This is a genomic window from Parazoarcus sp. PS-13 R2A, from assembly GCF_057621855.1.
In genome coordinates this window covers 1-56586 of the sequence record NZ_JBYEXN010000004.1, presented here as the reverse complement: position 1 = coordinate 56586, position 56586 = coordinate 1, and the positions used below count along the sequence as shown (strand labels likewise).

Here is a 56586-nt window from a genome sequence, read left to right as displayed (position 1 = left end):
TTGAACTTGGCCGCCTCATCGCTGCCCGGTCCGAAGCGCTGCCCCGGGCGCACCATGAGCAGATTGCTGCCCATGCTGGCAATCTGATCGGCTACCGAGCGCGTCGCGCCATTGCCCAGCGTCACCATGGTGATGACCGCCGCCACCCCGATCACCACCCCGAGAATGGTCAGGAAGGAGCGCATCAGGTTGCGGCGGATCGCCCGCATCGCCAGCAGTAAGGTATTCCACAGCATCAGGCGAAGGCCTCCTGCAGATGATCGCTGTCGACCCGGCCATCGACGAAGCGCACCACGCGTTTCGCATAGGCGGCCATGTCGGGTTCGTGGGTGACCATCAGCACGGTGATGCCGTGCTCGCGATTGAGGCCTGCGATCAGTTCCATGATCTCCTGGCTGTTGTGTGTGTCAAGGTTGCCGGTTGGCTCATCGGCGAGCAGGACCTTGGGCGCGGTGACGATGGCGCGGGCGATGGCAACGCGCTGCTGCTGACCACCGGACAGCTCGTTTGGCGCATGGTCCTCCCAGCCATCGAGCCCCACCTGCTTCAATGCCGCACGCGCGGCGGCATGGCGTTTGGCAGCCGGCTCGCCGCGGTAAATCAGCGGCAACTCGACGTTCTCAAGCGCGGTGGTGCGCGACAGCAGGTTGAAGCCCTGGAACACGAAACCCAGAAAATGCCGCCGCAGCAGCGCACGCTGGTCGCGCGTCATGCGCTCCACGTGCACACCCTGAAACTCGTAACTGCCTTCCGTCGGCGAATCGAGACAGCCAAGAATGTTCATCGCGGTCGACTTGCCCGAACCGCTCGGCCCCATCACCGCGACAAAGTCACCCTCATCGATGTCGAGATCGATCCCTTTCAGCGCCTGGAAGGCTGCAGCGCCGCGCCCGTAGGTTCGGGTGATGCCGGCAAGACGGATCAGCGGGTTCGTGCTGCGGGTGTCTGTGCACATGGTCTCGGCGCTCATTTCGCCGCGCTCACGGTTTCGGTGATCACCTGCATACCGGCCTGGAGCTCGCCACCGGTGATTTCGGTGAAGCGCCCGTTGGTCACGCCTGTGCTCACCTCGACCGGCGCCGGATGGCCGTCGCGCAACACCCACACCTGCTGACTGCCCTCCTTCAGCACCACCTGCTGCTTCGGCGGACCGCCCGGTGGGCGCGGCATCAGCGAAGACAGGATGCCGCCCCGCGACTTCCCGCCAGCCTGCGCCACCGGCGGCGTGAACCGCAGCGCGGCGTTCGGCACCAGCAGCACGTCATCGCGGGTGATGGTGGTGATCTCGGCGGTCGCGGTCATGCCCGGTCGCAGGCTGAGATCGTCGTTGCTCACCTGCAGCACTGCAGGATAGGAGATCACGCCATCGGAATCGGTCGCATTGAAGCCAACCCGCGTAATCGCGGCGGCAAAACGCCGTCCCGGCCAGGCATCCACCGAGAACGTCGCCTTCAGCCCGGCCTTCACCTGGCCGACATCCGCTTCATCGACGTCCACGCTCAACTCCATCCGCGCCAGATCCTCGGCCAGCGTAAACAGCGTGACCGCCTGCAGCGATGCCGCCACCGTCTGACCGGGATCGACGTCGCGCGCCAGCACCACGCCATTGATCGGGGAGCGGATCGTGCCCTTGCCGAGGTTGGTGAGGTCGGTCTGCAGACTGGCCTTGGCTTCGGCAATGCTGGCATGCGCACTGGCGACATTGGATTCGGCCCGCTTCAGATCGGCCTCGGCGACCTCCATTTCGATCCTGGAGGGCACCTTTCCGCCCGAGAGCCGCGACACTTCGCGGTAGCGGTCGAGTTTGGCCGCCGCCTCCGTCCGCGTCGCCTGTGCCTGCGCCAGGCTGGCCTCGGTCACGGCCAGGGCCGCACGCGACTTGGCGACGCTGTCTTCAAGCTTGGACAGATCGAGCCGGGCCAGCACCTGGCCCTTCTTCACCCGGTCGTCGTCGTCCACCAGCACCTCTGCAATCGTGCCCGACAGTTCGCTGCCCACGCTCACCTGATTGGTCGGCTCAAGATTGCCTGTGGCCGAGACCGTCACTACCAGTCCGCCGTTTGCCGCCGCCTGGGTGCGGAACTGCGGCAGGCCGGCGTCGTTGCTGGCGCCGAACATGAACCACGCAAACACCAGCGCCACTGCCACAAGGAGCGCAATCAGCCAGCGCTTCCCGCGCCCCAGGCCACCGCCACCGGCGCTGCCGGCCAGAATTGCGTTGAGATCGGGCGTCTGCCCATTGCCGGCCTTGCCGGATACGTCGTTCATGATGCGGTCCTGGTGTCTTGTGCGGAGTCCGTCGGCGACCAGCCGCCACCGACGGCCTTGTAGAGCTGAATCTGGGCGCTGGCGAGCTCCCCGGTGCTGCTGGCGAGCTGGTCTTCGAGGCTGAGCAGGGTGCGCTGGCTGTCGAGCACATTGAGGAAGTCGGTCAGGCCCGAGGCATAGCGGTGTTCGGCGATCTGCAGCGCCTCGCGTGCCGAGGCCGTGGCCTGTATCAGCTGGGTATGGCGTTCGCCGGCGTTCGCCACTGAAACGAGTGCGTTCTCGACATCTTCGAGCGCCGTCAGGACTGCCGCCTGGTAGGCCAGCCGGGCCTGCTCGAGCAGCGCATCCTGAATCTCAATATTGGCTTCGATGCTCCCGGAATCGAAGATCGGTGCCGAAATACCCGCCAGCAGCGAGCGCGTCACCGAACCCGTACTGCCGAGTGCATCCAGACTGAGCGCACTCAGGCCGAGCGAGCCCGACAGGCTGAAGCTCGGGTAGCGTGCCGCTTCGGCTTCGCCCAGGCGCGCGGTCTGTGCAGCCAGCCTGCGTTCGGCCGCACGTACATCCGGACGCTGACGCAGGGTGTCAGCCGGGATGCCCACCGCCATCGATACCACGGTCTGCGGAATGTCGGCCTCGGACAGCCGCGAGACCAGCTCACCCGGCGAGCGCCCGAGCAGCACCGCCAGCCGGTTCTGCGCCTCCGTCACTGCAGTGCGCAGCGCCGGCAGATTGGCGCGAGCGCTTTCCAGTTCGGTGCGCGCCTGCGCCGCGTCAAGATCGGACACCAGCCCGGCCTGTCGCCGCCAGCGGGTCAGATCGAAAGTCTCGCCGCGCGCCGCCACACTGGCCTCGGCAACCGCGAGCCGGCGCTCGCCGGTGCGCAGTTCGACGTAATTGAGCACCACTTCGGCCACCAGCGACACCCGCGTGTCACGCAGGCTCTCGGCACTGGCACCGAGATCGCCCTCTGCCGCCTCTGCCCCGCGCTTCAGGCCACCGAAGATGTCCGGCTCCCAGCTGGCGTCGAAATCCGCGCTGAAGAGATCGCTCGTGGTGCCGCTGCTGCTCTCGGAGCTCGTCCGCGACCGGCTCGCCGAACCCGACGCAGTCAGCGACGGCCCCAGCGCAGCGCCAGCCAGCGTGCGTCGCGCGCGCGCCTCGCGCAGTTGCGCACGTGCAGTCGCCAGATCGAGATTGGCCGCCAGCGCATCGGCGACCAGCCCGTCGAGGACCGGATCCTGGTACTGCCGCCACCATTCGGCCAGCACGGTTGCGTCCGGCGCCTCGACCTCACCGGTGGCAGACCAGTTCGCCGGAACGGCAGTCTGCGGCTGCTGATAGTCCGGCCCCACGGTCATGCACCCGGACAAGGTGAGCACGGCCGCCAGCGTCAGCGCAAAGCGAGTGGTGCGCGATGAAGAGGAAACAGTTTCAGGGATGGGCCGCAGCCCGGCAGAGGCAATCATGGACGTTCTCGCAATGTTCACCCTACGCTGCCCGCATCGCCAGAACGACGAAATGCAGCAGAAACGCGGGGTTTGACGCGAAAATATTACAGGTCGTATCCCCCGCGCATTGTGTTGGAATGTAGCGAATTTGTAGCGGCAGACCACCACCGCAACATGCCGTGCCGTTTTCTGCCCTGTATTGAACATTTCACTTGCCACACACCGGCAATTCTCGTCTATAATCCGCGCCCTTCAGCACCCTTGGCGCGTCATTGGCGCGCACTGCCTGATGAAAGTCGGCAGCGGAGCAGAAGCCCTGGTGGTGAAATTGGTAGACACGCTATCTTGAGGGGGTAGTGACGCAAGTCGTGCGAGTTCGAGTCTCGCCCAGGGCACCAACGGCAGCAAAAAGCAGTACGACTGAAGCCAGATCACCCGCACACGGGCATCTGGCTTTTTTCATTGCAACCATCCGGAGCAGCAGATGCGAGTACAAACGAATTCGTCCGACGTTGGCCGCTGCGGCTGTGGCCGTCGCGAATACTGCGACGGCAGCCACGGCCTGACCGAAGCACAGTGGCAGGCGCTGAAGGCCAAGGGGCGTGAAGCTGCCGGACAGCAGCCTGCCAGCGCCGAACCGAAGAAAGCCGGCTAAGCGAACTTTTCCTGCTTGTAATCAATCTCGTCGCGATCGTCCGCCGCTTTGGACATGAGTTCAAAGTTGATTCGCAGCAGCGGTATGTCCGTGTCGTCGGCCCGACAGGTATCCAGCACTTTCTCGAGCACCTTGCGCGTCTTGCTGATGCGCGGCGAGTAGTTCGACAGCTGGATGTTCTCGGCGAGGATTGAAAACAGCGTCTTGTTGTCGGTGCTCAGCCTGGCGTAGGCCTCGAGCGCCTTGTTGTAAAGGTCGGACTCGTTCTGCTCTGCGTGGTCGCCCGACAGCACATTTTCGGTCTTCTGCAGCCGATGGGAGAACGCGAGCTTGATGTGCTCCGGCCTCGGCAGGTTGTCGATGAGGTCGACCAGGAACAGCACCCCGCTGTTGAAGAACGAACGCTCACCCGACTTGCTGCGGGTTGCATTGGTCATCAGGAAATAGCCGGCCAGTAACACCTCGAAACTCAGCCCCTTGACGGGCTTCTGCGCCTCGTTGCGAAAATCGTCCAGCTCTGAAACATAGAGGCAGAAAGGCAACAGCGGGTGAATCCTGTCGCTCGACTCCGAGATGGAAAGCCCGATCTCCTGCAGGTCCAGTCGCTCGGTGATCTCCATCTTCGCGTCGCCGAGCCAGTTGAGATCGTCTCCATCGCCAAAGTGCCCCTGAAAGAAGCCCTTGCGGCACGACTCCAGCAGCAGGCTGCGCCGCCCCGGCTCATGCAACGAGACGTTCCAGGTCTCGTTCACCACCGAGTACTTGAAGGCCTGATCAATGGACGAGACGAGCTGGCTGATATGTGACTTGATGTCCGCGTGGATGTCGGTCAGCACATCGGTGATCCTGTTTCTGTTCTGGGCCAGCATGTCCTGAATGCAGGCGCGCCGATGGTCGTGATCGATAAAGTTGAGCACGCCGTACTTTCCCGCCGTTTCCTTGTGCAACAGCGCATAAAAGGCTTCTTCGAAGCGATTTGCCGCGGAAACGAGCTGATTTGCCGACTGCGTGATCTCATAGTAGTTGTCGATCAGCTGCTCGTGCAGGCCTTCGTAGTAGCTGTGCGTTTCCTGCGCCTGCTGCTTGGCTGCGATGTCCGTCGCTTTTGAAGCGATCGCGATCGCCACATACGCACCGGAGAAGGCAATGGGCAGGCCGAGGATCAGGTTCAGGGAATCGGAAATGCTCGACCAGCGCTCGACACTGAGAATGCCCGGCAGATCTGCACTGCTGCCGAGAAGCAGCGTGACCGCAACAAACAGTACGAACGCAATGATCAGGAAATAGAGAATCCCGAGCCTGAAATTGCGGAAATCCGTGTTCTTCGTGTTGGAAATGAAGTTCATGATGACTTGCTGCTGTTTCTACGCTTGATGTCGATCAGCAACTCAAGCTGCTGATCCGAATCCATTCTCGATATTTCGTGCTGGATATCCGATTTGTAGTCGATCAAGGGCAGACGACCTTCTTCAACCGCCGCGCGGACGACCGCATCATTGGAGTCGATCAGCCGGACCATCGAATGCACGACTCTCTTGATCTGCTTGATCGTGATGCTCGCGTCTTCCAGCGGCATGTCCAGAATCATCCGGATCTCGCCATCGCGATGGTCGTAATCGAAGAAGCAGAGCTTCTGCTCGAATGTCTTCCGGATCGCGACTTCAAAGAATGCGCGTCGATGTGCGGTGTTGATGCAGTTGTAGAGTTTGGGAACGATGACCTTGATCAGCTCCCCGTTCTCCTGCACCGTGAACAGAATGCCGATGTAATTGTCGCCATCCTTGTCCTTGTATTCCTTGGTCGGAAAGCCCGCGTACAGATAGCCCTCATTGGCATTGCCGCTTTCAACGGACAGCTTGTACTTCCAGCCAATTTCCTTGAAGAGTGCTTCAAGCTCCACGATTGTTGTAGCCACAGCTCAGAATTTCCCAGGTTCGTACAGTGCAAACAAATACAGCCCTGGCCTACGGCGCAGGGCTGACGCTTAATTCAGGCGATCAGAAAGGATCAGATGCCGGAATCGTTATCAAGCGCATGCAGTTGAGCCAACAGCTCCCGACGCTTGCGTTCCTTCTCATCCTCGCCACCGTCAGCCACGCCAAGAACGGCCTTCATTTCGGGGATCAGCGTTGCACTCTTGGCGATAACGCCCAGCATGCGCACAAACTGCTTCAGGGTCAGGTCTCCGTCTTCAATGGGGAGGGAGATTGACAGGTGGTGGTCGTGATCGTCCGGATCGTATTCCCACGCCCCGATCTTGCTGCTGTAGTTCGCATTCAGCATCCAGGCCAGCAGCTTTGCACGCTTCTCTTCGCTGGCTTCGGCCACGAGGTCGTCGAGATGCTTCACCGTGCGAATTTCCAGAAGTTCGCCCTCCTCGGTCAGAAGGATGATGACCATCACCGCATTCGGCTGCTCACCAAAGGAAGTGATGATGGATCTCTCATCCCTGACCTTGTAGTTGACTTCCATCTGGTCCAGATAGGATTCGATCTTGCTCAGGCTGATTGCCATCAGTGACGCTCCATTAGTTGATTCAAGCTACGTTCATCAAGAATTTCGTCGATCAGAACCTGTTCAGCCACCGCCACAATGCGTGACCAGTGCTGATTGACGAGACTGTCGGTCTGCTCGGTCGCGGCGCTGATCCATGCTGCGACCCTGCTCTCCAGCACACTCTGAAATGCGGGGGATCGCGTTTTCTCCTGCAGGGCCACGCTGTTCACGTTGTACAGCGCCTCATCCATGCCGAGCTCCCCGATCGCCAACCATGCGTACTGCATCACCTGTCTGAGATCGCCGGATGCGCCGCTGTCGAGCCCCTTCGCCCCGAACTGCTTCACCTGGGCCGCACGTCCTGCGAGCGCGACGCAGCTCATCCGGAACAGGAAATCGCGGGTGTAGTCGTGCTCCTGCTCGCTGTCGTAGGACACCATGCTGAGAAAGCTGGAACGTGCCACAACCGTGATCTGCTCGATGCGGCGCTCCGGGAGCAGGGTCCGCGAGACCACCGCGTGCGCGGCTTCGTGATAGGCCGTTTCTCGCAGGCGGTCGTGGCAGAAGGCCAGATCCAGGGTTTCGCCATATTTCTGCAGGTTGATCTGCTCGATCAGATGCGCTTCGGTCAGCATGGACAGGCCTTCACGCAGCGCGAGCAGAATCGATTCGCGCGTGATCTTCTCCAGATCCGCACCACTGAAACCGGGCGTCAGCATGATGATGCGGTCGATGTCGATGTCCGGACCGAACACCGGATTCTTCAGCATGCGTTCGATGAACCAGCGGCGTGCATCCTTGTCGAGGTTCGGCACTTCATGATGCAGGTCGATGCGGCCGGAACGCAGGATGGCCGGATCGATCAGCTCCTTGCGGTTGGTCGCCGCGATGATGAAGATGTCGCTGTCGCCGCTGCTGAAGCCGTCAATCTCGACCAGCATGCGGTTGACCAGCGCATCGGCAAGCGGCCCGCCCACGCCCCGGCGTGGCAGTGCATCCACCTCGTCGATGAAGATGATGGCGGGCGCATACTCCCGGGCGCGTGCGAAGAGCTTCTGAATGAACGCTTCATTGAGCAGGTCGTTACCCGAACAGGCCAGGAAGGGCAGACCGGCCTCATGCGCGAATGCCTTGGCCAGCATGGTCTTGCCGGTTCCAGGCACGCCGTACAGCAGCATCCCCTTCGGCGGCTTGATGCCTTGCGCGGCAAGCAGGGGGCGGTTCCTGACCAGATTGACGACTTCCTTCAGCCTGCGCTTGATCTGGTTGTGGCCGGCGATGTCGGCAAACGAGACGTCCGGCAGATCGAGCTGGATGCCCGACGCATCGGAGAAATCATCCTGTTTCGACAGCTTCTCGATTCTTGCCCGCGAATAGCTCAGGATCAGCCTGCTGCCGTCGATCTCGATGTCGTGATCAAAGTAGATTCTCTGGTGCTTGGTGGCGAGCTGATTCGGTACATGCTCGTAATCGAGCCCGGCAAGAAAGCTTGTGGCGGCCTCACCGAGTCTGAGTTCGACCGTTTCAACATCGACGTGCTGATGCAGGAGCAGGTAGTCGGTGACGGGATCGAACACATAGTCGCTCAAGCGCGACTTCAGTACGCGCGCATCGAACTCGGGGGCGAAGCCGAGTACGAGCAGCTTCACCAGCGTATTCAGGTCATCGCACTCGACGGCAAGACCCAGCTTCTGCTCGAAATCCTTGCGCTCCTTGTGCAACTGCTGCAGCGCGATTCTTGACAGGCCATCGAGCGAAAGCCTGTTGAACAGGATGATGCTGCCCTGGGCCAGACGCGACATCATTTCGGGCGGAATCGCTGCGACCTGGTTGCCGCCCTCGATCTTGGTCTCCTGGCGGATGACCTGGAGCAATGTCTCACGCGCCTGGTGCGGGTTCTTGCGGGTCTGGCCAAGGAAGCTGCGGTTACTGTAGTAGCGGCTTCCGAGGTTGGACGTGAACACGACGATGGTGTCGCGAAAATCGATGTCCTCGTCGCTGTATTCGTCTTTCAGAAAGCCTGCGGAGAGCATCCGCAGCAGCGTTGTCTGAACCCGCGTGTGTGATTTCTCGATCTCGTCGAAGACGATGATCGCCTTCGGGTGCTGCTTGACGAAGCGGGTCAGCTGCCCTTCACCGGCGCTTTCAAAGCCCTTGCGCAAACCGACCAGGGCAAAGCCTTCCTTGTCGGACGGAAACTGGGCCATGTCGAAGGCGCGCACCGCATAGCCCTGCAGCCCCTGTCCAAGCAGTTGGGCCATATAGGTCTTTCCGGTGGCGGGCGGGCCGAGAAACGAGAAGATCGCACGCGGACGATTCTCCCTTTCACGCCAGGCCATGCGCATCACCGCATCACTGACCGCCTCGACGGCATCGTCCTGATCGAAGATCTGCGTCCGCAACAAGGCCTGCAACTCGCTGACGCCAGCGATCACTGACTGGTACAGACCCTTGCGCTGTTCGAGGCTGAAATGGATTTCCGTGATCTGTGAGCTGGCATCCAGCCCGCGCGCCTTGAGCCCGGCGAGAAGGCGCATCACCTCATCGGAGTAGGACAGGCGCGGACGGCTTGCCACCTGCTGCAGAAGTTCAGGCGTGAAGCGCTCGGTCTTTTCATGCGTATCCGATACGTTCAAGGCATCAAGCAGCGCCCGGTATGCAGTGTCGTCGACCGCTTTGAGCGAACGGATCGCTTCGGCAAGGTGTGCAACGGAAATATGTGCCGCGTTCGACTCTCGTGCGATGTACTTCGCACCCAGCAATAGACGCCGCATGATGTACTTCCAGGCTCACGACCACGCTGGATGCAAGCGGCGCATCAAGGCAGTTTCATGGCATCCGTTATGAAGAAAATGGTGCTGTGGCCACTCCGGCCGACATGCACATCTGCCTCCCGAAGACGGGCAGAACATGCAAATCAGATCATCGGACTACTCTGCGATGGTGCTTGAATTCGGCCACAAGGCGGGCGAAGAATAGCAAGACGCGGCGGAGCACTCCATCACGAATTTATAGTTAATTGATTTAACTCAACAAATTCGATCAGAAACATTCTCACCAAGAGTCATTGAGCCCATAAAGTGTGCATTAATGCAGATTCGGAGCGAATTTCTCTGGAAAGCCGGCATACGGACAGGTCCCCGTTACGCGCCGATCCACCGGGGGCAGCAGAGCGCACGCGCGTCCGAACAGGTGCGTCAGCGCAAGCGGCGCCTCACTCGCCCGCCTCAAGCCGCAGGTAGGCACGGCTGACATTGCCCCGGTGCAACTCTGCAAAGTTCGCGAGATGCGCGAACTGAGGCGCATCGCCCAGGGCGGCAACCGCCTGGTCCACGCCGGCCATGTCGTCCGCAAATCGCCGCACGCCCGATGCCACAAACGCAAGGTAGTCACCGGTGTCGCGCTGGGCACCCGCGAGATCGGTGACGCTGCCGTGACCCGGCACGACATGCACTGGAGAAAGAGCCTTGATGGCCTTGAACGCGTCGAGCCAGGTGCTCACATTGCTTTGCGGCAGGACGCCGAGCAGGCGATCGACGTACACATGATCACCGGCAAAGACGACACGCTCGGCCGGCAGCCAGACCACCACATCGCCCGGAAAGTGCGCGTTGGCAAGATAGCGGATCTCCAGTCTGCGCCCGCCAAGTTCGAGCACGGCGCGGTCTTCCGCCAGTTCGCGACTGGCGTATGCCGGCTGCGTGCCCGTGAACCGCTCCTTGAGCAGCGTGGCAAGCGCGTCTGACTCGGCAATGGCATTGGCCTTCTGGGTTGCGACCGTTCGCGACAGCGCAATCACCTCGGCGCCGCGCGACGCAAAATAGCCGTTGCCCAGCCAGCGGTGGTCCTGACTGCCGGTGTTGATGACCCACTTCACCGCTTTGCCGGTCAGTCTGCGCGCCTCCGCATCGAGCAGCTTTGCGCCTTCGAACGAGGCGCCACTGTCGATGAGGACTGCGCCATCGGGCGTGTCGATGACCCCAAAATTCGCGTTCAGCGCATGATTTTCGTAGGTACGTCCGCCAATTTCACCAATCAGCGCAAATACCCCGCTGCCGAGCGCCTGCGACTTCAGGAGATCGGCGGCCGAGGCCGGCCCGGAAAGGACGAACAGCACCAGCAAACGCATTGCGAAGCGAAGAAACATGAACAGCCTCCAATCCTGGTCATCTGCAGCAACACGAACCGGGCACACGTGGTGCGCCCACGATGAGCACCCGATCAGCCCTTGTGGCCAACCATCATGATAAAGGGGTATTCCCGCTCCGCGTCGCCCGTGACGCACAATCTTGGCCCGGTCGGCATCCCGGATCGTGGCCCTGGGATCCAGCTGACTCGCGACCGGCAAGATCCTCGCGGGCAGTGGAAGGTGAGGTCGGATCCCCTGTGCCACATTTGGCGGATCACAGGACATGCCCCCAACTGTCAGGCTTGTCCGATCTCCCGCTTCAACGCAGCAATACCGGATCAGCGCCGTGAGATGCGGCGAAAGAGGGCATACGCGCCGCCACCCAGCGCGCACAGGGCCGGATAGATCAGGAGGTTCTCGGCAATCAGCGGGGCGTCGCTCCCCATCAATGACACTGCGCTCATGCACAGGCCAATCAGGGCCCCCACATACACGGCTGTGGCACCGCGCAGGAACCTGCGTACAAAGGTGCTGAGCGCCAGTCCCGCCAGGGCAGCGGCCAGGAGCAGCAGCAACATCGGCCTCACGCCCAGAAACAGCGCGATACCCGCACCAATGGCGAGTGGCACGAAGCGGATCGGGAGCCGGACCGTGTCATAGCCGGAAGAGGCCTCCCGCCCGAGCTGCTGGTCGGCATACCGGCGCGCCTCGCCCGCAGCACGCCCCATCGCTTCGTCCACACTCGACGGCGGTGCCGCGTGCATGCCCGAGTAGCCTTCGCGCTCGGCGCGTTGATGGTCTTCGATGCCCACGGTCTGATCCACGCATTACCTGACGGCAGATGAACCAAGCCTAGTTCGCAGCTACGGCCAATGCAAGCTCACCGGCGTACTGTGGCAGCGGGTTACGCGCACTGACGCGCGCCGGATGCAGCAGGCAGTTGCATGGCCGGCATTGCACCGGCCTGGCAGGCGCACACGAGCGCATTTTCCAGTTCTGGTGCAACCCGAGTTGCGTCTGGCGCCGTATCGGCGATACTTGGGGGCTCACTTCAATGACCCGCCCCCGGAGGGCACATAGCCATGAGCGACATCACCATCTTTCACAACCCCAGATGTGGTACCTCACGCAACACCTTGGCGATGATCCGCAACACCGGCGCCGAACCCGTCGTGATCGAGTACCTGAAGACCCCCCCGACACGGGCGCAACTGCTGGAAATGATTGCGGCCAGCGGCCTGTCGGTGCGCGAGGTGATGCGCAGCAAGGAAACAGTGTTCAGCGAGCTCAGCCTGGGCGATGCCGGTTTGAGCGACGATGCGCTGATCGACGCCATGATGGCGCACCCGATCCTGATCAACCGGCCCATCGTGGTGACACCGCTGGGGACGCGGCTGTGCCGGCCGTCCGAGGTGGTGCTGGAGATTCTCCCGCAGGCACAGCAGGGCGCATTCACCAAGGAAGACGGACAGGCGGTGGTGGATGCGGAGGGCAATCGTGTCTGATGCACTGAACGACATGCCCAATCTGCGTGCGGATCTGTTCCGGGCGCCCGATCTGGAACAACTGTGCCCCGCACAACGCTCAACCCATGCACCGCGCATCCTGCTGCTCTACGGTTCGCTGCGTAAGCGCTCGTTCAGCCGTCTGGTGGTCGAAGAAGCCGCCCGCATGTTGCAGGCCATGGGCGCCGAAGTGCGCATCTACAATCCGAGCGGCCTGCCACTGCCGGACGACGCGCCCGACACCCACCCCAAGGTGGTGGAGCTGCGCGAGCTGGCGCAGTGGGCAGAGGGCATGGTGTGGTGCTCGCCGGAACGCCACGGGGCGATGACCGGCATCATGAAGGCACAGATCGACTGGATTCCGCTCGCGGTAGGCGCAGTACGCCCCACCCAGGGCAAAACGCTGGCGGTCATGCAGGTGAGTGGCGGTTCGCAGTCGTTCAACGCCGTGAATCAGATGCGTGTGCTCGGGCGCTGGATGCGCATGCTGACCATCCCCAACCAGTCGTCGGTGGCGAAGGCCTTCCTGGAATTCGACGATAACGACCGTATGAAGCCGTCGGCATATTACGATCGGGTGGTGGACGTGATGGAAGAACTGGTCAAGTTCACCCTGCTGACGCGGGATGCGGCGGGGTATCTGGTGGACCGCTACAGCGAACGCAAGGAAAGCGCCGAGGAGCTGTCGCGGCGAGTGAATCAGAAGTCGATCTGACCGCGGAACGGCGCGGTTTGTGCTGCGATATCCAATGACGTTAAGCTGGGCCGCTGCCAACACACACGGCATGCGCTCAGCAGACGTGCTTCGAACAAATGCGCAGGGAGACATCAATGAAGCGGCACCTACTCGTACTTCTCACCGTCCCGGCCGTACTCATGGCCGGCTGCGCCTCGAACACGCTGATGCAGCAGCCCGCGCTCGACGCTGCACTGACGCAGAACGCCAGCGCCGGTCCGCTGGCGCTCGCCGAGGGCAGCGTGATGATGAACAACGACGCCGCATTTTCGGCGAAGCTGCGGCTGATCTCGGCTGCGCGCGAAAGCCTCGACCTGGCGTATTACATCTTCTCCGACGACTACACCTCCTCACTGCTCAGCCAGGCGCTGATCGATGCGGCCGAGCGTGGCGTGCGCGTGCGCCTGCTGGTGGATTACTTCAGCGGCTACAAGGATCTCGACCGTTTCAGCTGGCTCGAACAGCAGGGCGGCGGCAACATCGAGGTGCGCTTCTATAACCGTCCGACACTGGAAATCATCAAGGATGCGGCCTTTCTCACCCTGAGCTGCGCCGATGTGGGCGCCAGCAGAAGCGCCTGCGATGACGAGAAAGTGCGGGTGGTCAACAGCCACTTCGAACCCGATGCACTTAACGGACAGGGCTTCTCCAACCGCAGCTTTGCGGGCTCCGGCCTCTTCCTGTCAGGCCTTTATGGCAAGCACGTGCCCTTGCTTGCCTATGCGGTCACGCGCGGCCAGAGCATCGACACCGAAACCCTGGCCGCTGGCGCACCGGCGGCCGACGACAAGCGCAACGAGCAACTCAAGGTGCTCGGCAAACTCTATTTCAAGGCACGCTACTTGGGCGGCGTCGAGAGCACCATCGCCAAGCTGAAGCTCGCCTACGTGCGCACCGTATTTGCCGATCAGGTGAATCCGGTGTTCGACACCGTCAACAGCTACCTGCCACTCGCGCGCCAGAACAACGCGCAGGCCCAGAAGGACTGGGATTACCTCACCGAATTCCTGCACCACAAGTTTCTGCTGGCCGACCGCAGCAGCCTGCTGCTCGGCGGTCGCAACGTGGAAGATTCCTACCACATGGAACCGGGTCCGCTGGCGGACAAGTACACCTTCATGGATACCGACGTCAGGCTGACGCTGAAGGGGCAGGATGCAACGCTGGCCACCACCTTCGACCGCCTGTGGCAGTTGCGCAGCATGGTGGCCTCGATCGGCGAGGTGCGCCAGCACGCGCCCAACGACCTGCTCGCCAACTTCGACGCCGTCCAGGCCGCGCAGGATGCGTGCAATGGCGGCAAGGACAGCGCCTGCGTGGATCGGGAACTCGACCGACGCTTCGTCCCGCTTGCCAGCCGCATGCAGGCCGTCGACGCCCGTCACCGCCAGCACATCCTGCGCTATGCCAACGAATACCGCGTGGCCGACGCCCCGCCGCCGCTGCGCATTGACGACGGCGCCAGCATCCACTACCTGGAGAACCTGCCGGTCACCCAGGGCCAGCGCAGCTACGGCGTGCGCCACAACCGCGAAGCGGCCACGAACAAGCACATTCAGGCGCTGTGGCGTGCCGCGCTGCAAAGCGTTTGCGCCGCCGGAACGACCCCGCGCGAGGTGGTGTTCCACAACGCCTACCTGTTCATGCCCGCCAACCTGCTGCAGGACGTCGGCGTCATGCTCGACGGCACGCGTCCGTGCCCGGGTGTGAGCCTGTCGTTGATCACCAACTCGCTCGCGACCACTGATCTTAACGTGGTGAACCTGCTCGCGGTGTGGCAGCTCAAGGCGCTGGCCGATCACCTGCAGGAGACGGGCCCTGCCGCCAATACGGCCACCCTGCGCTACCTGGAATACCAGCCGGTGGACAACAGCCGCCGCTCGCTGCATTCCAAGGTGATGCTGTTCGACCGGGACGTCTTCATTGGCTCGGCCAACGCCGATGTGCGCAGCCTGATGATGGACAGCAACAATGGCGTGATGATCCGCAACGCGCCGGACTTCGTGCAGGCCTACCGCGACCGTCTGCAGGCCCTGCTCGCGCGTCCCGGCTTCATTGCCGACCAGACCGCACTCATCGGCCGCGACAAGGCGGAACTGAGCGTCGAGATGAATGCACTCGTCGATCAGCTGCTGGCCCGCTACGCCGGCGACGACCGCCTGTCTGCCGAGCAGCAGGCAGACCTGAAGCAGCAGGTTCAGGACACCACGCAGAAGGTGTACGCCCTGTCGCGCGAAATCCTGCGCGGCAACGCCAAGGCCGCGGACGAGTTCAACGCATTGTTCAAGGCAATCTGAAACGGGAAACTGAACAGCGAAACGAACATGACCGGGTGGGCGCCCAGTTGCGGCGCCTGACCCCGTCGCGCCGGCTGCGTCAGTTCAGCCTGTACATGTTGCGGCCGATATCGAAGACGAGACCGGTTTCGGCGTAGTTGCCGTTGAACGCTTCGTCGAAGAACGCTTTCACCTTCGCATTCTTCAGCGCGCCGCCTTCAAAGTAGGCGTGCTCGCTGCCGACATGGGGCTGATTGGTGAAATCCACGTACACGGCCTGAGGACAGTCGAGCTTGTACGGATAATGCCCCAGGCGCGCCAGCTGCTGCTCGCCGACCTTCATCCGCGAGGCCAGCAGGGCGCTGTCGCGCTCGTTGATGGTGACATAGATGCGCCCACGACACTGGATGCGCCCCACCCACTCCGCATGGTTCTCGTTGTTGGCATCGGCGGCCACCATCAGCACGTTGTCGAACAGCAGCCGGTTGCCCCGGTACACCGAAGACTTGAGCAGGTGTTTGAACAGGTAATTGCCCATGCTGTGCAGCATGATGCTGACGTTGAACGGGCACCATTTCTGCGACTCTCTGGTAAAGAAGAGATCCCACTGTTCCGCATCGATCTGCCCGGGCTTGTCCTTGTTGGCGTAACGCGCGTTGGCCAGCGCTTCGACCCGCTTCACATGGTCTTCGTGAATCCGGTTAAGGATGTCCTCGAGCTTGCCCAGGCAGCGGTCGAGTGCGCCGGTGGACGCCAGTGCGTCGCGCTTGTCGCTGAGGTAGCTGACCACGCCTTTCACACCGCCGCCATTGGCCGGCCAGGTGAAGGGCAGGACTTCGACGCCGTAGGTCTCTTCGATTTCTTCGGCGCGATCGAGTACGGCCTGCACGTTGTTGTTGAAGCCGTGCACAAAGAACACCAGGTTGCGGCCCTTCTGCTTGCCCTTGCCTTTGCCCTTCGGCTTTCCGCCGAGCATCTTCGGATTGACCCTTTCCACGATGCGACGGGCCACATAGGCACTTGCATACAGGGGCTTCTTCTTGCCGGTATCCGGATCGACCTCGTGCGTCAGCCCTACCTCGGCCGCCATCTCGTCGGAGATCTCGTCGGGCAGGATCCTGATCCGCCACTCCTTGCCATCCCGCACCGCCTCGGCAAGGCGCAGTTCGTTCGGCCCGCAGGCATTCGGATAAGACTTGAATGCGTCCTTGACGGTGGTCTTGGTCTCGTCGACTTCACGATTGGTGACGATGAACATGCTCGGTCTCCCCCGGACTTGAGTCCTGTTTTTTGTCATGCACTGATGCAGGAGCGCAGCGCAAGGAACGGTGCGGCGCGCTTCTGCACTATAGCAATGTTCAATCCGGCATGACGCCCGCGGTCACCGGCAGCGGGCGGGAAGGGCTCAGAAGCACTGCTCCTCGAGCTGTTCCAGCAGGTCGAGCGCTTCCTGATCGTGATGACGTTCGAAGAGCTCGCGCACCGGGTTGACGAAACTCGCGAGCAGCAACAGATCGTCGCAGCGCACACCGGTCGTCGCGGCCCGACGTTCCTTGAACAGCTTGAGCAAGGTCTGCTCATCGGGATCTTCACTCCGCAGACGGAGCAGGATGTCCATCAGGCGACGCGCGTTGCCGTCGCAATCAATGCCCTTGAAGCTGACATAACGATCGGGTTGTGCGGCACAGCAGGGGGAGGGAGGGGTACTCATGGCGACCTGGCGGATGCGTTATCGGAGGCCGCATCATCGCGCCCGCAAGCCTGCGCCGTCTGTCGCGTGGACGACGAATAATCCAATCAGGACGGCATTCTTCCGCTTTCGTGCCAATGCTCCAGCCGCTCCAGCTGATTCACCCGCAGCAGATGTCTGCCGCGACGCTCGAGAATACCGAGTCTGACCATCGCACTCAGCTGGGCGGAAACCGTCTGGCGAGTGCTACCCAGCAACAGCGCAACTTCGCCCAGCGACATGCCGAGCGGTGTCAGCCAGCCCTCACCGTCGGGTGTGCCGTGCTGCCGCGTCGTCTCGGCAAGGTAGGCCGCAAGGCGTGCGCCCGCATCCTTCAGGGAAAGACGCTCGATGCGGCGGATGACGTCGTTGAGCAGCTTGCCCAGCGCACGCATCAGAAAAGGCGTCAGCCCCGGGTGATGCGCCATGCGCTCGGCGAAACGGCGCGTATCCATGGCCACAATGGTGCTTGCACCGGCACTGGCAAGATAGGCCGGTGTATGGGTACTGAAGATATCGCCAGACTCGAGGAAGGACAGCGTGATCTCGCGCTCGTCGCTGGCGAGATAGGCACGCACGCGCCCGCTGATGACGATGAAGACCCGGTCATGGGCGCTGCCGGGTGTAGCGATCAGTTCGCCCTTGGCGTACCTGATGTGTTCAAAGCCTGCGAGAAAACCCGCGCCGGCCTCGGAATGCAGAAATGCAAGAAACCCGGGCCGGGCCATCATGCTGGCAGGACGGTGATCAGGCGGGGGGATTTCGTGCATGGGCTCGCGTGGTACTGGCCTGGGGCCGGACGCGCCGAGAGCGCCCCGGCACGGTCCAGACCCTGAACGGCGGCGTGCGAACACCCCGCCAGGTGCATCCTCAGGCGGTTTTCTTTGCCTTCGGTGCAGGCGCTTCAGCGACCTCTGTCGGCTCCTGAATGCTGTCGGTGATGGTCTTCAGGTTGGCCGAGGTCAGCTCGGTCGCCTGCTCAGCGAGCTTGGTGAACATTTCGAGCATCGGATTCGTGCTGGGAGTGGTTTCGCCGAGCAGGGCCATCTGCTGGGTGACGATCTTGGAGATTTCCTGCTGCATGTCGGCCGTAATCTGGGTTACACCGCGAAAGTATTCCATGACCTGTTCCGTCGCCTTTGCCCCAAAGGGGCCTGCCAGATTCTGCATCTCGTTCATGTCCTTGATTTCGGTGAATGACTTGGAGGCTGCAATACCGTCCTGAAATGCCGTCTTTGCCGTCGCGAGATTCAGCGCGGAAAGGCGTTCGAGACTCGAAAGCGTGACCTCGGACAAGGTCGCGAACGCTTCGGTGCTCGTCTTCAGGGCTTTTGATTGCTCAGACGTGATCTTAATCATAATGATCTTCCTTGTGAGAGTACGTGTTTCGATGCTTCGGGGCAGGTCTGGCGCGCGCGTGGGTGCGATCCCGTCTTATTGCGAGTTTGTGGTGCGCCGCAACATGCTTGGGTCATTATGGCCGTTATCCGGTCATAGTCAATGTCTGATGCAAACGCGGAGGCACTTGTCATTCACATTTATGTCATATAAATGACATCAGACCAGACACCGCGACCGCAGGGCTCCCACACGGCCCACCTTACATCCCGTTTATTGCAGAATTGCCTCGTATTTGCGACATGGCGTCCTGTTAAGCGGGGCCTTCGAAGCAACGGGCACACAGCCCGAAACCGGGGCTGGCGACGCCGCCTTGCGCATGTCCGAGCGATCGGTATGCTGCATGAACAACACATCAGGAGACTCCGAATGAGCCAGCTTCGTCCCGACATCACCCTCGAACTCCTCAGGCAGCGCGGCAGCGAATATCTGCCCGGTTACCTCGGCATCGAAATCCTGAGCATTGCCGAGGGCGTGCTGACCAGCCGGATGCCAGTCAAACAGCTGCACTTTGCGCCAAACAGGTTTCTCCACGCAGCGAGCATCGTCGCCCTGGCCGACACCACCTGCGGTTACGGCACCATTGCCCATCTGCCGGCAGGGGCCGAATCCTTTACCACCATCGAGCTTAAGAGCAACCACCTTGGCACCGTGCGCGAGGGCAGTATCGCCTGCGTGGCAACCGCCCAGCATCTCGGGCGCAGCACCCAGGTCTGGGACGCCGTGGTCACCGACGAGGCCAGCGGGCGCAAGCTGGCCCTGTTCCGCTGTTCGCAGATGATCCTGTGGCCGAAGGGCTGAACGCCGTCCATACTGAACAGGAGGACTTTGCGGAGCCTGAAATGCGACGCCACCTGACCCGAAGCAAGACCGCGCTCATCGTGATCACGCTGACACTGGCACTGTGCCAGCCGGTGTCTGCCCAGCAGCGGGAGCCGATAACAGGCGACAGGGGCAGCGACATGGCAGTGGATCTGGTTCTGGTGCGCCCGCTCGGCATCGTTGCCACGGTGATCGGCACGGCTGGCTTCATCATCGCCCTGCCCTTCACGGTGCCCAGCGGCAGTGTGGAGGAGACCGCGAGGGAATGGATCGGAGCGCCGCTGGAATACACCTTCAACCGTCCACTGGGTAACTTCGATACCTGCGGCGCCGACCGCCACCCCTGCGGCAGCCGCTAGCGCGACAACCGCTTCGGCGTGTGCACCGCACCCGCCCACCCGGTCACGTGGCGCGTTACCATCGGTGCGGAATATCCACTGAAGTCCCGCCATGCATCTGCCTCCGCTCCAGTCGATTGTCGCTTTCGAGGCCGCCGCGCGTTGCGGCAGTTTTCTGGCAGCGGCGGACCAGCTGAACCTGACACCTTCCGCTGTGAGCCACCGCATCAAGGCGCTGGAAGCCTGGCTGGGCATCAGACTGTTCGAGCGCTGGCATCGGCAGATCAGCCTGACCGCCGAAGGGCTGGACTATCTGGCAGAAGTGCAGAGCGCGCTCGGCCGCATCGAATCCGCCAGCGCCCGCATGCGTGGCGCCAGAAAGCATGAGCTGCGGCTGTCGGTTGCGCCTGCGCTGGGTGCGAAATGGTTCGTCGGCCAGCTCGCCGACTACCGTAGCGAACATCCGGAAGTCAGCTTCGTACTGTCCACCGCGTCCACCCTGGCACCGGTGGCGGCCGGCAAGAGCGACCTCGGCGTGTGTTACGGCGAACCACCCTGGCCGGGGCTGGAGGCCTACGAACTGCGCCGCGAAACGGTGTTTCCGGTGTGCAGCCCGGCGCTCGCAGCACGACTCGGCACACCGGCCGATCCCGCACAGCTCGCCACGCTGCCCTTGCTGCGCCACCCGCTGCTCGAGTGGAAACCATGGTTCGCCGCAGCCGGCATCGACCGCGAAGAACCGGTCGAGGGCATGGTGTTCGAGGATGCAATGATGATGCTCGAAGCCGCTGCAGCAGGCGTCGGCGTGGCGCTCACCGTCGGCTTGCTTGCGCGCAGCTATCTGACCGAGGGCAGCCTGGTCAGGCCTTTCGCACACCATGCCGAAGGCAAGGGCTTCTATGCGGTGCTGCGCCCGGAAGCCTACGAGCAGCGCTGGGTGCGGCATTTCGTGCGCTGGCTGCAGGGCCGCGCACGCAGCGAAGTACAGGGCTGAGCCCCCTGCCGTTCACATGAATCCTGTTCACCCGAACTGGCCGCGTTTTCGTTTGAGGCCGCTTACTGCGAGCGGCACTCTGCTCACACCCGCCTCACTCGATCACCACACGACCGCGCACACATCCGTGCCAGGCCGCTGAAACCCATCGTCGTTTCTCCACGTGGATCGAACGCACCGTCATCACCGGTGCGCGACAACGCCCCCGCACATGCGGCGTGCGTTTCCCCTTTTCGATCGCACAAGGAACACATCATGAGCATGGAAGACCGCGACGGCTGGATCTGGATGGACGGGCACTGGCTGCCCTGGCGCGATGCGAAGGTGCACGCGATGACTCACACCCTGCACTACGGGCTGGGCTGTTTCGAAGGCATCCGCGCCTATGCCACTGCCGACGGCCCGGCCGTGTTTCGGCTCGACGATCATGTCGAACGCCTCTACGACTCCGCCCACATTCTCGGGCTGGAGATGCCTTTCGACCGCGACGCCTTGCGCAACGCCTGCTGCGAAGCGATCAGCCGCAACGGCCTGGCCAGCGGCTATATCCGCCCGCTGGTTTTCCTCGGCGCCGAGAAGGCGGGGATCGACCCCGCCGGCGCGGCGGTTCATGTCATGGTCGCCGCCTGGTTGATGAAGGCCTACCTCGGCGACAAGGGCATGGAGCAGGGCATCCGGGTGAAGGTGGCGAGCTTTGCGCGCCATCATGTGAACGTGCAGATGTGCCGCGCGAAATCGGTGTCGACCTATACCAACTCCATCCTCGCCTGCCGCGAGGCGCGGACCGAGGGCTACGATGAAGCCCTGCTGCTCGATACCGACGGCTTCGTCGCCGAAGGGCCGGGCGAGAACGTGTTCGTGGTGAAGCGCGGCGTGATCTGGGAACCCGAGATCACCTCGGCGCTGGACGGCATCACCCGGCGCACGATCCATGCGCTGGCACAGGAAGCCGGCTACGAGATCCGCGCCCGCCGCATCACCCGCGACGAACTCTATGTGGCGGATGAAGTGTTCTTCACCGGCACCGCGGCCGAGATCACACCCGTGGTCGAGGTTGACCGCCGCCGCGTGGGCAGCGGTCAGCCGGGCATGGTGACCCGCGAACTGCAGCAGCGCTTCTTTGCTGCCGTGCGCGGAGAAGACAGGCGTCACGCCGAATGGCTGACGCGGGTCGGTTAAAAATGGCGTGCCGCCGGACACTCTTTCCCCGTTCCGGCGGCACGTCCTGAGAAACCGGCCCTGAACCCCCGGTCAGGGGTAGAGACCCCGCTCGGCGCGGGCTTCGAGCACCCGGTGGCAGGCAATGATGAAGGCGGCGGTACGCAGCGACACCTGCTTCTCGTCGGCGATCTGCCAGATCGCGTTGAAGGCGCCGACCATGATGCGCTCGAGGCGATCGTTGATCTCGTCCTCGGTCCAGAAGAAGCTGGAGAAGTCCTGCACCCACTCGAAGTAGGACACGGTCACACCGCCGGCGTTGGCCAGCACGTCCGGCACCACCAGAATGCCGCGATTGCGCAGGATGTCGTCCGCTGCCGGCGTGGTCGGGCCGTTTGCGCCTTCGACCACGATGCGGGTGCGGATGCCTTCGGCGCGCTGCGGCGTGATCTGGCCTTCGAGCGCTGCAGGCACGAGGAACTCGCATTCGAGACGCCAGAAGTCCTCGATATCGATCGCCGACGCACCGGCAAAGCCTGCAAGACTGCCCTTGGCGGCAACGTGGGCGAGCGCGGCCGGAATGTCGATGCCTGCCTCATTCACCAGCGTGGCGGCGTGGTCGGCAATTGCGATCACGCGCGCACCGGACTCATGGAACAGACGGGCGCCAATGCCGCCGACGTTGCCGAAACCCTGCACCACGACGCGCGCGCCTTCGAGCGGCACGTTGAGGTGACGTGCGGCTTCGCGGGCGGTGATGAACACGCCGCGACCGGTGGCCTCACGGCGCCCGAGGCTGCCGCCGAGCGCGATCGGCTTGCCGGTGACGACGCCGGTCGCAGTGCCGCCGCGATTCATCGAGAAGGTGTCCATCATGATCGCCATGGTCATCTCGTTGGTGCCGACATCCGGCGCCGGGATGTCGCGGTCGGGGCCGATGATGATGCCGATCTCCGAGGTGAAGCGGCGCGTGATGCGCTGCAGCTCGCCCTTGCTCACGCTCTTCGGATCGAGGCGGATACCGCCTTTTGCGCCACCGAAGGGCAGGCCGACCGCCGCGTTCTTGACCGTCATCCAGCCCGACAGCGCCATCACTTCGTTGAGCGTCACATCGGGGTGGAAACGGATGCCACCCTTGCCCGGACCACGCGACAGGTTGTGCTGCACCCGGTAACCCTCGTAGTGCGCAATCGTGCCGTCGTCGCGCTCGATCGGCACATCGACGATCAGCGTGCGCTTGGGGTGCTTGAGGGTCTCGATCCAGCGCTCCAGCTCACCCAGATAGGGTCGCACGCGCTCGATCTGTTCGACGAAACTCGCCCACGGTTCGGGCGCAGCCGGATTGAGGTAGGACAGCCCGGCGATGCGGGCCTTGGCGTAATCGGAACCGGGCAATGCAGACATGTGCTTCTTCCGTGTGGGGAGTGGAGCACGCATTCTGCGCAAGCCCAGATGGCGAGAGGATGCTGTTGCTTCATGTCATCATGCGTTCTGCGCATAACCATGCCATACGGGCATGCACCGCAATCCGGGACCAAGCTCAGGCAGCAGGAGATGCCGCAGCCGTGCTCAACAGGTGCTCCCACAACTGCTCGAGTTCGGGACGGACGTTGGCGCGATCACGGTACAGGCGCACCTCCATGTCGAGACTCCACTCCGGCCCGCCCGCACCCACCAGATCGCCGCGCTTGAGCTCGCCACTGACCGCACTCTCGGGCAAGAAAGCCAGACCGTGGCCAGCCAGCAGCATGGCCTTGAGACTCTCGGCCATGTCGGATTCGTAGTGCAGCGCCAGATGGACCGGGGTCGTGGCACGGTCGAGGATGGTGTCGACCATGCGCCGCAGGTAGGTGTTGGGCCCGTAGCGCAGGAACGGAACCGGCGCATCCGGGGTGCCGGGCAGCTGCCAGTGGCGGTCCTGCGCCGCCGTGCGGGGGATGAAGGGACGTACGCGCTCGACTCCCAGGGTCAGGCCTTCGAAGCGTGCCGGATCGAGCCACACCGGGTGCGATGCGTGGTGATAGCACAGCAGCAGGTCGCAGCCGCCCTCGACCAGCGTCATCACTACGTCATGGACATTGCCCGCCATCAGGCGTGTCGGCAGTTCGCCGAAACCGGCCTTGAGCTGGCCGAGCCAGCCGGGAAAGAAGGCAAACGCCAGCGTATGCGGAACGGCAAACACCAGCGCATCGCTCGCAACTGCCTGGTAACCGCGCACCTGGGCGCGCGCCGCATGCAGACGCTTGACCAGGTCGGCGGCCGGCCCCTTGAAGGCCTCGCCCGCAGGTGTGAGCCGGGTGGGATATGTGCTGCGGTCGATCAGGGCGACGCCGAGCCAGGCTTCAAGCGCCCGGATGCGGCGCGAGAACGCCGGCTGGGTGACGTGGCGCTGCTCGGCCGAGCGCGAAAAGCTGCCGCTGGCGACGAGACTCAGGAAGTCCTCGAGCCATTTGAGTTCCATATCCGATTTCCCGAGATCCCTTGGCGAATGTCCATGCGCAACCGCTGCGAGGCCCCATTCTAGAGACAAGCGCGCACGTGTGCACCGGCAGCGTCGGCCGGCCCATCCAAGCCTTACTTCAGCACACCGATATGGTATTTCGGCAACAGGGAGTCGGCGTAGGGCGAGTGCGGGCGCCCCTTGGTCTTGGTGAGGTAGGCCTCGGACGCATCCTTGCCGCACCACGGCGTAATCACATCCGGATCGGACGGGTGCTGGGGCAGATAGGTACTGAAATCGAAGACATCGGTGCCGAGAATCATCCAGCAGTCCGCCGCACTGTTGTGCCGCGCCACCTCGGCCGCGGTCACCACGCGCACGGCTGCCGCCGGCTTCACTTCAGCCCCGGCGTCGGGCGCCGTCGTCATCAGGCTTGCGATCCAGAACCCGCCCACCGCAAGCCAGAACACCAGCGTGGAAGAAACAAAGAGCTTGCGCATTATCGGAAGTCAAACCTTTCAAAGTGAATGGATGCGCCCGGCACACCGTGACGGTCGAGCGACGCACGCGCGGCATCGATCAGCGGCGCCGGACCGCACAGGTGGACGACACGCCCGGACACGTCCTCGATGTTGCCGAGCAAGGCGTCGAAATCGGGCGCACCATCGGCACGCATGGTGATCAGTGTAAGCGCGGAGTCGGCCGCCGCAAGGACCTTCAGCTCCTCAAGGTAGGCCGCATCGGCGTCGCTGCGGTAAAGGTAGATCAGTGTGGTCGGATGCGCGAGGCGTTCGCGCCGCAGCACAGCCAGAAACGGGGTGATGCCGATGCCGCCGGCAATCCACAACTGGGCACTGGAATGGCGCCCGGCCAGAAAGTTGCCGAAGGGGCCTTCCAGCCGCACCAGCACGCCGGATTCGAGCGCCTGCACATGGGTCGAGCACGGCCCCAGCGCCTTGATACCCACCGCGAGGCTGCCATCGGCGCCGATGCCGCTCACCGTAAACGGGTGAAACTCGCCGCAGCCATGAAAGTGCGGACCATTGCCGAAGGCGGCAAACACGAACTGGCCCGGCACCACTCGCAGGCGGGCGCCGCATGGGTCGAGCACCGCTTCGATCATCCGCGCCGCAGGTTTCACCACGCTGCGCACCCGGTAGGCATGCGCAGCGATGCCGAGATCCACCCCGAACAGGCGCCAGCACAGGGCGAGCACTGCCAGTGCCATGAACACCCACAGCGCACCCGGCTCGCCCAGCAGGGCCCACACATGGAGCAGCCCGCACAGCACGCCGATACCGGGCAGATAATGCAGCGCGCGCCAGCGCCGGTAGGGCAGGTTGAGGCTGAAGGTCGTGGCGAGACCGAGCATCAGACACAGCAGTCCGGCCCAGCCCAGCCACAGCGGCCAGCTCTGGAACCAGGGCGCCAGCGCCTGCCATGCGCGCTGCGGCGACTGAGTCCAGGCATCGAGCGCGATGGCCAGCGGGTGCAGCAGCAACAGCACATAGGCAAGCGTCCCGCTGCGATGATGCCAGCGATACTGGACATCGAGCCCGCCGAGGAGTGCAGCCAGCCGCGGCCCCCTGACCATCAGCAGAAGACTGCCCACCAGCAGGCCGGTGCCAAGCCAGGCCGATACGATGGCGACGCTGCGCCAGGGCGGCAAACCCTGTGGCAGCGCCCATCCGGCGCCACTCAGTGCAAGCATCAGCAGCAAGACGGGCGCGATCATTTCATTGAGCGGGAAGCGGGACCGCGTGTTCATTTCAGCCTGCCCTCGGAACGCAACTGATCACACACGGACTGCCGACGCGGGCTCAGAACGAGGCCGGCGCGATCTGCCCTGGCCTGCATTTCGGCATGGTGCGCGGCAACGTACGCGGTGCAGGCCTCGTAGGTATCGAAGCCGCGCAGACGGCGCTGATGCTCGATGCGCTCGTCGGGCGTCATCAACGCCCAGCCCTGCACATTGTTCTCAAGGGCTCGCCACGGCCCCGGATACGCGGGCAGGGCATACCCAGCAAGCACGACCAGGATCAGGAAAAAGCGACGCGGCATGACGAACTCTTTGCGATCGACGCGATGTACACCGAAAAGCATAGCCCCCATGCAGCACGAAGGATATGTGCAGGATCAAGACCTTGTCGCTTAACACGGCGCCAGGGCGAAACCCCGGACCCCGTGCCGGATTCCCCGGGCTTCATCCTATCCACACGGAACTGCGCTACGCTCGGCCTGAATCGAACTGATAAACCAACAGGAGGCTGTCATGGCTCCCGAAGTCCATGGTGACGCGCCCTACTTTGCCCCTTCGCGCTTCGACGACCCGGTCGCCGCGATGGCCCGTGTAAGCGAGATCTACGACAGCGGTGTTTCCCACCTGCGCAATGCGCTGCAACGCTTCGTGGCCGGCGACGGCGTCGGTCGCCACGTGCGCGCCTGCTATCCCTTCGTGCGCGTGCGCACCGATACCGTCGCACGTGCCGATTCGCGCCTGTCCTACGGTTTCGTGGCCGGGCCCGGAATCTATGAGACGACACTCACGCGGCCCGGACTGTTTGCCGACTACTACCCCGAGCAGTTCCGGCTCTTGCTGGAAAATCACGGTGTTTCGCTGGAGATCGGCAGCAGTACGCAACCGATCCCACTGCACTTTGCGATGACCGGTCAGGACCACATCGAAGGTCAGCTCGATCCCGCACAGCGCCAGCGCCTGCGCGACATCTTCGATCTGCCCGATCTCAACGCGATGGACGACGGCATCGCCAACGGCACCTACGAGCCGCCGGCAGGCGAACCCCATCCGCTCGCGCTGTTCACCGCCCCGCGGGTGGACTACTCCCTGCAACGGCTGAGCCACTACACCGGCACCGCGCCCGAGCATTTCCAGAACTTCGTGCTGTTTACCAACTACCAGTTCTACATCGACGAGTTCATCAAGCTGGGCCATACCCTGATGCAGGAAAACACTGCGGATCACGGCTACAAGGCCTTCGTCGAGCCTGGCAACGTCATCACCCGCCGCGCGGGCGAGACCGCGCATCCCGGCGATGAGGCGGGCAAGGCACCGCCGCGGCTGCCGCAGATGCCGGCCTACCATCTCAAGCGCAAGGGGCGCGGCGGCATCACCATGGTGAACATCGGGGTCGGCCCGGCCAACGCCAAGACCATTACCGATCACATCGCGGTATTGCGCCCCCACGCCTGGATCATGCTCGGCCACTGCGCCGGGCTGCGCAACACACAGGAACTCGGCGACTACGTGCTGGCTCACGGCTATGTACGCGAAGACCATGTGCTGGACGAGGAACTGCCGCTGTGGGTGCCGATCCCGCCGCTGGCCGAGGTGCAGCTCGCGCTGCAGGCCGCAGTGGCCGACGTGACCCGGCTCAGCGGCTATGAGCTCAAGCGCCTGATGCGCACCGGCACCGTGGCCAGCACCGACAACCGCAACTGGGAGCTGCTGCCCTCGCACGGCGGCAACAGCAGCCCGGAGCGCCGCTTCAGCCAGAGCCGCGCAGTCGCGCTCGACATGGAGTCCGCCACCATCGCCGCCAACGGCTTCCGCTTCCGCGTGCCCTACGGCACCCTGCTATGCGTCAGCGACAAGCCCCTGCATGGCGAGATCAAGCTCCCCGGCATGGCCAATCAGTTCTACCGCGAGCGCGTCGATCAGCACCTGAGAATCGGCATCCGCGCCATCGAGCGCCTGCGCGAACAGGGCGTGGACAAATTGCACAGTCGCAAGCTGAGAAGCTTCACCGAGGTGGCGTTCCAGTAGGTCGCAAGCGTATTGCGACCCGCGATGACGCCCGACAGGCACGGAAGGCAACGCGTCAGGGGGCCGCGCGCACCAGGAACGGCAAGTTGGCGGTCGCGGCCTTGCCGCCTGCGCCCCTGACCGTGATGAACAGGCGATAGGCGCCGGGCTGTTTCGGCGCAAGAAAGCTCACCTGACCGTTGTCCGAGCCCAGCAGCGGAACATCGATGCGGGCGGGGGCGGCTTCCTTGTCGCCCCCCAGACGCAGGTCGGTGGCTTCGGCTCGCACGACCCACTCCGTGCTCAGACGCACATCGTCGGCACTGCGAGCGTCGACCCCGGCCGACACCCTCGCGCCCGGCGCGAACACGTCGGCCGAGATGCCCACGCCGAGAATCGTCGGCGCGCGGTGCAGGGGCGGGCGGCCCCACGCCTCGGCCAGCGCATCGGTCATTTCGGTGAGGCTGCCGTCAGCCAGCAGCAGGCCGTGCCAGGTAGCGGTCTGCTCCTGCTTGGCGCCCCACAGGAAAGGAAACACCCCGCGCACCTGTGGTTCGGCATGCAGGGCGGCCAGCGCCTTGCGATAGAAGTCCGCCTTCTGGCGGCTGGTGAGCTCCACCGGCGCGCCCCAGGGTTTGCGCCCCGCCTGCCACTGACCCAGCGCACCGAGTTCGGCGACGACAACCGGCTTGGTGATGCCTGCGCTGCGCAGGCGTTGTGGCAGATCGAACACCGCGCCGGCATAGAGATTGATGCCTAGCAGATCGACATTGGCACAACAGTCGGCCAGCAGCTTGAGGCGATCGAGGCTGGTGTCGGCCACCACCATCATCGTCGGCCGGGCGGGATCGAGTTTCTTCACCACCCCGGCGAGACGATCGACCTCGCGCCAGGCGGGCATGGGGTCGGCCTCACCGGTTTCGACCTCGTTCCCCACGCCCCAGGCAATGATCGCCGGGTGGCTGCGGTAACGCATGACAAAGCGCCGGATGTCCTCCTCCTGCGCCCGCAGTGCAGCGCCATCGTCGAGACGGAAACCGTGGCGCGGATGCCCGACCCACAGGCCCATTACCACCTTGAGACCGCGTGCCTGCGCCTCATCGAGCACCCAGGCGTCGGACTCACGATAGACACGAATCACCCTGGCGCCGGCCTCGGCGAGCCGGGTCAGCGCCGCGCGGTCGCCTTCGAAGGCCGCACCCTGCCACTGCGGGCCCGCGACCTGGGCAGGCACTGCGCCGGCAGACAGGGACAGCACGAGTGCAGCAGCAAGGTGACGCCAGGCCGGACTGCGCCAGCAAAACAGGGGGTGTACGCGGGTCGTCGACATGATGGCCATGAACGATGGAATGTGGCAGTCGGACCGCGCCTCCGGCACAAAGGTTCTGCGGCCTGACTCAACTGGCCATTGCCATTGCCACCGCCCGGTATTCCGAGGGCCGAAGCAGACGAATCGAATGATTCGATCGCGCCGGCCGGCATTTTTTCACCACCTGCGCGAGCGCGATGATGCCCGCCTCGATCTTCTCCGGTGCGATCGACGCATAGCCCAGCCGGATGAAGTGCTCGTGGGCTGAACCCGAGAAGAAGGGCTCGCCGGACTCGATCAGCACGCCGGCGTCCATCGCCTCGCGACGCAGGCGAAGGGGATCGATGCCGTCCGGGACCTTTGCCCAGATCGAGGCACCGCCGCTGGGACGACGGAACTCGAAATCGGGCAGGTGGCGGGTGAGTGCATCGGACAGCAGCTCTGCCCGCTCCGACAGGATCGACGTGGTCCGGCGCAGCAGCGAGTCGTAGTGTCCCTGAGCAATGAAGAGCGCGAGTGCGCGCTGATTGTTGGATGGCGGATGGCGGATCATCAGGCGGCGCAGTTTGCGGGCGGCGGAGATGAGCTCCGGATTGCCCACCATGTAGCCGACACGCAGCCCGGGTGAGATCACCTTGGACACGCTGCCGATATACACCACCTGATCGTGGCGATCGATGGCCTTGAGAGCGGGTGAGGGCTGTCCGTTGTACTGGATCTCAGCATCGTAGTCGTCCTCGATGATCACCACGTCGTTTCTGGCCGCTTCCTGCAGCAATGCGATGCGCCGCTCGGTGGACAGCGTGGCGCCCGAGGGACAGTGATGGCTGGGCGTGCAGTACAGGTAGCTCACATCCTTCAGATGACCGGACGCCAGCGCACCGTCGGCGTCCATCGGCACCGGAACGATGCGTGCCTGACGCCGCGCGCAGATGTTGCGGGCATCCATGTAGCCCGGCTCCTCGATGGCGACCCCGGTACCGGGCTTGATCAGCAGTTCGGCCAGCATGTACAGGGCGTGCTGGGTGCCAAGGGTGATCAGGATCTCGGACGGGTGCGCAGCGATGCCACGGCGCGGCAGCACCCGCCGGATGAGCTGATCCACCAGAGCGTCGTCGTCGTGCTCGATGGCATCGGACGCCCAGTTGTGAATCTCGCCCACGCTCAGCGCCAGCCGGCTGCACTCGCGCCATTCGGCCACCGGAAACATCTTCGGGTCAAACTGCCCATAGACGAAGGGATAGGGGTAACGCTGCCAGTCGGCCGGCTTCTCCAGCCATTTGTCCCGCTGCGGCGTGGCCGCCAGGCGTTTGCCCCAGGCCACCCGGGTAGAACGGGCTGCGTGTTCGGACTGGACCGGCTCGGGTTGGGCAGGCGAACCCTGCCTGACGTAATAGCCGCTGCGCGGGCGCGCCTCGAGATAGCCGTCACATACCAGTTGCTCAAGCGTGAGGACCACCGTGTTGCGGGCAACCTTCAGCATCACTGCAAGATTGCGGCTGGAGGGCAGGCGCGAGCCGCTGGCGATGCGGGCGTCGAGAATCGCGGCCACGATGGCACTGCGCAGCTGGCTTTGCAGCGTTGCGCCATCACGCTCGAAGTCGGGCAGCAGCTGACGCCACATCAGGCAGCAATCCTTTTCCTGGTTTGGTTTCATGGCACCCGCTCCGGTAGTGGTCCAAGGACCGTGGTTATCTGGCCCCATCGATGGAGCCAGACAAGTCCTAAGCAGATCCCGTACCACCCCGGTGAATCCCCAAAATGCTGCCACTTCCATGTCAATCAAGGACTTGCAGGCACTGTGGCGGTGCGTGCCAGCCAGCTGATGCACGATTATATTGCACTGCAACAGCATGAAATCCGGTGCCTTTCGCCACTGATCCGCCCACTTCATCGCCCGGGCGGAAGAATCTGGCCCCATGACTTCGCACAACTGGTTCCATGGAAGCCCCCAAAAAAACGCCGAAATCCGAGAAGGACGGGCTGAATGCATCAAAAAGGGGGCAGCGGAATGCGAAAAGGGGTGCCTCCCTGCGGATGGCACCCCTTTTCGGCTTCGCCGCCGCGCGGGCGGACGACACGAATGACGCAGACTTACTTCAGCACGGCCAGTGCAGCAGCGTAATCGGGCTCGTTCTTGATCTCGGACACGAGTTCGGAATGGATCACCTTGTTGTCGGCGTCGAGCACCACGACTGCGCGCGCGGTCACGCCGGCGAGCGGGCCGGAGGTGATGGCGACGCCGTAGTCGGTCGCGAAACCTGCGCTGCGGAAGGTCGACAGCGTCTGCACGTTGTCCAGGCCTTCGGCCACGCAGAAGCGCTTGGCGGCAAAGGGCAGGTCGGCCGACACCACCAGCACCACGGTGTTGTCGAGGCTGCCGGCTTCGGCGTTGAACTTGCGCGTGGAGGTGGCGCAGGTCGGGGTATCCAGGCTGGGGACGATGTTCAGCACCTTGCGCTTGCCGGCAAAGGCATCGAGGCCGACATCCTGCAAATCGGCAGCGGTCAGGCTGAATGCGGGCGCCGTAGCGCCGACCTGCGGGAAGCTGCCGGCGATTTCGATGGCGTTACCGCCGAGGGTTACTGTGCTCATGTTGATGTCCTCTTCAGGGGTGGGGCTGCCGGGCTCTGTGGGTGGCACCGGTCAGCGGGTGTAATAGCCTACACCAACGAGCTTGCCGTCGACTGCGCGAAAATAGGTGTGCTTGCTCTCGACCTTGGCGGTGGTGGGGTTGCGCCAGACATAATCGAGTTCGCCAGCGCCTTTCCTGCGCGCAATATTGATCATGTCGGTAATGACCGCCTTGCCCTTGGGATCGCGCAGGTCGTGGCCGTTGCGCCCGATCAGCGCCGGACTGGCGCCATGGGCGAGGAAGCGTCCGTCTTCCATATTCACCACCAGCACATACAGATCGTCCTGCGTGAACTTGCCGCCGATGCGCTGAAAATCGGCCAGCGCAACCGGAGCATCCGCCGCCAGGGCTTCCACCGCACGGTCGAGCAAATCGCGCGCCTGTGCAGCGCTGGCCCGTGGCGAATAGAAGCCGACGGCCACGATGACATCGCCGACCTTGCGGAACAGCGTCACCTTGGGCTCTTCGCGGTTCTGTACCGGATTCAGCCAGCGGTACTCCACCCGGCCGTTGCCCTTGGCCGCCGCCAGATCGAGAATCTCGCGAAAGAAGGCCTTGCCGCCCGCATCGGTCTGCTCCGTGACCTTGCTGCCGATCAGGGCAGCGGACGATCCGCCGCTGGCGAGAAAGCGTCCGTCGTCGGCGAGCGCGTAAACATACAGATCGCCATCGACAAAACTGCCCTGGCGGCTGAAATCCGTCACACCGTCCTTGCCCTTGGCCTCGATGTGGGCGACCGCACGATCGAGCAGGGTCGTTGCACGCTTTTCGTCCCATTGCTCGGACAGGCGCTGGGTTTCAGCAGTCGGGGCCTGGGCAAAGGCCGACAGCGGCGCAGCGCCACCCAGCGCCAGCAACAGTGCAAGACCAAGCGCATTACGGGTGTTTGAAAGCATGACGCGACTCCTGACTACTTGAACAATCGTAAGAGAACATAGAAAAAAACGCCGCCGATGTCGAGGAACATCGGCGGCGTCCTGCTTTGCGGGATGATCCGGTCAGGCCGCGATAAGTTCGCGCGAAGTCAGGGTGTAGCGGAAAGCGGCAGGATCGAGGCTGTCGAAGCGACCCGCCGCGTTCTCGCCCTGTGGATACATCAGGAACGGCACAACCGGTCCGGTGCTGCCGGGGAGCTTGAGGTCATGGCCGTAGTTATAGGCCAGCCAGTTGGTCTCCCAGGCACCAAACAACTGTTTGCGCGCCGCCACCACCTTGGCGTCGTCGAGCGCGAGCTTGCCCGGCGGCTCTTCGAGCACGACCTTGCGCACGTCGGCGGGATCGACCGGCACCCAGCCAAAGCGCGACAGAAACACTTCGGCGCGGCAGTGCTGCGCCTTCGACACATCGCCACTCTTGCCCAGGCTCTTGTAGCCGAAACGCGAGTCGGCCACGCGCACGCCGTAGACATCTCGCGACGGCAGTCCGACGGCACGGGCCAGACCGACATACAGGGTGTTGAGATCGGCGCACTTTCCCGACAGGTCACGGGTTTCGAGCATGGTGCGAATGTCGCCGACACCGCAGCCACGGGTCTTGGGATTGCGGAAAGTGTTGTCCACCACCCACTCGTAGATCGCGCGCGCCTTCTCCTCGTCGGTGTTCGCGCCGCGGGTGATCTCGAGCGCGGTGTCGCGCACGATGCCGTCGGTGGGCAGCAGCTCGGTGGCACGGGTGTAGAGGTCGAACTCGGCGGCCGAGAGTTCAACCGGACTGGCCGCCGGGCGGCTGAAGTCGATGGCGCGATCGCGGGTGGCGAAGCGGCTGACGACTTCCAGCTGGGGCTTGGCCGTATCCGGCGCCCACTCGGCGTAGAGCATGGAAGCGCCGTAGACGGGGTCGGTCTCGACCCGCATCACACTGGCGTTGCCCTGCCACAGGTTGCCCATCGGCCGGAACCACTCTGCAGCATCAACCGAAGGCAGCGGCACCCATGCGCGCAGCACGCCATCCGTCAGCTGCGGTTCGATGTGGCTGGTCAGCTCGAAGGTGCGCCAGCCGGTCTCGGGACTGGGCGCAAACGGTGCAGCCGGGGTCGCGCCAACAGCGGCCTTCGCGGTCAGGGCGGGCATGGCCAGGGTAGCGGCAAGCGTGGTGGTCTTGAGAAAATTGCGACGGTTCATCAGTGTGCTTCCTTTCAATTGGGGTTCATTCTTTTGTCGATGCCGGCAGCCTTGAGGACGCGGCTGCGCATGGCGGCATCGCGCCAGTCGGCTTCGCCGCGCACGCGCAGCCGGGGCTGGTGCGACGTGTCGAGCACATAGGTGGTGGGGATGGTGCGCACACCCCACTGGCGGGAGATCGCCTGATCGTGATCGGCGATCACGACGAGCGTGTCGAGCAGGTGATCATCGAGAAAGCGACGGGTATCGGCTGCACGGTCGGCCACGGCAACGGTGATCAGCACCATGCCGGGCTCGGCCTCGTCGAGCTCGACCAGGGCCGGCATCTCGTCACGACACGGCCCGCACCAGCTCGCCCAGAAATTGACCATCACCGCCTTGCCGCGCACACCATCGAGCGCCTTGAGCAGGGCGGGCGGAAAGGGTGGCAGCTGATCGATGGTCTCAAGCCCGTTCGCCTGTGCGCCGAACGGCAGCGACAGGGCAACGGCAAGGCTGGCGAGCAGGGCGCGGCCGACTGTGCGGCCAGTCTTCACCGGTCGCGATCCGGTTCGGAGTGGGCCGGCACACTGCCGCCGATGTGTGCAGGATTCGGAGGGCTCGCGCCAGGCGCAGCGCGAGCGCAAACACGCCTGCTGGAGGCGTATTCAATGGATGACATGTTGTTGCTCCCGATTTGTCGGTTACAGCACCGGTGCGGGAAGCCGCCGGCACGCGTTTATGCCGGCCCTCGCGGGCAGGCGCTTGGATGGCAGTACTCAGACCGCCGCTTCGGAAAGGCCAAAAACCTGCCCGAAGCCGTGATTCTAGGAGATTGCAAAGCAGTCGGGGCAGGGATCCGAAAATGGATCACCTGCCCCGACCGGTATCACGCCGCCACACGGGCAGCCAGGAAGATGCTCAGCGCATCGCGCGCAACTTGGCGACGCGTTCCTCGGTCGCCGGATGGGTTGAGAAGAGGCCGCGCAGACCGCCGCCGGACAGCGGATTCATGATCATCATCTGTGCAGTCTCCGGATGCGCTTCGGCAGCGTGCATCGGAATGCCGCGGGCGAAGGCGTCGATCTTGGTCAGCGCGCTGGCGAGGGCTTCGGGATCGCCCGAAATTTCGGCACCACCGCGGTCGGCACCGAACTCGCGGGTGCGGCTGATCGCCATCTGGATGAGCATGCCCGCAATCGGCGCCAGCAACATGACGATGATGGAGACGATCGGGTTCGGACGGTTCTCACCATCACGCGATCCGCCGAAGAACATGCCGAACTGGGCGAGCGAGGAGATGGCACCGGCGACGGTGGCAGAGATGGTCGAGATCAGGATGTCGCGGTTCTTCACGTGCGCCAGTTCGTGCGCCATCACGCCGCGCAGCTCGCGCTCGGAGAGCATGCGCATGATGCCCGACGTGGCCGCCACCGCAGCGTGCTCTGGATTGCGGCCGGTGGCAAAGGCATTGGGCTGGTCTTCGTCGATGATGTAGACCTTGGGCATCGGCAGGCCGGCACGCTGCGACAGATCGCGCACCATGTTGTAAAGATAGGGCGAGCTGCTCTCATCGACCTGACGGGCGTTATACATCTTGAGCACCGCCTTGTCCGAGAACCAGTAGGCCCACAGATTCATGCCGCCGCCCAGCAGCAGCGCGATCAGCATGCCCTGCTGGCCCCCGATGGCACCACCGACGACGCCGAACAGGGCGACGATACCGGCCATCAGGATGGAGGTTTTCATCCAGTTTCCAAACATTGATCATGTTCCTCAAGAACGTTGGGTTTGCGCGATAGATGGAGGCAATTACCGGAAAATCAAGCAGCTGCCGGATTCCCGACGGTAAACCTGTCACCCACATTGACTGCGAAACCGCGCAGAAATTCCCCTGCACCCATGCGTCTGCTGCCGGGCCGCTGCATGACGGTGAAACACAGCGCAGCCTCGCCGCAGGCAATGACCACACCGGCTTCATCCGCCCGCACCACCTGCCCCGGCTCGCCACCCGCGTCGACGAGGTGCGCAGACCAGAACTTGATCGGGGTGTCGTGCAGATGTCCCACCGCCCCCGGGAACGGATTGAAGGCCCGCACCGCACGTTCGAGCTCGCGTGCAGGGCGCTGCCAGTCGATTTCCGCGTCGGTGCGTCCGATCTTGCTGGCATAGGTCACGCCTTCGAGCGGCTGCGGCTGTGCCCTGAGCTCGCCCTCGGGCAGCAGACGCAGCGTCTCGACGATATCGCCGGCGCCGAGCAGTGCGAGCTTGTCGTGCAGGCTGCCGGTGGTGTCGTCGGCGGCGATCGGCAGCACGTGCCGCATCAGCATCGGCCCGGTATCGAGCCCTTCGTCCATCTGCATGATGGTGATGCCGGTCTCGGCATCACCCGCCTCGATCGCACGGTGGATCGGCGCCGCGCCGCGCCAGCGCGGCAACAGGGAGGCGTGGATGTTGAGACAGCCCAGACGCGGCAACTGCAGAACCTCGGGCGGCAGGATCAGGCCGTAGGCGGCGACCACCAGCACGTCCGGCGTGCACTCGGCAAGGCGGGCACGCTGCTCTGCCGTGCGCAGGCGCTCGGGCTGGTCGACGTCGATGCCGTGCTTCAGCGCAACCTGCTTGACCGCGCTGGGCGTGAGTTTCATGCCGCGTCCGGCGGGACGGTCGGGCTGGGTGAGGACGAGCGGCACTTCGAAGCCGGCGTCGATAATCGCTTCAAGCGCGCGCGCCGCGAAATCCGGCGTGCCTGCGAAGGCCACGCGCAAGGGGGGGGTCGTCGTCATCGGTTTCTCTGGCAGTCCGCGCTCAGGCGGTGATTCGGGCTTTCTTTGCCAGGCGGCTCTTGATCCGGCCCAGCTTGAGCTGCGACAGGTATTCGACGAATACCTTGCCTTCGAGGTGATCCAGTTCGTGCTGGATGCACACCGCCAGCAGCCCTTCTGCCTCGAGTTCGAAGGGCTCGCCCTTTTCGTTGAGCGCCTTCACCCTGACACGCTCCGCGCGGGTCACCTTTTCGTAGATGCCCGGCACAGAAAGGCAGCCCTCTTCACAGACCTGCTCGCCGCTGCGCTCGATGATTTCCGCATTGATCAATGCCATCAGCCCGGTCTGGTCCTCGCTGATGTCGATCACCACGACGCGCTTGTGAACATCGACCTGGGTTGCTGCCAGTCCGATGCCGGGTGCCTCGTACATGGTTTCAGCCATGTCCTTGACCAGCTGGCGAATGGAATCGTCCACAACGGCAACGTCGGTCGCGCGCGTATGCAGACGGGGATCGGGGAAACGGAGTATTGGTAGTAGAGCCATAAATGCTTGCCGCGATAAGCCTTTAAGTGCAGAATTTCAAGCGCTTTGACATGAATGACCATGTGCTGCGCCTGACGTCGTATAGGGGTATGTCTTCTTCGACGCTCGCCGGCCATTTGCGTTCCGGGCCGGCTCGTGCCGACCCGCATCAACCGGAAGCGAGCAATGATACGAATTATATTCCCTCTCATCGTCTGCATTGCGACCCTTGTCAGCAACACTGCGGCCGCCCAGGGCGCAGAGATTGCAGACGATGCGCCGGACTCCTACACCGTGGTCAAGGGCGACACCCTGTGGGGCATCTCCGGACGCTTCCTCAAGCAGCCGTGGCGCTGGCCTGAAGTCTGGCGCATGAACCGCGACCAGATCCGCAATCCGCACCTGATCTATCCCGGCCAGATCGTGCATCTCGATCGCAGCGGCCCGTGGCTCAGCATCGGCAAGCGCCTGGGTATCGACAAGCGCCTGCCGCAGATCTACGAGGAAACGCTCGGCAACGAACTCCCCAGCATTCCGCTGAATGTGATCGAACCCTTCCTGAACAAGCCCCTCGTCGTGGACGAGGCACGTCTGCAGGGCGCAGCCACGATCATCGCAACCGAAACCAATCGCGTATTCACTGGCACCGGTGACACCGTCTTTGCCAAGAACGTCAGCGACGATGCGGATGTATGGCAGATCTTTCGCCCGGCCACGCCGCTGAATGATCCCATCACCGGTGAGATCATCGCCTACGAGGCAGCCTATCTGGGTGCCGCGCGCGTCTCCGAGCGCAGCGATCCGGTCACTCTCGAGATCGTCGATTCCGTCGAGGAGATCGGCGTCGGCGACCTGATGCTGCCGAGCGAACGCCCGAACGTGTTTTCCTTTGTGCCGCATGCGCCGGAGAATCCTGTCGACGGTCGCGTCATGTCGATTTATCGCGGCGTGGCCGAAACCGGCAGGCTCAACGTGGTCTCGCTCAACGTCGGTGAGCGTGACGGTATTGAACGCGGTCACGTGCTGGCCCTGTATCGCAACCGGGGCATTGCCGAGTACAAGGAAGACGGCGTCAAGGAGACCTATCAGCTTCCCGAGAAACGCTATGGCCTGGTGTTCGTGTTCCGCACCTTCGAACGTGTTTCCTACGCCCTGGTGATGGATTCCGACGGGCAGGTTTCAATCGCTGACGGCGCTCGCAAACCCTGACCGGAAACGCTCTAACGGCGGACAGCGCAGAGCTGGCCGCCTGGCTGAGACTGGCGCTGGTGCCCGGCCTGGGCCCTGAGCGCCAGCGCAAGCTGCTGGCCGCATTCGGTCTCCCATCGGGGATCTTCGCGCACAGTCGCAGTTCGATTGCGGCGGTAATCGGAGGCGAGGGCGCCGATCTGCTCCTGGCCCCGTGCGAGCGCACCGCAGTCGATGCCGCGCTGGCGTGGTCCGCCGAAGACGGCAATCACATTCTCACGCTGGCCGACAGCGCCTATCCGCAGTCACTCCTCGACACCGCCGATCCCCCCATCCTGCTCTACGTGAAGGGCGATCCGGCACTGCTCAACCGTCCTGGGCTGGCCATTGTCGGCGCGCGCTCGTCCACTGCCCAGGGCGTGGCAAACGCGGAAGCCTTTGCCCGCAGCCTGAGCGAGGCACAACTCACCATCATCAGCGGCCTGGCCCTCGGTATCGACGCCGCAGCCCACCGGGGCGCGCTCTCTAGCGGCGAAGGCAGCACGGTGGCGGTGATCGGTACCGGCGCCGATCGCATCTATCCCGCCGGCAACGCCGCGCTTGCGCGCGAAATCGCTGCCAGCGGAGCCATCGTCAGCGAGTTTGCGCTCGGCACCCCACCCTTGCGGCACAACTTTCCGCGTCGAAACCGCCTGATTGCCGGACTGAGTCATGGCGTGCTGGTGGTCGAAGCCGCAATCGGCAGCGGCTCGCTGATTACCGCAAGACTCGCCACCGAGATCGGACGTGAAGTGTTTGCCATTCCCGGCTCGATCCACTCGCCGCTGGCGCGCGGCTGCCATCGCCTGATAAGGGAAGGGGCAAAACTGGTCGAGACCGCCGAGGACGTGCTCGAGGAGCTGCGGGGACGGGTGGATAGTTTGCCGCCCGCGCACGCACGACCACGCCGAAAAGCCGCGTCGGCGGCCCCGATCGCCCCCTCTCAGCCGCAATTGCCACTCACGCCCGAGGCCTCGAAACTGCTCGCGGCCCTGGGTGACGAGGCCATGGATATCGATACCCTTGCGCTCCGTTGCGGCTTGACGGTCGATGCGCTGTACGCCATCCTGCTGCCCATGGAACTGGAGGCCGTGCTCGTTCGCCTGCCAGGCAACCGGTTCCAGCGCCTCCATAAAGAGGGAGCGCCCGTTCGGGACTAGTGCCCAACGTTCGCGAGTGCCGCGTTGTGCGGCCTGTTGAACCGTCAAGCTCATTCCGGGAGGTCATCATGTTCGACGTTCTTGTATACCTCTTCGAAAGCTATATTCACGCCGACGCCTGCCCCGCGTCCGATCAGCTTGCCCGCAAGCTCTCGGCCGCCGGGTTCGAAGACGAAGAAATCAATGAGGCGCTCGACTGGCTCGCCGGTCTGCGCCGCGTCGCCGATACCAGCCAGCCATGCACGCCGCCGAGCGCGGGTTCGATCCGGATTTATGCCGAAGAAGAACACGCCCAGCTCAGCCCCGAATGTCGTGGCTTCATCGCCTTTCTCGAAGCCGCTGGCGTACTCGACGCCGGCAAGCGCGAGCTGATTGTCGAGCGTGCGATGGCACTGGGCGACTTCAACATCACGTTGAACCGGCTCAAGGTCATCGTGCTGATGGTTCTGTGGCAACAGGAACAACCTGTGGATGGTCTCATCATCGACGAACTGCTATCGGGCGACGATGAAGAGTATCAGCCAGTCTTCCACTGAGTCCGGAGCGGACTCGGCGCCCTTGCAAGTCATCCGGCGGGCTCTTTATCATCCGCCGCTCTACAACCTATCGGACGGACGCCCATCGGGGTGCTCCGCAGCGGCCAAGCCGGCATGAGCAAGCAACTAATCATCGCGGAAAAACCCTCCGTTGCGCAGGATATCGCCCGTGCGCTGGGCGGCTTTACCAAGGAGAAGGACTACTTCGAGTCCGATGACTACGTATTGTCGTCGGCCGTGGGCCATCTTCTTGAACTCGCCGTGCCGGAGGAATACGAAGTCAAGCGCGGCAAGTGGACCTTTGCCCATCTTCCTGTCATTCCGCCGCACTTCGCCATCAAGCCGATCGAGAAGACCGAGGATCGGCTCAAGCTGCTGACGCGGCTGATCAAGCGCAAGGACGTCACCGGCCTGATCAACGCATGTGACGCGGGACGCGAAGGCGAGCTCATCTTCAACTTCATCGCCCAGCATGCCGGCACCGGCAAGCCAATGCAGCGCCTGTGGCTGCAATCGATGACCGCCACCTCGATCCGCGACGGTTTTGCCAACCTGCGCGCCGCCCGCGACGTCGAAGGCCTGCGCAATGCCGCGATCTGCCGCGCCGAGAGCGACTGGCTGATCGGCATCAACGGCACGCGTGCGATGACCGCGTTCAACTCCAAGACCGGTGGATTCCACCTCACCACGGTCGGCCGGGTGCAGACCCCCACGCTGGCCATCGTCGTCGAGCGCGAAGACCGCATCCGCAAGTTCAAGCCGCGCGATTACTGGGAACTTGAAGCCACCTTCGGCTGCAAGGCGGGCGAGTACACCGGGCGCTGGCTCGACGAGAAGTTCAAGAAAGTCGAGGGCGACGAACACGCCAACGCGCACCGCCTGTGGGATGCGGCGAGTGCCGAAGCCATCCGCGCCAAGTGCGAAGGCAAGCCGGGACAGGTCAGCGAGGAGGCCAAGCCTTCCAGCCAGATGTCACCGATGCTGTTCGACCTCACCAGTCTGCAGCGCGAGGCCAACGGGCGCTTCGGTTTCTCGGCCCGGGTCACGCTGCAGATCGCCCAGGCACTGTACGAGAAGCACAAGGTGCTGACCTACCCGCGTACCGATGCACGTGCGCTGCCGGAAGACTACGTCGGCACCGTACCCGAGGTGATGAAGGGGCTGCCGATCGAGTACGCTCCCTTCGCCAACGAGATTGCGAAAAAGGGCTGGGTCAAGCCGAACAAGCGCATCTTCAACAACGCCAAGATTTCCGACCACTTCGCGATCATCCCCACCGGCGCTGCACCGAAGTCGCTGTCGGAAGCCGAGCAGAAGATTTACGACCTGGTCACCCGCCGCTTCCTGGCGGTGTTCTACCCCGCAGCCGAGTACCAGATCACCACCCGCATCACCCGGGTCGAGGGCGAAGCCTTCAAGACCGAGGGCAAGGTGCTGGTGAACGCAGGCTGGCTTGCCGTGTATGGCAAGGAAGGCACGTCTGACGAAGGCGGCAAGGACAGCAAGGAAGGCGGCGGCGCCCAGCTGGTTGCGGTGCAGCCGAACGAGACGGTGTCCACCGAAGACCTCCTGGTCAAGGCGCTGCAGACCAAGCCGCCGGCACGCTTCAACGAAGCGACGCTGCTCTCGGCGATGGAAGGCGCGGGCAAGATGGTCGACGACGAAGAGCTGCGCGCCGCCATGGCCGACCGCGGCCTCGGTACGCCAGCCACGCGGGCACAGATCATCGAAGGTCTGATCGCCGAGCAGTACATCCATCGCGACGGGCGCGAACTGATCCCGAGCGCCAAGGCGTTCTCGCTGATCACGCTGCTCAAGGGCCTCGGCGTGTCTGCGCTGACCTCGCCGGAACTGACCGGCGGCTGGGAACACAAGCTCTCGCTCATGGAGCGCGGCGAGCTGTCGCGCGAAGCCTTCATGAACGAGATCGCCGAGATGACGCGCGAAGTCGTCGATCGCGCAAAGAGCTTCGAGTCCGATACCGTACCGGGCGATTTCGTCACCCTGAGCACGCCGTGCCCGAAATGTGGCGGCGTGGTGAAGGAGAACTACAAGAAGTTTGCCTGCCAGTCCTGCGACTGGAGCACGTGGAAGATCGTTGCCGGCCGCCAGTTTGAGTACAACGAGATCGAGACCTTGTTGCGCGAGGGCAAGGTCGGCCCGCTTCTCGGCTTCCGCAACAAGATGGGCCGGCTGTTCAACGCCGACATCGTGCTCAACGAAGACAAGCAGCCGACTTTCGACTTTGGTCAGCCCAAGGAAGGCGAGGAAGCCGAACCGGTCGACTTTTCCGCTCAGGAAAGCCTCGGCAGCTGCCCGAAATGTCAGGCGCGCGTGTTCGAGCATGGCATGGCCTATGTGTGCGAGAAATCCGTAGGGCCGGGCAAGAGCTGCGATTTCCGCTCGGGCAAGGTCATCCTGCAGCAGCCGATCGAACGCGAGCAGATGAGCAAGCTGCTGACCGAGGGCAAGACCGAATTGCTCAAGGGCTTCGTGTCCGCACGCACACGGCGCAAGTTTTCTGCTTACCTGGTACGCGGCAAGGACGGCAAGGTCGGTTTCGAGTTTGAAGCCAAGACGCCCAAAGCCGGCGCAGCCAAGACTGCAGCGGGCAAGACCGCTGCCACCAAAACCAGCGCCAAGAAGACGGACGAGGAAGGCGAAGCTGCTGCGGCGAAGCCGGCACCACGCAAGCGCGCGACGAAGAAATCCGCCTGACCACGACAGGACCTGTGACCGCAGGCGTGCAAGCACGCCGCCACGCTGCAGGTCCTGTCGCTTCATCCGGGCGTTGCCGATCGCCACGATCGGGCCCGGTTCCTTGATAGAATCGTGCCTGTTCCCGCCTCGCCCCATCGGGCCGGCGGCTTTGTTTTTTGCGGATCTCCCATGGCCGATACCCCTTTCCCGCCCGAACTGCTGCGCGATGTCCAGAAGCGCCGCACCTTCGCCATCATTTCCCACCCCGACGCCGGCAAGACCACGCTGACCGAAAAGCTGCTGCTGTTCGGCGGCGCCATTCAGCTCGCCGGCACGGTGAAGGCACGCAAATCGGCCCGCCATGCCACCTCCGACTGGATGGAAGTCGAGAAGCAGCGTGGCATCTCGGTCACCAGCTCGGTGATGCAGTTCGAGTACCAGGGCAACACGATCAACCTGCTCGACACCCCGGGCCACGAAGACTTCTCCGAAGACACCTATCGCGTGCTGACCGCCGTCGATGCCGCAGTGATGGTGATCGACGCAGCCAAGGGTGTGGAAGCACAGACCATCAAGCTGCTCGACGTCTGCCGCCTGCGCAACACGCCGATCATCACCTTCGTGAACAAGATGGACCGCGAGGTCCGTGAGCCCTTCGAGCTGCTGTCGGAGATCGAGGAAGTGCTCAAGATCCAGTGCGCACCGGTGAGCTGGCCGATTGGCATGGGCAAGGCCTTCCGCGGCGTCTATCACCTGCTCAACGATGCGGTGCTGCGCTTTACCTCCGGCGAGGAAAAACGCAGCGATGCCGAAGTCATCAAGGACATCAACAATCCGCTGCTCGACGAGCTGTTTCCGATGGAAATAAAGCAGGTCCGCGATGACGTCGAACTGCTCAACGATGCCTCGCCCCCGTTCGAGCTCGACGAGTTCCTTGCCGGGCGTCAGAGCCCGGTGTTCTTCGGTTCGGGTATCAACAACTTCGGCGTGCAGGAGATCCTGCAGGCGCTGATCGACTGGGCTCCGCCACCGCAGCCGCGCGACGCCGGCAAGCGTCTGGTGGAACCGGCCGAGGCCCCGTTCTCCGGCTTCGTGTTCAAGATTCAGGCCAACATGGACCCGAAGCACCGCGACCGCATTGCCTTCTTCCGCATCTGCTCGGGGCGCTACAGCTCGGGCATGAAGGTGAAGCACGTACGGGCAGGGCGTGACATGAAGCTGGCCAACGCGCTGACCTTCATGGCCAACGAGCGCGTGCTCAAGGACGATGGCGTGGCCGGCGACATCATCGGCATTCACAACCACGGCCAGCTGCAGATCGGCGACACCCTGACCGAAGGCGAAATCCTCGGCTTCAAGGGCATTCCGTATTTCTCGCCGGAAATGTTCCGTGCCGCACGCCTGCGCGATCCGCTCAAGTCCAAGCAGTTGCAGAAAGGCCTGCAGGAGCTTGGCGAAGAAGGCGCCATCCAGGTGTTCGAACAGGAAGGCGGGCAGATGCTGCTCGGCGCCGTCGGCCAGCTGCAGTTCGAGGTGGTGGCCCAGCGCCTGAAGGATGAATACAAGGTCGATGCGATTTTCGAATCGGCCGACATTCATACCGCGCGCTGGCTGACCTTCCCCGACGACCTTACCCGACGCAATTTTGAATATGAGCAGGCGCTGCGTCTGGGCAAGGATGTGGATGGCAACATGGTCTATCTCGCCACCAGCCGCTACAACCTCGCAGTGACCATGGAAAAGTGGCCGAAGGTCGGCTTCCATGCCACCCGCGAGCACGGCCAGGTCCTCGCCTGAACCGGTCTGCACGCTGAGCGATGAACACGCCCGGGCAGCACAGCACCCGCAGACTCGGTCGCATCATGTCGTGGCTGTCGGCGCTGGCGCTGCTCGGCGTGCTGTGGCTGTTCTTTGCCGATCAAGTCGATCGCAGGCTCAACCCCAACCGCTACCTGGAAGTTGCACCGGGTAGCCGCGAACTGGTGCTCCAGCGCAACCGCATGGGGCATTACGTCGCCCCCGGCACCATCAACGGCCAGCCGGTCAGCTTCCTGCTCGACACCGGCGCGACCCAGGTTTCCATCCCCGCCCATCTCGGCCCCGTTCTCGGGCTGCAGGCGGGCGCGCCGGCACAGGTGATCACGGCTAACGGCAACGTCACCGTGCGCATGACCCTCATCGACGAACTCGCACTCGGCCCCTTCGTGGCCCGCCAGATCCGTGGTGACCTCAACCCGGGAATGCGCGACGACCAGATCCTGCTGGGCATGAGCGTGCTCAAGCACCTCGAGTTCGTGCAGCGCGGGGACACGCTGATTCTGCGGGCGCCGGAATGAGCGCATGAGGATCCGGAACAGTCTGGTCCGGAAGTATTTTCTGGTGTCCCTGCTGGGCGCCGTGTTGCCGATGGTGCTCGTATCGGCGCTCTATGACCGCTACGCCAGTGCACTGCTAGAACAGATCACCGGCGAACGCCTGTCGGCTCAGCTGGCATCGACCGCAAGCCGGCTGAACTCGTTTTTCGACGTTCGCGTCTATCAGATCGAAACCCTGTCCAATCATCCCGCACTTCCCCTGCTCGCGCAGGCTCCTCTGACCGGGCTCGATACCGAAATCGACGCCTTGCTGCGCATCGAAGCGGATGTCCCGGACCTCTATGGCATCCTGATGTTCGGTGCATCCGGACAGCTCAGCAGAATCATCGCCGGCCAGGCCGCTTCCGGCGCCCCCTACTGGAGCGATCTTGCCTTCGATGTGGCCACGCTGCCGGTCACACCTGCATCGGGTGTGGATGTAATCGGGCCCGTCGTACCGGCAGATGGTGCCTCCGGCTGGTTCCTGATGCGACAGTCGCTGCGTAACCTCAACAATGGTGACCATGCGGGCAGCATCGCCTTGCATGTGCGCCTCGCATCGGTAACGGAACTGCTCGGCGGCGCCTCACTTGCCGGCATCCTGCAACCGGTGCTGAAGACCCCGGCGGGCATCTTCAACGTCGTGGGCCAACCCGTCACCCCCAGTCGCCAGATGGTTGCGGGCCCCGAGGTGTTGCCAGGCTGGCAACCGATGCTGGTCGTCGATCCCGACCAGCTGATCAAACCCTTCAAGACCGCACGCCACGGACTCTACTTCGCTAGCATCACCGCCCTCCTTGTCATCATCGTGCTGTTCGCGCGTCTGGCCAAGGGCCTGCGGCGAAGGGTCGAACCCCTCACTGCAGGTGCGGAAGCCGTATCGACGGGGGACCTGAATTACCGCATCAGGGTGCTGGGCGATGACGAGATCAGCCTGGTTGCGACCAGCTTCAACAGCATGGCAAGCAAGTTGCAGGAGATGTTCGAACGCACGGTCCGGGTCGAACGCCTCGCGGTTCTCGGCGAATTCGCCACCGGCGTCGCACACGAGATCCGCAACCCGCTGGCGACGATCAAGACGACCGTACAGGCGCTGGCCCGAAGCGAAAAGAACAACGAGCGCCTCGAACTCCTGGAGGACGTCGGTCGCGAGATCGACCGCCTGAACCGTGTCATGAGCGATCTGCTTGAGTTTGGCCGTCCGCGCCCGCCCGATTTGCAGGCCGTTTCCGCCCGCGCGCTGCTCACCCGTCTGTATGCCCTGATGAACCCTTCGACCCTTCAGGCCAGCATTGATCTGGAGGTGGCCGAAAATCAGGATCATGTCATTTTTCATGCCGACGAAGACCAGGTGATCCAGATTCTCGTCAACCTGGTCCTGAATGCGGTTCAGGCAACACCGGCGGGCGGTTCGGTCAGGCTTCAGGTCACACGCACTGGCCCTTCCGAAGCAGCGATCGAAGTACGCGACACCGGCACCGGCGTAGACGAGGCCGTTCTCGCCCGAATGGCCGACCCGTTCTTCACCACCAAACCCAAAGGCTCGGGCCTCGGCCTGAGCATTGCGCGGCAGCTTGCCGAATTGCAGGGGGGCCGGCTCGAGTTCTTCAGCACCTTGGGAGAAGGAACAATGGTAAGGCTCACCCTGCCAACACAAGGGGACACGCTTTGAGTGCAGTACTGATCATCGACGACGAAGCCGCCTTGGTACGTTCGCTGAGTTTTGCGCTGAAGGAAGCGGGATACACTCCGCACAGCGCACACAACGGTGTCGAAGGACTGGAGGCCACAGCCCGGATCGCACCTGATGTCGTGCTGCTCGACCTGCGCCTGCCGGATCTTTCAGGCATGGAGGTGCTTGAGCGTTTGCGCGAGCGCCAGCCGGATTTGCCGGTAATCATGATTTCTGCGCACGGCGATACCCGCGCCGCGGTTCAGGCGGTGAAGCTTGGCGCTGCCGACTACCTGAGCAAGCCCTTCGAGCTTGATGACCTGTTCCACGTAATCGAAACGGTGCTCGACAAGAAGCGCATGCGCAGCGAACTCAGCTTCCACCGCGAGGCCGCACTCGGGTCGGGATCACTCATCGGCGACAGTCCCGCGATGCGCGAGCTCGATCAGACCGTGCGCCGCGTCGCCACCAGCAGTTCTGCCCGCGTGCTGTTGCTGGGCGAGTCCGGCACCGGCAAGGCACTGGTCGCACGCGCCATTCACGCATGCAGCCAGCGCGCCGACGGCCCTTTCATCGAGGTGAACTGCGCTTCGCTGCCGGAGCAACTGATCGAGGCCGAGCTGTTCGGTGCGGAGAAGGGCGCCTACACGGGAGCACATCAGAAACGCACCGGACTCGTCACCCTGGCCGGCAACGGAACGCTGTTCCTCGACGAGATCGGTGAACTCCCGCTCGCATTGCAGGCGAAGTTCCTCCATTTTCTCGAGGACGGACGCTACCGCCCCATTGGCTCCGGAAGGGCACTGAATACGGATGTGCGGGTGGTGGCTGCGACCAACCGCGACCTGGCCGAAGAAGTGAGCCGGGGGCGATTCCGCGAAGATCTGTATTACCGGCTCAATGTCATCCAGCTCCGGATACCGCCCCTGCGCGATCGGGGCGACGACATCATCGAACTGGCAACCCACTTTTGCCAGCGCTATGCGCGCGAGGAAGGCAGCACACCGATCCGGCTGTCAGACGAGGTGCGGGAGATCTTCCTGCGCTATCCATGGCCGGGCAACGTTCGTGAACTGAAGAACACCATCGAGCGGCTCACCATCCTGACGCCCGGACGCAGCATTGTGCCTGCCGACCTGCCAAAGGAGATGACTGTCGGCACGGCGAGTCCGGACGCGGACACACCTGCGGAAAAGGAAAAACCGGCGTCTGTGGGACCCATCACCGGCCAGCTGGCACAAGCCGAGCGTCAGTTTGTGGAAGCGGCGCTCAGTGAAGCCGGCGGTCAGAAAGGCCGCGCTGCAGACATTCTCGGCATCTCGCGCCATGCGCTGAAGCGACGACTGCAGCGGCTCGGCCTGTAAGCGAGCGCAATCCGCTCAGACACGCGCGCACGGCGAGCGGAATCCGCTCATAAAGCGCTCACGTGCGCGCTTCGAGTTCGCATCAACTCGATCAAAACCCCCTGAAACCCAGCATCCATGCACCCTGGCGATCAAATCGCCGGGCTGGCATGGGCTTTGCTGTTATTGAACCAAAGTCGTAAGGATGCATGCATCCGAAACGACATCGAGAGGAGACACCGTCGTGACCCAGTTCCATACAGGGCGCCGTTTTGCAGCCCGGGCAGCATGTTCACTGCTGGTACTTTGTGCCGCGGTCGAGCCGTTGACCTCATGGGCTCGAGTGGAGCTTGGTGCGCCTGCCGGCAAGGCAGACGCCACGATAGGCTGCATGTTCCCGATGACGGGTCGCGCAGCGATCTACGGTCGCGACAGCATTGCCGGGATGAAGCTGGCACTTGCCGACCTTGCCCGCGATGGCACCCCTGCACCGACGTTGCGCGTGCTGATCGACGACACGCGCTCAAAAGCCTCCTATGCGGTGCGAATTGCGGAAGATTTCATCCACCGCGATGGCGCTCGCTTTCTGTGTGGCATGGTCAGCTCAGGTGTAGCGCATGCGGTGAGCCAGACCGCCCAGCGCAACCGGGTGATCATGGTCGGCACCGACCACGCGTCCTCGCGCCTCACCATCGAAGCCTTTCACAAGTACTACTTCCGGGTGTCGAACGACTCCTACACCTCGATGGCGGCCGGTGCCCGCTACCTTGCAGAACTGCAGCGCAAGACCGGCTGGAAGCGCCTCGCGTTCATTGCCCCCGACTACGACTACGGTCACGTCTCCTGGATCGACCTGCGCAGCAACTTCGAGCGGCTCGGCGTCAAGTTCGACCTGGTCGGCATGTTCTGGCCCAAGCTCTATGAGCCGGACTACTCCCCTTATATCGACGCGCTGCAAAAGGCCGAACCCGAGATCGTCGTCACCGCGCTGTGGGGCGGAGATTTCATCGCCTTCATGAAGCAGGCGGCAAGCACCGACTTCTTTGACCGCACGCGATTGGCGAACTTCGATACCGGCGCGAATTACGAGGTCATGGTCGCCCTCGGCGACAAACCGCCAAAAGGCCTGATCGTCTCCGCCCGTCATCACAACAACTGGCCCGAGAGCGAACGCAACCGGCGCTTTGTAAACGATTTCCACAAGGCCGAAGGCCGCTTCCCGACCTATGCAGCCGAAGGCGCATACAGCGGAATCATGATGATCGCTGCAGCGATCAGAAAGGCCGGCAGCGCGACGGACACGGACGCAATCGTGACCGCGCTGGAGGGGCTGCACCTGCAGCTACCCGAAGATCCCGACGGTTTCACGTCATATATCGACCCAGACACCCACCAGATCGTGCAGATGCAGGCCGTCGGCGAAGTCGTGCCGGACGACCGCTTCCCGCCCGCACGGGTCATGGTCGGCAACTGGACCGTATATCGGGCGGAGGACCTTTCACCGCCGCCCGCCCTTGTCCGCGAACGTCGCTCCCGAGCGGCAGGAACGTCGGATTACTTTCCGTAGAACAAAGCTTTACCAAAGGAGGCAACACCAGATGAAAAGAACAAGATCGTATCTCGCACCCACCGCCCTCGCACTTGCCGCGGCCATCGGTTTTTCGGCGCCGGTCACCGCAGCGGAAAACGGAAAATTCCGCGTGGGTATCGTGACCTTCCTGTCCGGCGCAGCGGCTGGCCCGTTTGGCGTACCGTCGCTCAACGGCGCCAAGCTCGTGATCGATGCACTCAATGAAGGCAAGGTGCCGGCACCCTACGGACTGAAGGGTATCAATGGTCTCGAGATCGAAGCCGTCATCGTCGACGAGAATGGTGGTGCAAGCAAACAGGTGGAAGAGTTCCGCAACCTGGCCGAGCGTCACAAGGTTGATGCCGTCATTGGCTATATCTCGTCCGGCGACTGCCTGGCCATCGCGCCTGTGGCGGAAGAGCTGAAGCTCACGACGGTACTGTTCGACTGCGGCACCTCGCGCCTGTTCGAGGAGAACAAGGCACCCACCTATGTTTTCCGTACCGGCCTCGATGCCGCCATCGACAACATCGGCGCCGCGCGCTATCTCATCGAAACCGGGCGCAAGCTCGAGTCCGTGGCCAGCATCCAGCAGAACTACGCCTGGGGCCACGACTCCTGGGGCGACTTCTCGGCTGCCATCAAGCAGCTCAAGCCCGGCGTCAAGGTCACCACCGAGCAGTTGCCCAAGCTCTTCCAGGGCCAGTACGGTGCCGAGATTTCCGCGCTCAGCGTCAGCAAGCCCGACGTGATCCACAGCAGCTTCTGGGGCGGCGACATGGAAGCCTTCGTGCTCCAGGGCAACGCCCGCGGCCTGTTCGACAAGCGTACGGCCGTCCTGACCTGTGGCGAATCCGCACTCGACCGTTTCAAGGGCCAGGCGCCCAATGGCCTGGTGATCGGTGCGCGTGGTCCTTTCGGTGCCTTCGCGCCGGAAAACACGCTGAGCACCTGGTTCCGCACCGCCTATCGCAGCAGCGCGGAAATGGACCCGACCTATCCTGCATTCAAGATGGCACAGGCCATCCTGGGTCTGAAAGCAGCTGTGGAAAAGGCAGCGGGCAAGCCAGGCGTCATTCCGGCCAAGGAAGAAGTGGCCCGCAGCTTCAAGGGTCTGACCTTCGAGTCCGTATCGGGCACCGTGCGCATGGCGCGTGCCAACGGTCATCAGGCGCTGCAGGGCATTGCCTACGGCGAATACAAGTTCGATGCAAAGTCGGACAAGGCCACGATTGCCAACGTGAAATCCTACAGCGGCGAATGCGTGACCCCGCCGGACGGCACCACTGCGGCCGACTGGATCAAGGCCGGCTTCCCCGGTGCGCAGTGTAACTAAGCCTGCGTGACCTGCCCCGGCGGAGCGATTCCGCCGGGGCCTCCTTTCCGTGTTTTCCCCTCTCTCATCGGAGCAATGAGCATGACGACGCTCTATGCAATTCTGATCGACGGGATGATCTACGCCTCATGGTTGTTCATGGTGGCGGCGGGTCTGACCGTGATCTACGGGGTGATGCGCATCCTGAACATGGCCCATGGCAGCTTCTACTCCATCGGTGCCTATACGGGTGCATCCCTCGTTGGCTGGTATTTCTCCGGCGCAGAAGGTGCGCCCTACTGGAGCTATGCCTTGTTACTGGGTGCCGCGCTGGTGTCTGGCGTGGTGGTGGGTCTGCTGATCGAGCAGGGCCTGCTGCAGTTCATGTACAAGCGCGACGAGATCCTGATGGTGATCGTCACCTATGCCCTGCTGCTGATTCTGGAAGATGCCACCAAGCTCATCTTCGGCGTCGACCCCTATTTCACCTTCCAGCCGTACAGCCTGCTCGGTCGCAGCGAGATCGGGGAACTGACCTTCGCCAACTACGACCTTGCGCTGATCGCCGTTTCGGCCGTGATCGGTGCCGCCTGCTGGCTCACGCTGAACCGGACCCACACCGGAAAAGTCCTGCGCGCGGTGATTCAGGATCGCGAGATCGCAATCGCCATGGGCGTGAACGTGAAGTTGATGTTCGCCGCAACCTTCGTGGTCGGTACCACGCTGGGTGCGATCGCCGGCGCACTGACCGCACCCGCCATCTCGGTGTCGCCCGGCATCGGCGTCGAAGTGATCGTGCTGGCGTTTGCCGTCGTCGTGGTCGGCGGTCTGGGCAGTATCGAAGGTGCGATCGTCGGCGCCCTGCTGGTCGGGATCACCCGTGCAGCAGCAGTGCACCTCGCGCCACAAATTGAACTGTTCGTGATCTACGGCGTTATGGCCCTGGTGCTCGCGGTGCGGCCACAAGGCCTTTTCGGACGCGATCTGGCGAGGAAAATCTGATGTTAAAACTCGATAAGACAGAAATCTGGCTGCTCGTGTCGGCACTCGCGCTGGTTGCGTCCGCCTTCCTGCTGCCGAGCTGGCTGACCTTCATCCTGACGCTGGCCCTGGCCAAGGCACTGGTGGTGCAGGGCGTCGTGATCCAGATGCGTGCCGGTCTGGTCTCCTTCGGACAAGGGCTCTTCTTCTGCATCGGTGGCTACAGCGTCGGCATGGGCGGAGCTTTTCTCGGTATCCACGATGCATTCGTGCTGATCGGCCTTGGAGTTGCTGCTTCAGTGGGCGTGGCCGCGATCCTCGGCTTGCTGATGACCCGCTATCGCGACATCTTCTTCGCCATGCTCTCGCTGGCGCTGTCGATGATCCTGTACGGTCTCATCGTCAAGAACCAGGCTCTGGGATCGACCGACGGTTTCAACGTCCATGACGTCACCTTCCTCGGCTGGATGCCTGCAGGCGAAGATCAGAAACTGGTCATCTTCATGCTCACGGTCCTCGTAGCCGGCGGTATCGCGATCGCGCTCAACCGCTACATGAAATCGGGACTGGGCGGAGTCAACGAGGCCATCAAGGAAAACGAGATCCGGGTCGAGTTCCTCGGCCTCTCCCCGCGCTGGATCCTGTACGCCAATTACCTTTTCGCCGCCGGCATCTCCGCCGTAGGTGGCGCATTCACTGCGCTCGCCACCGGCCATGTCGACCCCGAAATGGCGTTCTGGACCACCTCGGGCGAGTTCGTCTTCATCGCCCTGCTCGGCGGCACTTCACATGTGGCCGCCCCCTTCATCGCCGCCGTGCTGTTCGCACTGGTACGCACCTATGCGCTCGAACTGGCTCCGCATTCGTGGCAGATGATCCTTGGCTTCGTGCTGCTCGCCATCATCGTCTTCCTGCCCAAGGGCCTGTGGAGTCTGGTCGCCGAGAAACGGAGGGCTGCGGCATGAGCATCATTCTCGAAACCCGTGGCCTGAATCGCAGCTTTGGCGCGGTGACGGCTGCACGTGACCTCAATGTGCAGATCGAATCCGGCGAGGTTGTCGGCGTCATCGGCTCCAACGGCGCCGGCAAGACCACCTTCATCAACATGGTGACCGGCTATCTGCCGCCTTCGTCGGGCGAGATCCTGTTCGAAGGCAAGTCCATCGTCGGCAAGAGCACACGCGAGATCATCCGCAAGGGTATGACGCGCTCCTTTCAGGTGGCGCAGCTCTTTCCCGAAATGACCGTGCTCGACAACCTGCTGATTGCGCTCGTCGCGGCAGAGGGACCACGACCGTCCTTCTTCAGCGGCCTTCGCAGCAAGTCCCGGGTCGCAAGGGCCGACGAGATCCTTGAGGAATTCGCCGTTCAGCAATACCGCGACGCCATCGTCAGTGCTGTACCTCAGGGCGCACGCAAGCTGATCGACATCGCCATGGCCCTGATCGGCAAGCCCCGCATGCTGCTGCTCGACGAACCCACCAGCGGCGTCAGCGTGGAAGAGAAGTTTCCGCTGATGGACACGGTGATGCTTGCGGTTCGGCGCCACAAGGTGACGGTGCTTTTCGTCGAACACGACATGGAGATCGTCGAGCGCTACGTCTCGCGCGTACTCGCGTTCTACAGCGGCGAAATCATCAGCGATGGCGCGCCCGCCAAGGTGTTTGGCGATGCCAAGGTGCAGGAACTCGTCATCGGTCACGGCCACGGTCGCAAGACCGAAGAAAAAGAGAGGAGCGCGGCATGACGCTGAATATCAGGGGACTCAACGTGTCCATCGACAGCATTCCCATCCTGCGCGACGTTGCGATGGAAGTGCCCAAAGGCGCCATGATTGGCCTGATCGGACGCAACGGCGCGGGCAAGACCACGCTGATGCGCAGCATCATGGGCCTGCTGCCCATCGAGTCCGGCGCCATCCGCATCCACGACCAGGACATGAGCAAGGTGGCCGGTTACAAGCGCGCCGGACTCGGCGTGAGCTATCTCCCGGAAGACCGCCGCCTGATCCCGCAGCTCACCGTGGAAGAAAACATCCTGATGCCGGCCTGGGCAAACGGGATCAAGGATGCGCCTCAGCGCCTGGCATGGATCTACGAGCTGATGCCCGAAGTGGCGGAGTTCCGGGATCGCCGCGCGCTGCAGCTCAGTGGTGGCCAGCAGAAGCTGGTAGCCCTGGCGCGCGCACTGATGCCCGGAAGACGCCTGCTGTTGCTGGACGAACCCTTCGAAGGCGTCGCGCCGGTGCTCTCGCGCCGCCTGACCGAAGTCATCGCAAGCCTGGGCAACGAAGGCTTGTCCGTGGTGCTTTCCGAATCCGACGACGTCCATTCTGCCGACCTCGTCGACCGCAGTTATCGCATCGAACGCGGTGTGGTCGAAGCCGCCTGATTCCGCCTCAAGGAGAAAAGAATGACGAATTTCGTGTTTGAAACCACGCCCCGGATTGTGTGCGAAACAGGCGCTGCAGCGCGTCTTGGCGATCTGGCAAGGGAGCTCGGCATGCGTCACGCGATGATCGTGACCGATCGCGGTCTGATCGAGGCCGGCGTGCTGAATTCTGCACTCGAAGGCTTCAAGTCGGCCGGCGTTGCCACCACCGTATTCACCGACGTGCTGGCCGATCCGCCGGAAGAGTCGGTGCTGAGCGCAACCGAGGCCGCCCGCGCCGCCGGGGCAGACGGCATCATCGGCTTTGGCGGCGGCAGCTCGATGGACACCGCAAAGCTCGTTGCCCTGCTCGCAGGCGCACCGCAGGCCTTGACCGAAGTCTATGGCATCGGGCTTGCCCGCGGTCCGCGCCTGCCGCTGATCCAGGTACCGACCACGGCCGGTACCGGCTCGGAAGTCACGCCAATCGCCATTGTGACCACCCCGACGCAGGAGAAGAAAGGCGTCGTATCGCCCATTCTCTACCCCGACATCGCCGTGCTCGACGGCACGCTGACCGTCGGTCTGCCGGCGCGGGTCACCGCCATGACGGGCATCGACGCAATGGTGCATGCGATCGAGGCCTATACCTCGCGCCACAAGAAGAACCCGCTGTCGGACAGTCTTGCAGTGAAGGCGCTGGAACTCCTCTATACCAATATCCGCAAGGTGATCGCCGACGGCAGCGACCTGCCCGCGCGCTCGGCGATGCTGCAAGGCTCGCTGCTGGCAGGCATGGCCTTCGCCAACGCACCGGTTGCAGCGGTGCACGCCCTGGCCTACCCGCTGGGCGGGCATTATCACGTGCCACACGGCCTGAGCAATGCGCTGGTACTGTCACCCGTGCTGGCCTTCAACCGCAGCGCGGCGGAAACGCCCTACGCCGAACTGGCGCAGGTCATCCTGCCCCAGCGCAGCTTTGCCAACGCCGCAGAAGCGGCCGACGCCTTCATCGAGGCCATGCGCACCCTGGTCGCCGAAATGCCGTTCGAGCAACGCCTGAGCGAAGTCGGTGTCGGTGCCGATGACCTCGACATGCTCGCACGCGACGTCATGAACATTCAGCGCCTGTTAATCAATAATCCGCGCGACGTGACCGAAGCGGATGCACGCGCGATCTACGCCTCGGTACTGTAAGGATTCGCCAATATGTCATCAAAGGAAGAAACCCGCGCCGCCTACCCGCATATTCAGGCGATCACCACGCGCTGGATGGACAACGACGTTTATGGTCACGTGAATAACGTCCAGTATTACAGTTACTTCGACACCGTCGTAAATCAGTGGCTGATCGAGCGCGGACTGCTCGATTTCCAGAACAGCGAGGTGATCGGTCTTGTGATCGAAACTTCTTGCGCCTACTTCAGCCCAATTGCCTTTCCTGACGTGGTTCAGGCGGGCCTGCGCGTTGCCCGCATCGGCAACAGCAGCATTCGTTACGAAGTCGGCCTGTTCCGCAATGACGAAGACACGGTTTCAGCCGCCGGTCACTTCATCCATGTATATGTCGATCGCAAAACCAACCGACCGGTGCGCGTACCCGATGCAATGCGTGAAGCACTGGCCGAAATCCAGTCAATCCAGACCAATAACTGACATCCAAGAGGAAAGAACACAATGACACTCGCACTCAAAGACCCGAGTCTGCTTCGTTCCAGCTGCTACATCGACGGCGAATGGGTCGCTGCCGACGCCGGCGCCACCATCACCGTCACCAACCCCGCCACCGGCGAGACCGTCGGCACCGTGCCGAAGATGGGCCAGGCCGAAACCCGCCGCGCCATCGAAGCCGCCAATGCCGCA

Annotated in this window: 54 protein-coding genes and 1 tRNA gene (1 of these 55 only partly in view); 27 read left to right on the top strand and 28 right to left on the bottom strand. The window is 63.2% G+C overall.

The window, feature by feature from the left end; genetic code table 11:
* The 4 genes in view from AC22G6_RS05745 to AC22G6_RS05730 are tightly spaced (each overlapping or abutting the next) and all read right to left on the bottom strand, a layout consistent with a single transcriptional unit that may run on beyond the window.
* Positions 1–236: the beginning of an ABC transporter permease gene (locus AC22G6_RS05745; protein ID WP_487365977.1), read on the bottom strand. It extends 967 nt beyond the left edge of the window; 236 of the gene's 1203 nt are visible here — the first part of the coding sequence; the start codon lies at positions 234–236; its stop codon lies off the left edge, out of view.
* A complete protein-coding gene (locus tag AC22G6_RS05740; RefSeq protein ID WP_487365976.1) occupies positions 236–970 on the bottom strand; it encodes an ABC transporter ATP-binding protein in 735 nt (244 codons plus the stop codon). The genes AC22G6_RS05745 and AC22G6_RS05740 overlap by 1 nt, the downstream gene beginning before the upstream one ends.
* Positions 967–2268 carry an efflux RND transporter periplasmic adaptor subunit gene (locus tag AC22G6_RS05735; RefSeq protein WP_487365975.1) on the bottom strand — a complete coding sequence of 434 codons (1302 nt, stop codon included), beginning with the start codon at positions 2266–2268 and terminating at the stop codon, positions 967–969. Before AC22G6_RS05735 ends, AC22G6_RS05740 begins: the two co-directional genes overlap by 4 nt.
* Entirely contained in the window at positions 2265–3740 is a 1476-nt protein-coding gene (locus AC22G6_RS05730; protein WP_487365974.1) for an efflux transporter outer membrane subunit, read from the bottom strand. The genes AC22G6_RS05735 and AC22G6_RS05730 overlap by 4 nt, the downstream gene beginning before the upstream one ends.
* A gap of 295 nt (positions 3741–4035) precedes the next feature.
* On the opposite strand from AC22G6_RS05730, the gene AC22G6_RS05725 reads away from it, so the two are divergent.
* Positions 4036–4120, top strand: a tRNA-Leu gene (locus AC22G6_RS05725).
* Positions 4121–4206: 86 nt separating this feature from the next.
* Positions 4207–4377, top strand: coding sequence for a hypothetical protein (locus tag AC22G6_RS05720; protein ID WP_487365973.1), 171 nt, complete (start codon positions 4207–4209; stop codon positions 4375–4377).
* On the opposite strand, the gene AC22G6_RS05715 is transcribed toward AC22G6_RS05720, so the two are convergent.
* The 6 genes from AC22G6_RS05715 to AC22G6_RS05690 form a co-directional block, all read right to left on the bottom strand.
* Complete coding sequence (locus tag AC22G6_RS05715; protein ID WP_487365972.1) at positions 4374–5723, bottom strand: hypothetical protein; 1350 nt, start codon at positions 5721–5723, stop codon at positions 4374–4376. The genes AC22G6_RS05720 and AC22G6_RS05715 overlap by 4 nt on opposite strands.
* Positions 5720–6292 carry a hypothetical protein gene (locus AC22G6_RS05710; RefSeq protein WP_487365971.1) on the bottom strand — a complete coding sequence of 191 codons (573 nt, stop codon included), beginning with the start codon at positions 6290–6292 and terminating at the stop codon, positions 5720–5722. The genes AC22G6_RS05715 and AC22G6_RS05710 overlap by 4 nt, the downstream gene beginning before the upstream one ends.
* Before the next feature lie 92 nt (positions 6293–6384).
* Positions 6385–6891 carry a YbjN domain-containing protein gene (locus AC22G6_RS05705; protein WP_487365970.1) on the bottom strand — a complete coding sequence of 169 codons (507 nt, stop codon included), beginning with the start codon at positions 6889–6891 and terminating at the stop codon, positions 6385–6387.
* On the bottom strand, positions 6891–9647 hold the full coding sequence (locus AC22G6_RS05700; protein ID WP_487365969.1) for an AAA family ATPase: 2757 nt from the start codon (positions 9645–9647) through the stop codon (positions 6891–6893). Before AC22G6_RS05700 ends, AC22G6_RS05705 begins: the two co-directional genes overlap by 1 nt.
* Positions 9648–10087: 440 nt before the next feature.
* Positions 10088–11020 carry an MBL fold metallo-hydrolase gene (locus AC22G6_RS05695; RefSeq protein WP_487365968.1) on the bottom strand — a complete coding sequence of 311 codons (933 nt, stop codon included), beginning with the start codon at positions 11018–11020 and terminating at the stop codon, positions 10088–10090.
* Positions 11021–11340: 320 nt separating this feature from the next.
* A complete protein-coding gene (locus AC22G6_RS05690) occupies positions 11341–11814 on the bottom strand; it encodes a hypothetical protein (RefSeq protein WP_487365967.1) in 474 nt (157 codons plus the stop codon).
* Between the two features lie 270 nt (positions 11815–12084).
* Here AC22G6_RS05690 and arsC point away from each other — a divergent pair, with 270 nt between their 5' ends.
* From arsC to AC22G6_RS05675, 3 genes are all read left to right on the top strand, one after another.
* Positions 12085–12507, top strand: a complete 423-nt coding sequence (gene arsC / locus AC22G6_RS05685; protein WP_487365966.1) for an arsenate reductase (glutaredoxin) — start codon at positions 12085–12087, stop codon at positions 12505–12507.
* Complete coding sequence (arsH, locus tag AC22G6_RS05680) at positions 12500–13222, top strand: arsenical resistance protein ArsH (RefSeq protein WP_487365965.1); 723 nt, start codon at positions 12500–12502, stop codon at positions 13220–13222. Before arsC ends, arsH begins: the two co-directional genes overlap by 8 nt.
* A 116-nt stretch (positions 13223–13338) precedes the next feature.
* Complete coding sequence (locus AC22G6_RS05675) at positions 13339–15540, top strand: phospholipase D-like domain-containing protein (protein ID WP_487365964.1); 2202 nt, start codon at positions 13339–13341, stop codon at positions 15538–15540.
* 79 nt (positions 15541–15619) lie between these two features.
* Here the strand turns inward: AC22G6_RS05675 and AC22G6_RS05670 are convergent, their stop codons facing one another.
* The 4 genes from AC22G6_RS05670 to AC22G6_RS05655 form a co-directional block, all read right to left on the bottom strand.
* Positions 15620–16777, bottom strand: coding sequence for an alpha/beta hydrolase (locus AC22G6_RS05670; RefSeq protein ID WP_487365963.1), 1158 nt, complete (start codon positions 16775–16777; stop codon positions 15620–15622).
* Positions 16778–16924: 147 nt separating this feature from the next.
* Positions 16925–17230, bottom strand: coding sequence for a N(2)-fixation sustaining protein CowN (cowN, locus tag AC22G6_RS05665; RefSeq protein WP_108950011.1), 306 nt, complete (start codon positions 17228–17230; stop codon positions 16925–16927).
* Between the two features lie 86 nt (positions 17231–17316).
* Positions 17317–18018 carry a Crp/Fnr family transcriptional regulator gene (locus AC22G6_RS05660; protein ID WP_487365962.1) on the bottom strand — a complete coding sequence of 234 codons (702 nt, stop codon included), beginning with the start codon at positions 18016–18018 and terminating at the stop codon, positions 17317–17319.
* A gap of 100 nt (positions 18019–18118) precedes the next feature.
* The gene (locus AC22G6_RS05655; protein WP_487365961.1) at positions 18119–18607 is read right to left on the bottom strand and encodes a phasin family protein; all 489 of its coding nucleotides are present in this window, start codon (positions 18605–18607) and stop codon (positions 18119–18121) included.
* 408 nt (positions 18608–19015) lie between these two features.
* Between AC22G6_RS05655 and AC22G6_RS05650 the strand changes: the two genes are divergently transcribed.
* The 4 genes from AC22G6_RS05650 to AC22G6_RS05635 all read left to right on the top strand — a co-directional run bounded on the left by AC22G6_RS05650 (position 19016) and on the right by AC22G6_RS05635 (position 21979).
* Positions 19016–19447: a PaaI family thioesterase gene (locus AC22G6_RS05650; protein WP_487365960.1), complete on the top strand. Its 432-nt coding sequence runs from the start codon at positions 19016–19018 to the stop codon at positions 19445–19447.
* A gap of 41 nt (positions 19448–19488) precedes the next feature.
* Positions 19489–19827 (top strand): hypothetical protein, encoded by a 339-nt coding sequence (locus tag AC22G6_RS05645; RefSeq protein WP_487365959.1) that lies wholly within the window; start codon positions 19489–19491, stop codon positions 19825–19827.
* Positions 19828–19918: 91 nt separating this feature from the next.
* Entirely contained in the window at positions 19919–20800 is an 882-nt protein-coding gene (locus AC22G6_RS05640; protein ID WP_487365958.1) for a LysR substrate-binding domain-containing protein, read from the top strand.
* 255 nt (positions 20801–21055) lie between these two features.
* The gene (locus AC22G6_RS05635) at positions 21056–21979 is read left to right on the top strand and encodes a branched-chain amino acid transaminase (protein WP_487365957.1); all 924 of its coding nucleotides are present in this window, start codon (positions 21056–21058) and stop codon (positions 21977–21979) included.
* A gap of 72 nt (positions 21980–22051) precedes the next feature.
* On the opposite strand, the gene AC22G6_RS05630 is transcribed toward AC22G6_RS05635, so the two are convergent.
* The 5 genes from AC22G6_RS05630 to AC22G6_RS05610 form a co-directional block, all read right to left on the bottom strand.
* A complete protein-coding gene (locus AC22G6_RS05630; RefSeq protein ID WP_487365956.1) occupies positions 22052–23362 on the bottom strand; it encodes a Glu/Leu/Phe/Val family dehydrogenase in 1311 nt (436 codons plus the stop codon).
* Between the two features lie 136 nt (positions 23363–23498).
* Positions 23499–24419 (bottom strand): LysR family transcriptional regulator, encoded by a 921-nt coding sequence (locus AC22G6_RS05625; protein ID WP_108950004.1) that lies wholly within the window; start codon positions 24417–24419, stop codon positions 23499–23501.
* 113 nt (positions 24420–24532) lie between these two features.
* Positions 24533–24898 (bottom strand): cytochrome b5 domain-containing protein, encoded by a 366-nt coding sequence (locus AC22G6_RS05620; RefSeq protein ID WP_487365955.1) that lies wholly within the window; start codon positions 24896–24898, stop codon positions 24533–24535.
* The gene (locus tag AC22G6_RS05615) at positions 24898–26166 is read right to left on the bottom strand and encodes a ferredoxin reductase family protein (RefSeq protein WP_487365954.1); all 1269 of its coding nucleotides are present in this window, start codon (positions 26164–26166) and stop codon (positions 24898–24900) included. The genes AC22G6_RS05620 and AC22G6_RS05615 overlap by 1 nt, the downstream gene beginning before the upstream one ends.
* A complete protein-coding gene (locus AC22G6_RS05610) occupies positions 26163–26459 on the bottom strand; it encodes a hypothetical protein (protein ID WP_487365953.1) in 297 nt (98 codons plus the stop codon). Before AC22G6_RS05610 ends, AC22G6_RS05615 begins: the two co-directional genes overlap by 4 nt.
* Positions 26460–26670: 211 nt before the next feature.
* Here AC22G6_RS05610 and AC22G6_RS05605 point away from each other — a divergent pair, with 211 nt between their 5' ends.
* Positions 26671–28182 carry an AMP nucleosidase gene (locus AC22G6_RS05605; protein WP_487365952.1) on the top strand — a complete coding sequence of 504 codons (1512 nt, stop codon included), beginning with the start codon at positions 26671–26673 and terminating at the stop codon, positions 28180–28182.
* 55 nt (positions 28183–28237) lie between these two features.
* Here the strand turns inward: AC22G6_RS05605 and AC22G6_RS05600 are convergent, their stop codons facing one another.
* From AC22G6_RS05600 to def, 9 genes are all read right to left on the bottom strand, one after another.
* A complete protein-coding gene (locus tag AC22G6_RS05600) occupies positions 28238–29491 on the bottom strand; it encodes a glycoside hydrolase family 2 TIM barrel-domain containing protein (protein ID WP_487365951.1) in 1254 nt (417 codons plus the stop codon).
* A 67-nt stretch (positions 29492–29558) separates the two neighbouring features.
* Positions 29559–31127, bottom strand: coding sequence for a MocR-like pyridoxine biosynthesis transcription factor PdxR (gene pdxR / locus AC22G6_RS05595; protein ID WP_487365950.1), 1569 nt, complete (start codon positions 31125–31127; stop codon positions 29559–29561).
* Positions 31128–31564: 437 nt separating this feature from the next.
* Positions 31565–32065: a thiol peroxidase gene (gene tpx / locus AC22G6_RS05590; RefSeq protein WP_487365949.1), complete on the bottom strand. Its 501-nt coding sequence runs from the start codon at positions 32063–32065 to the stop codon at positions 31565–31567.
* A 51-nt stretch (positions 32066–32116) separates the two neighbouring features.
* A complete protein-coding gene (locus AC22G6_RS05585) occupies positions 32117–33001 on the bottom strand; it encodes a cache domain-containing protein (protein ID WP_487365948.1) in 885 nt (294 codons plus the stop codon).
* Between the two features lie 102 nt (positions 33002–33103).
* The gene (locus tag AC22G6_RS05580) at positions 33104–34225 is read right to left on the bottom strand and encodes a transglutaminase-like domain-containing protein (protein ID WP_487365947.1); all 1122 of its coding nucleotides are present in this window, start codon (positions 34223–34225) and stop codon (positions 33104–33106) included.
* Between the two features lie 14 nt (positions 34226–34239).
* Complete coding sequence (locus tag AC22G6_RS05575; RefSeq protein WP_487365946.1) at positions 34240–34761, bottom strand: TlpA family protein disulfide reductase; 522 nt, start codon at positions 34759–34761, stop codon at positions 34240–34242.
* Between the two features lie 364 nt (positions 34762–35125).
* Positions 35126–35968, bottom strand: a complete 843-nt coding sequence (htpX, locus tag AC22G6_RS05570; protein ID WP_487365945.1) for a zinc metalloprotease HtpX — start codon at positions 35966–35968, stop codon at positions 35126–35128.
* Between the two features lie 59 nt (positions 35969–36027).
* The gene (gene fmt / locus AC22G6_RS05565; RefSeq protein ID WP_487365944.1) at positions 36028–36990 is read right to left on the bottom strand and encodes a methionyl-tRNA formyltransferase; all 963 of its coding nucleotides are present in this window, start codon (positions 36988–36990) and stop codon (positions 36028–36030) included.
* Positions 36991–37012: 22 nt separating this feature from the next.
* Positions 37013–37516 (bottom strand): peptide deformylase, encoded by a 504-nt coding sequence (def, locus tag AC22G6_RS05560; protein ID WP_487365943.1) that lies wholly within the window; start codon positions 37514–37516, stop codon positions 37013–37015.
* Between the two features lie 165 nt (positions 37517–37681).
* Here def and AC22G6_RS05555 point away from each other — a divergent pair, with 165 nt between their 5' ends.
* The 17 genes from AC22G6_RS05555 to AC22G6_RS05475 form a co-directional block, all read left to right on the top strand.
* On the top strand, positions 37682–38704 hold the full coding sequence (locus tag AC22G6_RS05555) for a LysM peptidoglycan-binding domain-containing protein (protein ID WP_487365942.1): 1023 nt from the start codon (positions 37682–37684) through the stop codon (positions 38702–38704).
* A 59-nt stretch (positions 38705–38763) separates the two neighbouring features.
* Positions 38764–39882 (top strand): DNA-processing protein DprA, encoded by a 1119-nt coding sequence (gene dprA, locus AC22G6_RS05550; protein WP_487365941.1) that lies wholly within the window; start codon positions 38764–38766, stop codon positions 39880–39882.
* 68 nt (positions 39883–39950) lie between these two features.
* Positions 39951–40418 (top strand): Smg family protein, encoded by a 468-nt coding sequence (locus tag AC22G6_RS05545; protein WP_108949992.1) that lies wholly within the window; start codon positions 39951–39953, stop codon positions 40416–40418.
* A 114-nt stretch (positions 40419–40532) separates the two neighbouring features.
* On the top strand, positions 40533–43136 hold the full coding sequence (locus AC22G6_RS05540; protein WP_487365940.1) for a DNA topoisomerase III: 2604 nt from the start codon (positions 40533–40535) through the stop codon (positions 43134–43136).
* Between the two features lie 171 nt (positions 43137–43307).
* Positions 43308–44915, top strand: coding sequence for a peptide chain release factor 3 (locus AC22G6_RS05535; RefSeq protein WP_108949991.1), 1608 nt, complete (start codon positions 43308–43310; stop codon positions 44913–44915).
* 20 nt (positions 44916–44935) lie between these two features.
* Positions 44936–45454 carry a retropepsin-like aspartic protease family protein gene (locus tag AC22G6_RS05530; protein WP_108949990.1) on the top strand — a complete coding sequence of 173 codons (519 nt, stop codon included), beginning with the start codon at positions 44936–44938 and terminating at the stop codon, positions 45452–45454.
* Between the two features lie 4 nt (positions 45455–45458).
* A complete protein-coding gene (locus AC22G6_RS05525) occupies positions 45459–47144 on the top strand; it encodes a sensor histidine kinase (RefSeq protein ID WP_487365939.1) in 1686 nt (561 codons plus the stop codon).
* Positions 47141–48508: a sigma-54-dependent transcriptional regulator gene (locus AC22G6_RS05520; protein WP_487365938.1), complete on the top strand. Its 1368-nt coding sequence runs from the start codon at positions 47141–47143 to the stop codon at positions 48506–48508. Before AC22G6_RS05525 ends, AC22G6_RS05520 begins: the two co-directional genes overlap by 4 nt.
* 370 nt (positions 48509–48878) lie before the next feature.
* Positions 48879–50054 carry an ABC transporter substrate-binding protein gene (locus tag AC22G6_RS05515; RefSeq protein ID WP_487365937.1) on the top strand — a complete coding sequence of 392 codons (1176 nt, stop codon included), beginning with the start codon at positions 48879–48881 and terminating at the stop codon, positions 50052–50054.
* Positions 50055–50085: 31 nt separating this feature from the next.
* Entirely contained in the window at positions 50086–51393 is a 1308-nt protein-coding gene (locus AC22G6_RS05510) for an ABC transporter substrate-binding protein (protein WP_487365936.1), read from the top strand.
* A gap of 81 nt (positions 51394–51474) precedes the next feature.
* Positions 51475–52374, top strand: coding sequence for a branched-chain amino acid ABC transporter permease (locus tag AC22G6_RS05505; RefSeq protein WP_108951433.1), 900 nt, complete (start codon positions 51475–51477; stop codon positions 52372–52374).
* On the top strand, positions 52374–53318 hold the full coding sequence (locus AC22G6_RS05500) for a branched-chain amino acid ABC transporter permease (RefSeq protein ID WP_487365935.1): 945 nt from the start codon (positions 52374–52376) through the stop codon (positions 53316–53318). The genes AC22G6_RS05505 and AC22G6_RS05500 overlap by 1 nt, the downstream gene beginning before the upstream one ends.
* The gene (locus AC22G6_RS05495; RefSeq protein ID WP_108949984.1) at positions 53315–54100 is read left to right on the top strand and encodes an ABC transporter ATP-binding protein; all 786 of its coding nucleotides are present in this window, start codon (positions 53315–53317) and stop codon (positions 54098–54100) included. The genes AC22G6_RS05500 and AC22G6_RS05495 overlap by 4 nt, the downstream gene beginning before the upstream one ends.
* Positions 54097–54744: an ABC transporter ATP-binding protein gene (locus AC22G6_RS05490; RefSeq protein WP_108949983.1), complete on the top strand. Its 648-nt coding sequence runs from the start codon at positions 54097–54099 to the stop codon at positions 54742–54744. The genes AC22G6_RS05495 and AC22G6_RS05490 overlap by 4 nt, the downstream gene beginning before the upstream one ends.
* A gap of 21 nt (positions 54745–54765) precedes the next feature.
* Positions 54766–55920 carry an iron-containing alcohol dehydrogenase gene (locus tag AC22G6_RS05485; RefSeq protein WP_487365934.1) on the top strand — a complete coding sequence of 385 codons (1155 nt, stop codon included), beginning with the start codon at positions 54766–54768 and terminating at the stop codon, positions 55918–55920.
* 12 nt (positions 55921–55932) lie between these two features.
* Entirely contained in the window at positions 55933–56379 is a 447-nt protein-coding gene (locus AC22G6_RS05480; RefSeq protein ID WP_108971852.1) for an acyl-CoA thioesterase, read from the top strand.
* A 21-nt stretch (positions 56380–56400) separates the two neighbouring features.
* The coding region (locus AC22G6_RS05475; RefSeq protein ID WP_487365933.1) for an aldehyde dehydrogenase family protein at positions 56401–56586 on the top strand (186 nt) is incomplete at its 3' end.

Excerpts from the sequence above, each read along its gene's own strand:
- AC22G6_RS05740 (WP_487365976.1), bottom strand. The coding sequence starts at position 970 with ATGAGCGCCGAGACCATGTGCACAGACACCCGCAGCACGAACCCGCTG.
- AC22G6_RS05735 (WP_487365975.1), bottom strand. The coding sequence starts at position 2,268 with ATGAACGACGTATCCGGCAAGGCCGGCAATGGGCAGACGCCCGATCTC.
- AC22G6_RS05730 (WP_487365974.1), bottom strand. The coding sequence starts at position 3,740 with ATGATTGCCTCTGCCGGGCTGCGGCCCATCCCTGAAACTGTTTCCTCT.
- AC22G6_RS05720 (WP_487365973.1), top strand. The coding sequence starts at position 4,207 with ATGCGAGTACAAACGAATTCGTCCGACGTTGGCCGCTGCGGCTGTGGC.
- AC22G6_RS05715 (WP_487365972.1), bottom strand. The coding sequence starts at position 5,723 with ATGAACTTCATTTCCAACACGAAGAACACGGATTTCCGCAATTTCAGG.
- AC22G6_RS05705 (WP_487365970.1), bottom strand. The coding sequence starts at position 6,891 with ATGGCAATCAGCCTGAGCAAGATCGAATCCTATCTGGACCAGATGGAA.
- AC22G6_RS05700 (WP_487365969.1), bottom strand. The coding sequence starts at position 9,647 with ATGCGGCGTCTATTGCTGGGTGCGAAGTACATCGCACGAGAGTCGAAC.
- AC22G6_RS05695 (WP_487365968.1), bottom strand. The coding sequence starts at position 11,020 with ATGTTTCTTCGCTTCGCAATGCGTTTGCTGGTGCTGTTCGTCCTTTCC.
- arsC (WP_487365966.1), top strand. The coding sequence starts at position 12,085 with ATGAGCGACATCACCATCTTTCACAACCCCAGATGTGGTACCTCACGC.
- AC22G6_RS05675 (WP_487365964.1), top strand. The coding sequence starts at position 13,339 with ATGAAGCGGCACCTACTCGTACTTCTCACCGTCCCGGCCGTACTCATG.
- AC22G6_RS05670 (WP_487365963.1), bottom strand. The coding sequence starts at position 16,777 with ATGTTCATCGTCACCAATCGTGAAGTCGACGAGACCAAGACCACCGTC.
- cowN (WP_108950011.1), bottom strand. The coding sequence starts at position 17,230 with ATGAGTACCCCTCCCTCCCCCTGCTGTGCCGCACAACCCGATCGTTAT.
- AC22G6_RS05660 (WP_487365962.1), bottom strand. The coding sequence starts at position 18,018 with ATGCACGAAATCCCCCCGCCTGATCACCGTCCTGCCAGCATGATGGCC.
- AC22G6_RS05655 (WP_487365961.1), bottom strand. The coding sequence starts at position 18,607 with ATGATTAAGATCACGTCTGAGCAATCAAAAGCCCTGAAGACGAGCACC.
- AC22G6_RS05650 (WP_487365960.1), top strand. The coding sequence starts at position 19,016 with ATGAGCCAGCTTCGTCCCGACATCACCCTCGAACTCCTCAGGCAGCGC.
- AC22G6_RS05645 (WP_487365959.1), top strand. The coding sequence starts at position 19,489 with ATGCGACGCCACCTGACCCGAAGCAAGACCGCGCTCATCGTGATCACG.
- AC22G6_RS05640 (WP_487365958.1), top strand. The coding sequence starts at position 19,919 with ATGCATCTGCCTCCGCTCCAGTCGATTGTCGCTTTCGAGGCCGCCGCG.
- AC22G6_RS05635 (WP_487365957.1), top strand. The coding sequence starts at position 21,056 with ATGAGCATGGAAGACCGCGACGGCTGGATCTGGATGGACGGGCACTGG.
- AC22G6_RS05630 (WP_487365956.1), bottom strand. The coding sequence starts at position 23,362 with ATGTCTGCATTGCCCGGTTCCGATTACGCCAAGGCCCGCATCGCCGGG.
- AC22G6_RS05625 (WP_108950004.1), bottom strand. The coding sequence starts at position 24,419 with ATGGAACTCAAATGGCTCGAGGACTTCCTGAGTCTCGTCGCCAGCGGC.
- AC22G6_RS05620 (WP_487365955.1), bottom strand. The coding sequence starts at position 24,898 with ATGCGCAAGCTCTTTGTTTCTTCCACGCTGGTGTTCTGGCTTGCGGTG.
- AC22G6_RS05615 (WP_487365954.1), bottom strand. The coding sequence starts at position 26,166 with ATGAACACGCGGTCCCGCTTCCCGCTCAATGAAATGATCGCGCCCGTC.
- AC22G6_RS05610 (WP_487365953.1), bottom strand. The coding sequence starts at position 26,459 with ATGCCGCGTCGCTTTTTCCTGATCCTGGTCGTGCTTGCTGGGTATGCC.
- AC22G6_RS05605 (WP_487365952.1), top strand. The coding sequence starts at position 26,671 with ATGGCTCCCGAAGTCCATGGTGACGCGCCCTACTTTGCCCCTTCGCGC.
- AC22G6_RS05600 (WP_487365951.1), bottom strand. The coding sequence starts at position 29,491 with ATGTCGACGACCCGCGTACACCCCCTGTTTTGCTGGCGCAGTCCGGCC.
- pdxR (WP_487365950.1), bottom strand. The coding sequence starts at position 31,127 with ATGAAACCAAACCAGGAAAAGGATTGCTGCCTGATGTGGCGTCAGCTG.
- tpx (WP_487365949.1), bottom strand. The coding sequence starts at position 32,065 with ATGAGCACAGTAACCCTCGGCGGTAACGCCATCGAAATCGCCGGCAGC.
- AC22G6_RS05585 (WP_487365948.1), bottom strand. The coding sequence starts at position 33,001 with ATGCTTTCAAACACCCGTAATGCGCTTGGTCTTGCACTGTTGCTGGCG.
- AC22G6_RS05580 (WP_487365947.1), bottom strand. The coding sequence starts at position 34,225 with ATGAACCGTCGCAATTTTCTCAAGACCACCACGCTTGCCGCTACCCTG.
- htpX (WP_487365945.1), bottom strand. The coding sequence starts at position 35,968 with ATGTTTGGAAACTGGATGAAAACCTCCATCCTGATGGCCGGTATCGTC.
- fmt (WP_487365944.1), bottom strand. The coding sequence starts at position 36,990 with ATGACGACGACCCCCCCCTTGCGCGTGGCCTTCGCAGGCACGCCGGAT.
- def (WP_487365943.1), bottom strand. The coding sequence starts at position 37,516 with ATGGCTCTACTACCAATACTCCGTTTCCCCGATCCCCGTCTGCATACG.
- AC22G6_RS05555 (WP_487365942.1), top strand. The coding sequence starts at position 37,682 with ATGATACGAATTATATTCCCTCTCATCGTCTGCATTGCGACCCTTGTC.
- AC22G6_RS05545 (WP_108949992.1), top strand. The coding sequence starts at position 39,951 with ATGTTCGACGTTCTTGTATACCTCTTCGAAAGCTATATTCACGCCGAC.
- AC22G6_RS05540 (WP_487365940.1), top strand. The coding sequence starts at position 40,533 with ATGAGCAAGCAACTAATCATCGCGGAAAAACCCTCCGTTGCGCAGGAT.
- AC22G6_RS05535 (WP_108949991.1), top strand. The coding sequence starts at position 43,308 with ATGGCCGATACCCCTTTCCCGCCCGAACTGCTGCGCGATGTCCAGAAG.
- AC22G6_RS05530 (WP_108949990.1), top strand. The coding sequence starts at position 44,936 with ATGAACACGCCCGGGCAGCACAGCACCCGCAGACTCGGTCGCATCATG.
- AC22G6_RS05525 (WP_487365939.1), top strand. The coding sequence starts at position 45,459 with ATGAGGATCCGGAACAGTCTGGTCCGGAAGTATTTTCTGGTGTCCCTG.
- AC22G6_RS05515 (WP_487365937.1), top strand. The coding sequence starts at position 48,879 with ATGTTCCCGATGACGGGTCGCGCAGCGATCTACGGTCGCGACAGCATT.
- AC22G6_RS05510 (WP_487365936.1), top strand. The coding sequence starts at position 50,086 with ATGAAAAGAACAAGATCGTATCTCGCACCCACCGCCCTCGCACTTGCC.
- AC22G6_RS05505 (WP_108951433.1), top strand. The coding sequence starts at position 51,475 with ATGACGACGCTCTATGCAATTCTGATCGACGGGATGATCTACGCCTCA.
- AC22G6_RS05500 (WP_487365935.1), top strand. The coding sequence starts at position 52,374 with ATGTTAAAACTCGATAAGACAGAAATCTGGCTGCTCGTGTCGGCACTC.
- AC22G6_RS05495 (WP_108949984.1), top strand. The coding sequence starts at position 53,315 with ATGAGCATCATTCTCGAAACCCGTGGCCTGAATCGCAGCTTTGGCGCG.
- AC22G6_RS05490 (WP_108949983.1), top strand. The coding sequence starts at position 54,097 with ATGACGCTGAATATCAGGGGACTCAACGTGTCCATCGACAGCATTCCC.
- AC22G6_RS05485 (WP_487365934.1), top strand. The coding sequence starts at position 54,766 with ATGACGAATTTCGTGTTTGAAACCACGCCCCGGATTGTGTGCGAAACA.
- AC22G6_RS05480 (WP_108971852.1), top strand. The coding sequence starts at position 55,933 with ATGTCATCAAAGGAAGAAACCCGCGCCGCCTACCCGCATATTCAGGCG.